Below are 55,428 nucleotides of genomic sequence, written 5' to 3'. Positions count from 1 at the left end.
CCGTCCTCCAGGTCGGCCGAGACGGGGACGGGGACCGCGCGCGCGATCCGCGCGACCGCCGCGAACATCTCGTCCGCCGGGACCTCGCCGTCCGCCACGCCCAGGGACATCGCGATGCCCGCGCTCGGCGTGGCCAGCGCCGGGAAGCCGGCGTCGGCGAGGACGCGGGCCGTCCCCGCGTCCCAGGGGCCGGGCAGGATCAGCGGGTCGTCCGGGAGCCGTCCGTGGTGCAGGGCGCGCAGCGTGGCCGTGAAGTCGGTCATGGGACCGCAGCCTAGGGGCCCAACGGACCGCGTGTATGGTCCACTTACATGACGGGATCATGGGCAACTCCGGAGCACCGGCGCGGCCCGGATCTCCACCTCGACCTCGACCCGGCCCCGTGCGGACCGCGCGACGGGCTGCGCGCCCGGCTGATCCGGGCGCTGCGCGACGCCGTGCGCTCGGGGCGGCTGGCCCCCGGCACCCGCCTGCCCTCGTCCCGCGCCCTCGCCGCCGACCTCGGCGTGGCCCGCAACACCGTCGCCGAGGCGTACGGCCAGCTCGTCGCCGAGGGCTGGCTCACCGCCCGCCGGGGCTCGGCGACCCGGGTCGCCCCCAGCCCCGTACCGCCGCGCCCGGCCGCCCGTCCGGCGCGTCCCGTGCCCGCCGAGCGGCCCCGGTACGACCTGCGCACCGGCACGGCGGACGTCGCCACCTTCCCGCGCGCCGCCTGGGCGGCCGCCGCCCGGCGGGCCCTCGCGGCCGCCCCGAACGACGCCTTCGGCTACGGCGACGGCCACGGCCGCCCCGAGCTGCGCGCGGCCCTCGCCGACTACCTGGCGCGGGTCCGCGGCGTGCGGGCGGACCCCGAACGGATCGTCGTCTGCTCGGGTTTCATGCAGGGCGTGGCGCTGCTGGGCCGCGTGCTGCGGCGGCGCGGGGTGCAAGCGGTCGGCGTCGAGGGGCGCGGCTTCTGGGGCCACCACGAGTCCGTGGACCGCGCGGGGCTGCGCGGCGTCCCGCTGCCGGTCGACGCGCTGGGCGCGGACGTCGCGGAGCTGGACCGGCACCCCGGCGTCGGCGCCGTACTCCTCACCCCCGCCCACCAGTTCCCCACCGGCGTCACCCTGCACCCGGACCGCCGCACCGCCGTCGTCGACTGGGCCGTGCGCACCGGCGGGCTGGTCCTGGAGGACGACTACGACGGCGAGTTCCGCTACGACGGACGCAAGGTCGGCGCGCTGCAGAGCCTGGCCCCCGACCACGTCGTCCACTGCGGGACGGTGAGCAAGTCCCTCGCGCCCGGACTGCGGCTGGCCTGGATGGTGCTGCCCGGGGAACTGGCCGGCGAGGTGGCCCGGCTGAAGGCCACGGGGGAGTGGGGCACCGGGGTCCTCGACCAGCTCGCCCTCGCCGAGTTCATCGCCTGCGGGGCGTACGACCGGCACGTGCGCTCCGTCCGGCTGCGCTACCGGCGGCGCCGCGACCGGCTCGTCGCCGCGCTCGCCGAGCGCGCCCCGCACATCGGCGTCGCGGGCATCGCCGCCGGGCTCCACATCGTCCTGCGGCTCCCGCCCGGCACCGAGGAGGCCACCGTCCGGGCCGCCCGCGGGCGCGGCGTGGCCCTGGAGGGCCTCGCCCGCTTCCGGCACCCGCGGGCGGACGCCTTCGCCGCGACCCGGGACGGGATCGGCGACGGGATCGTCGTCGCCTACGGCACCCCGCCCGACCACGCCTTCTCCGCCGCCCTGGAGGCCCTGCTGGAGGCGCTGCCGCCGGAGGGCTGACGGGGGCGGTGTCAGTGCCCCGGTCTATCGTGTCGGCACGTTCGTTGTACGACGGGGGACAGAGAAATGGCAGGCACAAGCAGAAGACTGCGGTCCAGCACGGTGCTGCTCGGCGGGATGGGCGTGCTCGCCACGGCCCTGACGTCCTGCGGGTCCGAGCCGGACAAGCGGTGCGTGGACCCGAAGAGCTATGACGTGACGCGGGGTTATCGCGAGCTGGACGCGAAGGCGTGCAAGGACGGCTCGGGCGGCTCCGGTTCCGGTTCCGGCTCGGGTTCCGGCTCGGGTTCGGCCCGTTGGTACTACGGCGCCGACCGCAAGTCCGGCGGCTACGCCGACAGCGGCACGTTCAGCAAGAGCCAGGCCGTGGACCGGGGCGGCTTCGGCTGCTCCTCCTCCGGCTCCGGCGGCGGGTGACCGGCCGTGCGGCGCCATCGCACCACGCCCCGCCCCGACTGGCAGCGCACCGTCGAGGAGCAGGGGGTCGTCTACCCGCTCACCCGCCACCCCGACGGCGTCCTGCGCCCCTACTGGGACGAGAGCGCCTACTACTCCTTCTCCCTGCCCGAGATCGAGGCCCTGGAGGAGACCGTCGCCGAGCTGCACGGGATGTGCCTGGAGGCGGCGGAGCACATCGTCACGGCCGGCCGCTTCGCGGAACTCGGCATCCGGGACGGGCGACTGGCCGCGCTCGTCGCCGAGTCCTGGCGGCGGCGTGACGAACTCCCGTCGCTGTACGGGCGGTTCGACCTGCGCTACGACGGGAACGGCCCGGCCAAGCTGCTGGAGTACAACGCGGACACGCCCACGTCGCTGGTGGAGGCGGCGAGCGCCCAGTGGTTCTGGATGGAGGACCGCTTCGCCGGCCGCCCCGGGGCCGACCAGTGGAACTCCCTGCACGAGCGGCTCGTCGAGGCGTGGCGGCGGCAGACGCCGCTGCTGCCGCCGGGCGCGCCCGTGCACTTCGCGCACACGGCCGGGGACGAGATCGGCGAGGACCTGATGACCGTCGCCTACCTGCGCGAGACGGCCGCCCAGGCCGGTCTCGACACACGGGCCGTCTCCATGGAGGACATCGGCTGGGACCGGATATCCGGGCGCTTCGTGGACGACCGGTACGGGTTCGTGCGAGCTTGTTTCAAGCTCTACCCGTGGGAGTGGATGACCGAGGACCGCTTCGGGCCGTACGTCCTCGACACGTTGGACAACGGAGGCGGTACGGGGTCCACGCTGTGGATCGAGCCGGCGTGGAAGATGCTGCTGTCCAACAAGGCGCTGCTGGCGGTGCTGTGGGAACTGTTCCCCGGCCATCCGAACCTGCTGCCGTCGTACGCGGACGGTCCGCGGGACCTGGTCTCGTACGTCTCGAAGCCCTTGCTGGGCCGTGAGGGTGCGGGTGTGGTGATCCACCCCGGGGGCGGTCCGCCGCCCGTTCCGCGCGAGGAGCCCTGCTGCTACCAGGAGTTGGCGCCGCTGCCGGAATTCGACGGGAACCGGGTGGTGTTGGGGGCGTGGGTGGTCGACGGGGAGCCGGCGGGGATGGGGATCCGGGAGTCGGTGGGGTTGGTGACGGACGGGTACGCGAGGTTTGTGCCGCACGTGATTTTGTAGTGCCCCGGACCCTGCCCCCAGAGGGGGCACCCCCGCTTTCACCGTTTCTTGCGCGCTCCGCGCGGGGGCAACGCGGCTGCGCCGCGTTCGTCCTTCAAGCGCCGGACGGGCTGATTGTGCGCGCCCGCACTGAACGTCCAGTGCCGGGCGCGAAATCCAGCCCGTCCGGGGGTTGCCCCCTCCGGGGAGTTTGAGGACAGCCGCGCGGAGCGCGGTTGTGGGGGGTCCGGGGCGGAGCCCCGAAGCGGGGTGCAGGGGGCGCAGCCCCCGCCCTACCGCGCGGAGCGCGGTGCCGGGCCCCGGGGCGCAGCCACGGAGGAAACGGTGAAAGGGCGGGGCGGGGAGAAAACCCGCTACCCGGCCAACACCGCCCGCAACTGGTCCAGCCCCCAGTCCAGATCCCCCTTCGAAATCACCAGCGGCGGCGCGATCCGAATCGTCGCCCCATGCGTGTCCTTCACCAGAACCCCCCGCTCCAGCAACCGCTCCGACACCTCCCGCCCACTCCCCACCGCGGGCGCGATGTCGATCCCCGCCCACAACCCCCGCCCCCGTACCGCCTCCACCGCGCCCCCGCCCACCAGCAGGCCCAGTTCCCGGTGCAGGTGCTCGCCCAGCTCCGCCGCGCGCTCCTGGTATTCACCCGTTCTGAGGATCGCGATCACCTCCAGGGCCACCGCGCACGCCAGCGGATTTCCCCCGAACGTGGACCCGTGCTCGCCGGGCCGGAACACCCCGAGCACCTCGCTCGACGCGACGACCGCCGAGACCGGCACCACCCCACCGCCCAGCGCCTTGCCGAGCACGTACACGTCCGGCTCGACGCCCTCGTGCTCGCAGGCGAAGGTGCGTCCCGTGCGGCCCAGTCCGGCCTGGATCTCGTCCGCGATGAAGAGGACGTTCCGCTCGGCGGTCAGCCGCCGGACGCCGGCCAGGTAGCCGGCCGGCGGGACGAGGACGCCCGCCTCGCCCTGGATCGGCTCCAGGAGCACGGCGACCGTGTGCTCGTCGACGGCCGCGGACAGGGCGGCGAGGTCGCCGTAGGGGACGATCTCGAAGCCGGGGGTGTAGGGACCGTAGTCCGCCCGCGCCTCGGGATCGGTGGAGAAGCTGATGATCGTGGTCGTCCGGCCGTGGAAGTTGTTGTCGGCGACGACGATCTTCGCCTTGCCGTCCGGGACGCCCTTGACCCGGTAGCCCCACTTCCGCGCGGTCTTGACGGCGGTCTCGATCGCCTCGGCGCCGGTGTTCATCGGCAGCACCATGTCCTTGCCGCACAACGCCGCGAGCTCGGCGCAGAACTCGGCGAACCGGTCGTGGTGGAAGGCGCGGGACGTGAGGGTCACCCGCTCCAGCTGGGCCTTGGCCGCGTCGATCAGACGCCGGTTGCCGTGGCCGAAATTGAGCGCCGAGTAGCCGGCGAGCAGGTCGAGGTAGCGGCGGCCCTCGACGTCGGTCATCCACGCGCCCTCGGCGCTCGCGATCACGACGGGCAGGGGGTGGTAGTTGTGCGCGCTGTGGGCCTCGGCGGCGGCGATGTCGCGTTCGGTGGCCGGCGTCATTGACGGCATGCGGGTCAACGTGCTCTCCGTTCGGGTCGGGCCGTTCGGGGCGGGGCATTCCGCTTCGCGGCGGGGCATGCTGCTGTCGTCTTTCTAACACCCGCGCCCGCACCGCAGGACCGAGTCGGGCGTCCGTACCTGAGAGAATGTGTGCATGGCCCTTGATCGCTCGCGCGTGCTCTCCGGAATCCAGCCCACTGCCGGGTCGTTCCACCTCGGCAACTACCTCGGCGCCGTCCGCCAGTGGGTGGCCCTGCAGGAGTCCCACGATGCCTTCTACATGGTCGTCGACCTGCACGCGATCACGGTTCCGCAGGACCCGGCCGAACTGCGCGCCAACACCCGGCTCGCCGCGGCCCAGCTGCTCGCGGCAGGCCTGGACCCCGACCGCTGCACGCTGTTCGTCCAGAGCCACGTTCCCGAGCACGCCCAGCTCGGCTGGGTGATGAACTGCCTGACCGGCTTCGGCGAGGCGTCGCGCATGACGCAGTTCAAGGACAAGTCGGCCAGGCAGGGCGCCGACCGGACCACGGTCGGCCTGTTCACGTACCCGGTCCTCCAGGTCGCCGACATCCTGCTGTACCAGGCGAACGCCGTCCCCGTCGGCGAGGACCAGCGCCAGCACATCGAGCTCACCCGGGACCTCGCCGAGCGCTTCAACGGCCGCTACGGCGACACCTTCACCGTCCCGGCGCCGTACATCCTCAAGGAGACGGCGAAGATCTACGACCTCCAGGACCCGGCGGTCAAGATGAGCAAGTCGGCCTCGACGCCGAAGGGTCTGATCAACCTGCTCGACGAGCCCAAGGTCTCCGCGAAGAAGATCAAGAGCGCCGTCACCGACACCGACACCGTGATCCGCTTCGACGCCGAGAAGAAGCCGGGCGTCAGCAACCTGCTCACGATCTACTCCACGCTCACCGGCACGGGAATCGCGGAACTGGAGCAGAAGTACGAGGGCAAGGGCTACGGTGCGCTCAAGACCGACCTCGCCGAGGTGATGGTGGAGTGGGTGACGCCGTTCCGTGCCCGTACGCAGGAGTACCTGGACGACCCGGAGACGCTGGACGCCGTGCTGGCCAAGGGCGCGGAGAAGGCGCGCGCCGTGGCCGCCGAGACCCTGGCCCGGGCGTACGAGAAGGTGGGCTTCCTGCCCGCCAAGCACTGACCGGCAAGCACACCACGAAGCACACCGACACGGGCGGGCACCGCTGAGAAGTCCGTCACACCTGGCAGTGGACGCGGCGCAGCCGCCACACTGACCACGGGGACCTACAGGCGCGCAGGAGGGAGAACTCGATGGGGACCGTAACGCTCGGCGTTTCGATCGCGATCCCGGAGCCGTACGGCAGCTTCCTCCAGAAGCGCCGCGAGGGCTTCGGCGATCCGCACGCCCACGGCATCCCCACGCACGTGACCCTGCTGCCGCCCACCGAGGTGGACGCCTCGTCACTGCCCGTGATCGAGGAGCACCTCGCCGAGGTCGCCGCGCTCGGGCGCCCGTTCCCGATGCGCCTGTCGGGCACGGGCACCTTCCGGCCGCTGTCGCCGGTGGTCTTCGTCAACGTGGTGGAGGGTTCCGCCGCCTGTTCGTGGCTCCAGAAGCGGATCCGGGACGCGGCGGGGCCGCTCGCCCGCGAGCTCCAGTTCCCGTACCACCCGCACGTCACCGTCGCCCACGGCATCCCCGAGGAGGCCATGGACCGGGCCTTCGAGGAGCTCGCGGACTACGAGGCGGCCTGGACCAGCGCCGGCTTCGCGCTCTACGAGCAGGGCGCCGACGGCGTCTGGCGGCTGGACCGCGAGTACCCCTTCGGGACGGAAGCGAGGGCGGACGTGGGGACGGAAGCGGGGACGGACGCGGAGGTGGACGCCCAGGACCCTCGCCAGGCCGCGTTGCCCCGGCAGACCGGGGTCTCGCGGCCGCCCGCGACCTCCCGCTGAACCCTCCCCGGTCCGGGTACCGGTCCGGTGACCGGCCCGTGGACCCGCCCCCTCCGGGGTACTGAGTTCCTCGGGGGGACAACCCCCGGACCCCCGGCCGGGACCACAGGTCCACGGACTGAGCCGGATCCGCGGAGCGAGGTCGATCCGGGGTAGACGTGGATCATGGACTGGTTGACCCGGCTGCCCGTGCTCGGCCCCGTGGCGGCGCGGTTGCGGCGCACCCACGCGTGGCACGCCTACGAGACCCTGGAACGGGTGAAGTGGGCCCGGCTGTCCGCCGCGATCACCTTCACCAGCTTCGTCGCCCTCTTCCCCCTGCTCACCGTCGGCGCCGCCGTCACCGCCGCCGTCCTCGGCCCCTCGAAGGTGCGCGATCTGGAGGGGAAGCTCGCCGAGCAGGTGCCCGGCATCTCCAAGTCCCTCGACCTCGGCGCCCTGGTGGACAACGCGGGCACGGTCGGCGTCGTCGCCGGGGCCCTGCTGCTGTTCACCGGCGTCGGCTGGGTCGGCTCCCTGCGCGAGTGCCTGCGCGCCGTGTGGGAGCTGGAGGAGAGCCCCGGCAACCCCTTCCTGCTGCGGCTGCGGGACGCGGGCGTGCTGCTGGGCCTGGGCGCGGTGGCGCTGCTCTCCTTCGGCTGCTCGGGCTTCGCGTCCGCCGCGGTGGGCTGGGCCGCGGGCCGGGCCGGGCTGCCGTCCGGCGGGGCGGGCGGCGCGCTGCTGCCGGCCGCGGGCTTCTGCGCCGCCGTCCTCGCCGACGTCCTGCTGCTGTGCTACCTCCTGACCCGGCTGCCCCGCGTCCAGCCCCACCCGCGCACCCTGCTGACCGCCGCGCTGATCGGCGCGGTCGGGCTGGAGGTGCTCAAGCTGGTGATCGGCGGCTATCTGAGCGGGGTGGCGGCCAAGAGCATGTACGGGGCGTTCGGCACGCCCGTCGCCCTGCTGCTGTGGATCAACTTCACCGCGAAACTGCTGCTGTTCTGTGCCGCGTGGACCGCCACCGCGCGGCACGACGCCTCCGCCGACCTGCTCAGGGCCCAGCCTGCTCAGAAGGGCTGAGCCTGCTTGGAGCTGTTGCCTGCTCAGGGCATGTCCGATGGCTCTTGACGCCGCTGCCTCGCCGGAACGGATGCTCCCTGTGAGGCAGTCGGCAGCTCACAAAGCCCGCCGCGTGACACGGGCGGCTCGCCCGGCGGCAGTCCAGGAGCCATCGGACACGCCCAGGAGGCTGTGCCTGCTCAGGGCCGGGGCGGACGCCTGAGCGGCCACCGGCGGTGCACCACGTACGCGGCCCCGGCCAGGACCACGAGCGAACCGCCGGTGATCCCGACGGCCGTCCACAGCCCGCCGCCGCCCGAGGCGCCGGAGTCGGCGACCGACGCCTGCGCCTTGTCGCCCGCCTTGCCGCCGGACTTCCCCGCGTCCTTGCCGCCCGCGGCGCTCCGCGGGGGCACCAGCACCCCGACCGGCTTGACGTGCCCGACCGCCTCGAAACCCCAGTCCAGCAGGGCAGCGGACTCCTTGTAGACCTCGTTGGGCTCCTTGGTCTCCGGGTTCATCACGGTCACCAGGAGCTTGCGGTCGCCGTGCTGGGCCACGCCCGTGAAGGTGTTCCCGGCGTTGGTCGTCGAGCCGTTCTTCACCCCCGCGATGCCCTTGTAGAAGGGCAGGCCCTGGCCGGTCAGCAGCCGGTTGGTGTTCTGGATGCCGAAGGTCTCGCGCTTCTTGCCCTTCTTCTCCTCGCCGGGGAACTGCGCGGTGGCGGTCGCGCAGTACTCCCGGAAGTCCGCCTTCTGCAGCCCGGAGCGGGCGAAGAGGGTCAGGTCGTAGGCGCTGGAGACCTGGCCGTCCGCGTCGTAGCCGTCCGGGGTGACCACGTGCGTGTCATCGGCCTGGAGTTCCTCGGCGTGCGCCTGCATGTCCCGGACGGTCTGCTCCACGCCGCCGTTCATCGCGGACAGCACGTGGACGGCGTCGTTGCCCGAGCGAAGGAAGACCCCCAGCCACAGGTCGTGCACGGAGTACGTCGACTCCTCCTTGAGCCCCACCTGGCTGCTGCCCTCGCCCATGCCCTCCAGGTCCGAGGGGACGACCTTGTGCTGCGTCGTCCTGGGGAACTTCGGCAGCACCGTGTCCGCGAAGAGCATCTTCAGCGTGGACGCCGGCGCGAGGCGCCAGTGCGCGTTCTTCGCCGCCAGCACCTCGCCGGACTCGGCGTCCGCGACCAGCCAGGCGTCGCCGCTGAGGCCCTTCGGCAGCGCCGGCGCCCCGGCCTCGGGCCGCACCTGCACGCCCGGCCTGCCCAGCAGTTCGCCGCCGACCTCGGACATCTTCGCCGGGGGCTGCTTGGGCGGCTTGGCCTTGTTGTCGGAGGGACTCTTGCCCGGTGAAGGTGACGTCTGTGAGGGCGAACTCTGCGAGGGCGAAGGGGAGTGCGTGGCCGGCGGGGAGGCCGGGGCGGCCAGTGCGGGCGAGACGGCCGCCAGGGGGAGCAGCAGCGAGGCCGAGGCGGCCACGAGGGCGGCGCCGCGCCGCCGGACTGTCTGTGATGTCGTCTTCGGCACGCCGGTGAACGTACCCCTCCGCCGTGGCTCCGGGGCCGTGCCGGCGGCGCGCTCCCCCGCCGAGGACCCGATAGGACCAGTGCCGGTGCCGGATCGCATACTGAAACCCATGGTGAATCCCTCCGGGTCGTCGGCCCCTCGCACCCCTGCTGTCCTCTCCCGCCCCGTGTCCTGGTTCCTGCTCGCCTTCGGCGTCTGGAGCTGGTTCATCTGGATCACTTTCGCAAAGAATCTCTGGAACGACGGGAGTGGGCTCGCCTTCGACGACGCGGGTGAGCCGACCGCGTACTTCTGGGTCCACTTGGCGCTCGCGATTACCTCTTTCCTTCTGGGGACGGCCGTCGGCCTCATCGGGTTGCGTGGAGTCAGGGCGTTGCGGCGCACTTCATAGCGCTTCCCCGCCCCGCTCCGGCGGCAGCCCGCCCGACCCGGATGGCCGCCGATCACTTGGCCGATTCCCCGGACGCACGCGCGTTCGTGTGTTTAGGTGAGGCGCGTCACTGGAAAAGGGGGCGCGGTCATGCGTGGGATCCGGAGACGACGGGGACGGGCCCGGGGCGGGGCGTTCAGCACGTTCCTCGTGGTGTCGGTGCTGGGGCTGGGCGGTTGTTCGCTCGTCGCCTCCGACGACGGGGACGACGAGGCGATCACGGTGGGGACGACCGACACGGTCACCACCCTCGATCCGGCGGGCGCGTACGACGCCGGATCATGGGCCCTGTTCGGCAACCTCTACCAGTCCCTGCTCACCTTCGCCCCCGGCGCCGACGCCCCGGTGCCGGACGCGGCCCGCGACTGCCGCTTCACGAGCGAGGAACTGCGCGTCTACACCTGCCGGCTGCGCGAGGGGCTGAAGTTCGCCAACGGCCACGACCTGACGGCCCGTGACGTCAAGTTCTCCTTCGACCGGATCCTGCGCATCCGGTCCGACCAGGGGCCGGGTCCCCTGCTCTCCACCCTGAAGTCGGTCGAGACCGGCGGCACCGGCACGGTGACCTTCAAGCTGCGCTCGCCGGACGCCACTTTCCCGTTCAAGATAGCCACCGGCGCGGGCGCGATCGTGGACAGCACCCTCTACCCGGCGGACCGGCTGCGCCCCCGGGACGCGGCGGACGGCTCCGGCCCGTACCGGCTCAAGTCCTACGCGGCGGGCGCGACGGCGGAGCTGACGCCCAACGGCCGTTACCGCGGCGCGGTCAAGAAGCCCGGACACCCCGTCACCGTGAACTACTTCGCCGACCCCGCGAAGATGGCGGTGGCCTGGAAGAAACGCTCCGTCGACGTCGTCTCGCGCCAGCTGCCGCCCGCGGACACCGCGAAGCTCTCGCTGGGACCCGGTGAGGAGAAGGACTTCCAGGTCACCGAGAACTCCTCCGCGAACACCCGCTTCCTGGTCTTCAACCTGCGCGACGGCTCCCCGGTGAAGCAGACCGCCGTCCGGCGCGCCGTCGCCGCCGCCCTCGACCGCGAGGTCCTCACCCGCGACGTCCACCGGCGCACGGTCGAGCCGCTCTACTCGCTGATCCCGCAGGGGGTTTCGGGCCACACCACGTCCTTCTACGACCGCTACCCCCGGCCGGACGCGGACGCGGCGCGCCGCCTGCTGACCTCCGCCGGGGTCGCGCCCCCGGTCCGCTTCCGCGTCGCCTACTCCAAGGGCGCGGCGACGCGCGAGGAAGCGGCCATGATGAAGCGGCAGTTGGAGGCGACGGGGCTGTTCCGCGTCGACACGACCTACGTGGAGTGGAAGAAGTTCCAGGAGGGCTACGCGCGCGGCGCCTACGACGCGTTCTGCCTGAGCTGGATCGCCGACTTCCCGGACGCCGACACCTTCACGAGCCCGCTGCTGGGCCCCGCCAGCGCCCTGCACTCCGGCTATGCCGACGACCGCGTCACGAAGCTCATCCGCCGGGCCCAGCTCAGCAGCCGCCGCGACCGCGCGACGGAGACGTACCGCGCCATTCAGAAGATCGTCGCGGAGGACGTGCCGCTGGTGCCGCTGTGGCAGAAGAAGGAGTACGTGGTCAGCAAGGACAGCATCTCCGGGGCGCAGTACCTGTCGGACGGGACGGGGCTGTGGCGGCTGTGGAGGCTGGGACGGATATGAGGCGGGCGTGAGGCGGACGTAAGGCGGGCCGGGGCGAGAGGGGCAGGGCTGCGGTCACGACACGCCGTGTTCGCGGCCGCAGCCCTATCCCTCTGGCGTGTCAGACGTGCAGTTCCGGGGGGAAGCCCGTCCAGCGGAGCTCCTTCGGCAGGTGCCGTACGTCGTTGTGGACGAGCAGGGACGCCGGGCGGTCCGGGGCGTAGCGGATCACCGTCAGGGCCGCGTTGCCCTGGTTGAGCATCAGCCAGCGCCAGTCGGGGGCGTCGAGGGCGGCGCGGGTGAGCCAGCCGACGAGGAAGTTGTGGGTGATGACGAGCTCGTGGCGGTCCTCGGGGCCGTCCACCGGGCCGGTGAAGCGCTTGAGCGCCCGCCGGGCTTGTAGCGGGCCCTTCTCGCGGGCCTCGGCGGGGAAGCGGGCGATGTAGGCGAGCAGAAAGTCGGCGTGCTCGGCGGGGAGTTCGGCGCGGCAGGGGACGTACGGAATGCCGTCGCCGGCCTCCTCCGCCGTCTCCGTCGGTACGCCGCCGAGCTGCTCGGCGACCAGCCGGGCGGTCTCGGCGGCCCTGCCGAGCGGGCTGTGGTGGACCACAGGGAAGGGGACCGGGCGCAGGCGCTCGCCGAGGAGGGCGGCCTGGCGCCGGCCGTTCTCCGTCAGGGCCGAGCCGTCCTGCGTGGCCTCGCCGTGGCGGGCGAGGTAGAGGTAGCGGGTGGAGCGCGGGGGCATGGGCGGAGCTCCTGGTTCGTCGGAGACTGTGGACCCGGGGACGCGGGGGAGGGCTCGTCCGGTTTCGGAGTACCACGCCCTACGCCGTTTTGACAGGGATTTGAGACTCCCCTTGATCTCCTTTGGCCGGGGGTGTGAGGTCGGGGTGTCGCCCCGTTGTTACGGGCGATTCCTCTGATCGAGCAAGAAAGCGGTACGTATCGTGTCCCTCACCCCTGAGACCGAAGAGGCCGTGCGCACAGTCGTCCGGGACCTCCAGGACGCCTTCAACGCCAAGGACGCGGACGCCCTGGGGGCGGTCTACTCCAAGGACGCCACGTGGACCAACGCCATGGGTGCCCGCGCCGACGGCCGGGAGGCCATCGCCGAGGCGGCGCGGAGGGTCTTCCCGGTGCTGGCCGACCAGTTCGCCCGGTACGAGGTCGTCCGGATGCTCCCCATCCGGGACGACGTCATCGCCGTCACCGTGCACCAGGAGCCGGTGACGCGGGACGGGGAGCCGGCGGGTGGCCCCAAGGGCGCGCCGCTGTACGTGATTTCGCGCGAGGAGGACGGCTGGAAGATCTCCGCCGGCTCGAACATGGCCGTCAATTCCTGATAACTGTTGATCGAGTCTGTCCGTTCGGGCACGATGCGGTGCATGCCCCGGAATGCGCCTCCTGTCGAAGCCCTGATCGTCGTCGATATGCAGTCCGCGTTCGTCGGCGGAGCGGAGGCGGTGCCGTCCGCCGCCGAACTGCTGGTCGCCGTCGGTTCGTTGCTCGACCGCGCGCGGACGGCCGGGGCGTTCGTCGTCCACCTGCAGAACGACGGCGAGCCGGGCACGTCGGACGAACCCGGCACGCCCGGCTGGCCGCTGCACCTGCCCGTCGTGCCGGGCCCCCGGGAGGTCGTGCGCCGCAAGACGGTGGACGACGGGTTCGAGGAGACGGACCTGGAGGAACTGCTGAGGGACGCGGGGGTCGGTTCGCTGGCCGTCTGCGGCGTGATGTCGGAGATGTGCGTCCTGGCCACCGCCCGCGCGGCCCTCGAACGCGAGTTCCGCACGGTGTTGCCGCACGACGCGCACGCGACGTACGACATACCGGCGGCGCCGGGCATCGCGGACGAGGTGCCGGCCGCGATGGCGTCGCGGGTGGCGGAGTGGGCGCTGGGGGATGAGATCGAGATCGTGGCGCGGGCGAGGGACGTTACGTTCGCCGAGCCGTCGGCGGGAGGGCGGTGAGGAATGCGTGCCAGGTGGGGGTGGTGAAGTGGAGGGGGGTGGCGCGTCTGTTCTTGCTGTCCCGTATGTGGACACCATTGGGGGCGTTGTCGGATATTTCGACGCAGTTGGTGGAGTTGCCACCGCTGTACGTTGACTTGCGCCATACGGCGCCGTTCAAGGCTTGCATTCGCTGAATTCCTTAATGGTCCGCTCCAGGAGGGCAATTGACTCGTCCGGAGGCAGAGCGACGGCGTGTACGTGATCGTATCGACGGGAATGCCGGAGCACGGATTCCTTGTCCCGTACGAGCGTCTCGATGAGGTCTCCTTCGAGATAGGTCATATCAGGACCATGTTCGAAGGACAGCAGCGTCAAAGCGCCGCCCATGGAGGCATGGCAGCCGACCGTGAAGGGCAGGACCTGCACCTCGATGTTCGGTGCCTGGGTCGACTCCACGATGCGCGTCAACTGTTCGCGCATGGTGCTCGGCCCACCGACCGGGCGGCGTAGTGCGACTTCGTCCAGCACGACCCAGAACAAAGGGGGGTCCGGTTTCGTGAGCAGGCTCTGGCGGGCGAGCCTCCGCTCCACCTGCGCCTCGATTCCCGCCGGTGTGCACCACGGTTGGCTGACTCGCAGGAGTTCACGCGCGTACGCGGCGGTCTGCAGCAGCCCTGGGAAGAATTGCCCCATGTAGCAGTGAATGGCCACGGCCTTGGTCTCACGGTCGATGTACTGTTGCATCCAGCCCTTGAGGGGCACGCGCTCCACGTGCTCCCACAGCTCGTGAAGTTCTCCACCCGCCTCCAGCACCGCGTCCAACCGCTTGGACACGTCCTCGGCCGGAACCTCGTTCCCGAGTTCGATCTGGGCGATCCGCCCATGGGACAGGTGAACCATCTCGCCGAGCTGCCGCTGCGTCCACCCCATCCGCCGGCGCCGCTTGCGCACCCTCGACCCGTACAAGGCGGCGAGTGACGCGGACGGGTCAAGTTCCTTCGCTGCGGGCACAGTTGCCCCCGTTTTCTCGATCCGGCCCCGAAAACAAAAACCCTGGTGAGCGTAGCGTCACGGCCCGATGCTGGGGGCCGGAAACGGAGGTACCCGCTCATGTCCAAGAGCCCCCAGCAACGCAGCCTCGCCCTGCTCCGGGAGACGTCCGCCCGCCTGGCGGTCGAGTTGCACGACGCGTTCCGAGCGCACGGCTTCGCGGTCACGATCGCGCCGGAGTCGCCAGTGCACGGCGAAGCGTACGTATCGGTCCTCGACCCGCTACGGGAGGAGGAGGCGCGCCTGGTCGCCGCCGCGCTGCGCGCGTACCGCGCGGTGCGCCGCGAGTCGCTGAGCCAGGGCGTGGCCGCCGCCAACGCGCGGAGCCGGCGGGGTGGTCTGGCGTGAACGAGCCGCCCACGCAGACACCTTGCGCCGAGTGCCGGCGCATCAAGGCGGAGTACTACCGGGCGTGGCGGGCGGGTGACCGCGACGCCGCCGAGGCGTTGTGCGTCGCCATGGGGCGCCACCAGCGCATGGCTCACTGAGGCGGCTGCGCCTCAAGGCATCGTTGTGGGGCGGGGAAGGCGGGCGGTTTACGTGGCGGGTGCTCCGCCGTCCGCCCGCTTCGTCGTTGCGGGCGCCCAAAAGCGGCGGGCTGGGTGGGAGGGGGCGGGGCCCGGCGATCGGCGGACGCCGCCGTGGTTGCAGTTGCGGGCGATTTGGATGTGCGGCGTTCGCGATGTCGACAGGTTCCAGAGCCAAATTGCCCGCAACTGCAGGTTGAACGACCACATGGGTATCTGTCTGCGCGGGTGTCACTGCCGTTACTGGTCGTGCCGGGGCCGCTGACCCTCCCAGCCAGCCCGCCGCCTTTCGGCGCCCGCAACGACGATACGGGCGGACGGCGGAGCACCCGCCACGTAAACCGCCCACCGCTGCCGCCCCACCCCCGATCGCCAGCGCTTGCTTGACTTCGAGTGCGCTCCAACTCCTAGCGTCTTGGGGGTACGGAAACCGCAGTGCTCTCTGGAGGCCCCGCATGACCACCCTTCCCACCCGTCACCTCGGCGACCTCGTCGTCGGCGCGCAGGGCCTCGGCTGCATGGGCATGAGCCACGGTTACGGCACGTCGGACGACGAGCAGTCGATCGCGACGATCCACCGCGCGCTGGACCTGGGCGTCACGCTCCTCGACAGCTCCGACTTCTACGGGCAGGGCCACAACGAGGAGCTCGTCGGACGGGCCCTCGCCGACCCGGCCCGCCGGGAACAGGCCGTCGTGGCCACCAAGTTCGGCTTCGCCAACAAGCTCGGCGAGCCGACGCGGATACGTGGTGACGCGGCGTACGTCCGGCAGGCGGCCGAGGCGTCCCTGCGCCGGCTCGGGCTCGACCACATCGATCTGTACTACGTGCACCGGATCGACCGGAACGTGCCCATCGAGGAGACCGTGGGCGCGATGGCCGAGCTGGTGAAGGAGGGCAAGGTGCGTCACCTGGGGCTCTCCGAGGCGGGTGCGGAGACGATACGGCGGGCGCATGCCGTCCACCCGATCGCCGCGCTGCAGAGCGAGTGGTCGCTGTGGACGCGGGACATCGAGGCGGAGGTTCTGCCGGTCTGCCGCGAACTGGGCATCGGCGTCGTCCCGTTCTCCCCGCTCGGGCGCGGCTTCCTCACCGGCCGCTACACGACGCTGGACGGCCTGCCGGAGACGGATCTGCGCCGTACGCAGCCGCGCTTCGCCGACGGCAACCTGGAGCGGAACCTGGCGATCGTGGAGCGGCTGGAGGCGCTGGCCGCCGGGCGCGGTGTCACGGCGGGGCAGCTGGCGCTGGCCTGGATCCAGCACCGGGGGACGGATGTCGTGCCGATCCCGGGGACGCGGCGCGAGAAGTATCTGGAGGAGAACGTGGGTGCGGCGACGCTGACGTTGTCCGGGGAGGAGCTGGCTGCGATGGATGCGGTGGCGGGGGAGGTTGTGGGGCAGCGGTATGACGGGGCGTCGTTGGCGTTCGTCAACGGGTGAGGGGGGTGGGGGATTTGCCCCCGGCCCGCCCTTTCACCGTTTCTTCCGGGGCTGCGCCCCTGCGCCCTCACCGGGGCTGCGCCCCGGGCCCGGTGCACGGCTCCGCCTCGCGGTGGTGCGGGGGCTGTGCCCCCTGCACCCCTGCTGGGGCTCCGCCCCTGGCCCCCGCTTCGGGGCTCCGCCCCGGGCCCCGCAACGCGGCTTCGCCGCGTTGGTCCTCAAGCGCCGGACAGGCTGAGTTCGCGGCTCCGCCGCTCGTCCTCAAGCGCCGGACGGGCTGAAGCGCGCGCCCGGGGCCGAAGCGCGCGCCCGGGACCGAAGTTGCGCGCCCGGGGCTGGACTGCGCGCCCGGGCCGGATATCCAGGACGGGCGCGCAATCCAGCCCGTCCGGCGATTGAGGACAGCGCCCGAAGGGCGCTTCGGGGGTTCAGGGGCGAAGCCCCGGTGGGGGTTCAGGGCACAGCCCCAAGCGGGAGCCCAGGGACGCAGCCCCGAGAGGGGGACCAGGGGGCGGAGCCCCTGGCGGGGTGCAGGGGCGGAGCCCCGCCCACCCGCGCGCGGCGCGGCCCCCGGCCTCTGCCCACCCGCGCGCGGCGCGGCCCCCGGCCCCGGCCCCCGCCCGGCGGGTTCCGAAGGGGCGCAGCCCCTGCGGAAACGGTGAAAGGGCGGGGTGGGGTCAAAACCCCCGGCGCAGCGCCACCGCCGTCACCGCCAGCGCCACGGCCACCACCCCCGCCCCCGCCCAGCCCAGCACCGTGACGTCCGCCCCGACGTCCAGCAGCTGCGAACCGCCCCACGAACCCGCCGCGTTGCCGAGGTTGAAGGCCGAGGTGTTGGCCGCGACGGCCAGGGCCGAGCCGCCGCCCGCGGCGCCGAGCACCCACGTCTGGAGCGGCGGCACCAGCGCGCCGGAGGCGAAGCCGATCAGCAGGATCGCGACGGGCACGGCGGGGCGGACGTGGGCGACCGCGCCGGTCAGGGCGAGCGCGCCCGCGAGGAGGAGCAGCATCGTGACCAGAGCGCCGCGCAGCGTACGGTCGGCCAGCCGTCCGCCGACCGCGTTCCCCGCGAAGCCGCCGAGGCCGAAGACGAACAGCATCACCGTCGTCGCGGTCGCGCCGAAGCCGGCGGCCTGGCGCAGCAGCGGCGCGACGAAGCTGTAGAGCAGGAACCAGCCCGCCTGGGAGACGGTGGTGACGGCCAGGGCGCAGAGCACTTGAGGGCGTTTGAGAGCACCGCGCGCCGACCCGCCCGCCTCCCGGGCGACCGAGCCGGGCACCAGGGCGAGGACGGCCAGGAAGCCCACCGCCGCCGCCCCCGTCACACACCAGAACGTCGCCCGCCAGCCCCACTGCTGACCGATCGCGGTGCCGATCGGCCCGCCCAGGACGGTGGCCAGGCCGAGTCCCCCCGAGACCCAGGCGATGGCCGAGGCCCGGCGCCCGGGCGGCGCCAGGCGGACGGCGATCACGACGCAGATCGCGGCGAACGTGCTGTGCGTCAGGGCGCCCAGCGTCCGCGCGGCCAGGAGCAGGGGGAACGACGGGGCGAGGGCGCCCAGGACGTTGGCGGCGGCGAAGACCGCGAGCAGGCCCAGGGCCAGCCGCTTCGGGGCCACCCGTGTGGTGAGGACGGTGACGACCGGGCCGCCGACGGCGACCGTGACCGCGTACGCGCTGAGCAGCTGCCCGGTACTCGCGACGGATACGCGCAGGTCCCGCGAGACGTCGAGCAGCAGCCCGATCAGGGCGAACTCGGCCGAGCAGAGCGCGAAGACGGACAGCGCGAGCGCGGCGAGGGCGGCCACCGGCACGGTGGCACCGAGGCTTCGCGGGATGGTGGATGAGGTGGATGGGGTAGATGAGGTGGGTGAGGTGGATGAGACGGGCAACGGTTTGCTTCCCTCCTCGAGTGATCGAGATAAGTCGAAGCGTTGTATGTCGTTTCGACACATCGGGGAGCTTAGGCTTAGGCTGTCTGTTCATGTCAAGCCTTTTGGATCTTGCCGTTCTCGGGTTCCTCCACGAAGAACCCCTGCACGGCTACGAGTTGCGCACCCGCATCGCCCGGCTGACCGGACACGTCAAGGCGATCAGCCACGGCACGCTCTACCCGGCGATCAAGCGCATGGAGGGCGCCGGGCTGCTCGTCCGGGAGGCGCAGCAGGGCGCGGCGGCCGCGCCGCGGCACGTGCTCAGCCTGACCGACGCGGGCCGGCGGGAGTTCCTGGAGCGGCTGCGCCGGCCGGCCGAGCCGTTCGTCACCGACGAGAACCGCTGGTTCGTACTGCTCGCCTTCCTCCGCCACCTGCCCGACCGGCACGCGCAGGCCGAAGTGCTGCGCAGGCGCCTGGCGTTCCTCGGCGAGCCGAGCAGCTTCTTCTACGACGGCGACCGTCCGCTGTCCGTCGACGACGTGGACGACCCGTTCCGCCGCGGCGTGCTCACCATCGCCCGGGCGACGTCGAAGGCCGAACTGGCGTGGCTGGAGGAGACGATCGCCGAGTTGGGGTGACAACGCACGAGGGCCCCGCTCCGTGAGTGGAGCGGGGCCCTCGGCGTGATGAACGGTGCGTCAGAAGCGTCGCGTGATCAGCGCGCGCTTGACCTCCTGGATCGCCTTCGTCACCTCGATGCCGCGCGGGCAGGCATCGGTGCAGTTGAAGGTGGTGCGGCAGCGCCAGACGCCGTCCTTGTCGTTGAGGATCTCCAGGCGCTGCTCACCCGCCTCGTCGCGCGAGTCGAAGATGAAGCGGTGCGCGTTGACGATCGCCGCCGGGCCGAAGTACTGGCCGTCGTTCCAGAAGACGGGGCAGGACGAGGTGCAGGCCGCGCAGAGGATGCACTTCGTCGTGTCGTCGAAGCGCTCGCGGTCCTCGGCGGACTGCAGGCGCTCGCGTGTCGGCTCGTTGCCCTTGGTGATCAGGAAGGGCATCACGTCGCGGTACGCCTGGAAGAAGGGCTCCATGTCGACCACGAGGTCCTTGAGGACCGTGAGGCCCTTGATGGGCTCGACGGTGATCGGCTTGGCCGGGTTGATGTCCTTGATCAGGGTCTTGCAGGCCAGGCGGTTGCGCCCGTTGATGCGCATGGCGTCCGAGCCGCAGATGCCATGGGCGCAGGAGCGGCGGAAGGTCAGCGTGCCGTCCAGGTCCCACTTGATCTTGTGGAGACCGTCGAGCACACGCTCCTTCGGGTCGATCTCGACCTCGAAGTCCTGCCAGGTCGCCTCGGCCGAGACCTCGGGGTTGAAGCGGCGGATGCGGAAGGTGACCGTGATGTAGGGGGAGGACGCAGCCTCCGCCTCCACCTTGTCGAGAGTCGCGGTGCTCATCAGTACTTACGCTCCATGGGCTGGTAGCGGGTCTGCACGACCGGCTTGTAGTCGAGGCGGATCGAGTCCTTGCCGTCCGCGTCGACCTCGCGGTACGCCATGGTGTGGCGCATGAAGTTGACGTCGTCGCGGGTCGGGTAGTCCTCGCGGTAGTGACCGCCGCGGGACTCCTTGCGCGCCAGCGCGGACACGGCCATGACCTCGGCCAGGTCGAGCAGGTTGCCCAGCTCGATGGCCTCCAGCAGGTCGGTGTTGAAGCGCTTGCCCTTGTCCTGGACGGAAACGTTCTTGTACCGCGCGCGGAGCTCGGCGATCTTCTCGACGGCCGTCTTGATGGTCTGCTCGGTGCGGAAGACCATGACGTTGGCGTCCATGGTCTCCTGGAGCTCGCGGCGCAGCTCGGCCACCCGCTCCTTGCCGGTGGACTCGCGCAGCTTCTCGACCTGGTCGACGACGAGCTGGGCCGGGTTCTCCGGCAGCTCGACGTAGTCGGCCTTGGCGGAGTACTCCGCGGCGGCGATGCCCGCGCGGCGGCCGAACACGTTGATGTCCAGCAGCGAGTTGGTGCCCAGGCGGTTGGCGCCGTGGACGGAGACGCAGGCGACCTCGCCGGCGGCGTACAGGCCCGGGACGACGGTGTCGTTGTCGGCCAGCACCTCGCCCTCGACGTTGGTCGGGATGCCGCCCATCGCGTAGTGCGCGGTCGGCTGGATCGGGATCGGGTCCGTGTAGGGCTCGATGCCGAGGTAGGTGCGCGCGAACTCGGTGATGTCCGGCAGCTTGGCGTCCAGCTGCTCCGGCGGCAGGTGGGTGAGGTCCAGGTAGACGTGGTCGCCCTCGGGACCGCAGCCGCGGCCCTCGCGGATCTCCGTGTAGATGGAGCGCGAGACGACGTCACGCGACGCGAGGTCCTTCATGACCGGCGCGTACTTCTCCATGAAGCGCTCGCCGTCCTTGTTGCGGAGGATGCCGCCCTCACCGCGGGCGCCCTCCGTCAGCAGGATGCCCATGCGCCAGATGCCGGTCGGGTGGAACTGGAAGAACTCCATGTCCTCCAGCGGCAGTCCGCGCCGGTAGCAGGCGGCCTGGCCGTCACCGGTCAGCGTGTGGGCGTTGGAGGTCACCTTGAAGAACTTGCCGGTGCCGCCGGAGGCGTAGATGACCGACTTCGCCTGGAAGACGTGGATCTCGCCGGTGGCCAGCTCGTAGGCGACCACACCGGCGGACTTCTTGACGCCGTCCACCTCGGTGATCAGCTGGTCGAGGACGTAGAACTCGTTGAAGAACTCCACGCCCTCCTTGACGCAGTTCTGGTACAGCGTCTGGAGGATCATGTGGCCGGTGCGGTCCGCGGCGTAGCAGGACCGGCGGACCGGGGCCTCGCCGTGGTTGCGCGAGTGACCGCCGAAGCGGCGCTGGTCGATGGTGCCGTCCGGGGTGCGGTTGAACGGCAGGCCCATCTTCTCCAGGTCGAGGACCGCGTCGATGGCCTCCTTCGCCAGGATCTCGGCGGCGTCCTGGTCGACCAGGTAGTCACCGCCCTTGACCGTGTCGAAGGTGTGCCACTCCCAGTTGTCCTCCTCGACGTTGGCGAGGGCGGCGGCCATGCCGCCCTGCGCGGCGCCGGTGTGGGAGCGGGTGGGGTACAGCTTGGTCAGCACGGCGGTGCGGCTGCGCTTCGTCGCCTCGATGGCCGCGCGCATGCCGGCGCCGCCGGCGCCGACGATGACGGTGTCGTACTTGTGGATCTTCATGGTCGCGTCAGCCCCGGGCTCTAGCGGATGTTCGGGTCGAAGGTGAAGATCACCAGCGTGCCCAGCAGGACGGTGAACACCGTGGCGGTGTACAGCAGCATCTTCAGCCAGAAGCGGGTGGTGTCCCGCTCCGCGTAGTCGTTGATGACCGTGCGCAGGCCGTTGGCGCCGTGCAGCATGGCGAGCCACAGCATGATCAGGTCCCATGCCTGCCAGAACGGCGAGGCCCAGCGGCCGGCGACGAAGGCGAAGCCGACCTTGGTGACGCCGCCGTCCAGGACCAGCTGGATCAGCAGGTGGCCCAGGACGAGGACCACGAGGACGATGCCGGACAGCCGCATGAAGAGCCAGCCGTACAGCTCGAAGTTGGTGCGCGTCGCCTTCGGCGTCTTCTTGGTGCGCTTGCGGGGCGCCTCGATGACCGGGGCCGGGTGGTCGACGTCGTAGAGCGAGACGTCGTCGAGCTCGGCGGCGGGGGTGGTTTCAGCGGACATGTCTGGCGTCAGCTCCCGAACAGGGTGTTCAGCGTGTGCTGGAGCACGGGGTAGAAGGCACCGGCCATGAGTACGACCCAGACGCCGACGACGGTCCACAGCATCTGCTTCTGGTACCGCGGACCCTTGGACCAGAAGTCCACCGCGATGACGCGCAGGCCGTTGAGCGCGTGGAAGAGGATGGCGGCCACGAGGCCGTACTCCATCACGTTGACGACGGGTGTCTTGTACGTCGCGACGACCTCGTCGTACGCCTCCGGGGAGACGCGGACGAGAGCGGTGTCGAGGACGTGCACGAACAGGAAGAAGAAAATGAGGACGCCGGTGACTCGGTGAGCCACCCAGGACCACATGCCTTCCCGGCCGCGGTACAGCGTTCCAGCCGGCACGGAAAACCCTCCGGGAGCGGGGATCGGGGGCTGCCGCCAGCTTCTACCCAAGGAAGACTGCACTGTCGGTCGGGCCCGGCCGGGTACGGTCCACCGGCCCTGGCCATCGTAGCGACGCCTTGTCGGTTCGGTCGCGCGGGGTGTGGCAGGTGTGATCAAACAGGCATGTACGGGTCGGTGCTGCGGGACATGTGCCGCATGGTGTAGCGGTGATGGCCGGATGGCCCCTGTTGAGATACCGGAAATTCACTCATAAGAGGCATGTTTCGGGCGTGCATTCGATGGGCGTGGTGGCAGAAAGGGCTACCTTCCTCGTTATTGGGAGGTTTTGCTCCATGGGTCTGTCTCTCCGTGTCACCCGCGCCGCCCTGCTCAGGGCCTCGGCCGTCGTCGTCGCCCTCGTCGTCGCCGGGGTCGCCCCCGGCTGCTCCCACGACGGGCCCGGATCCGCCCCCGCCCGCAGCGCCGGGGACGACGACCGCTCCGGCCAGGCGTCGGCGCCCGCGTCCTCCCCGTCCTCCGTGGCGCCGGTCACCGGCCCGCCACGGGTGATCCCCGCGGTGCGCTCCTTCACCGCCCGCGCCGGACCCGGCTGGCGTCCGGCGTCCGGCGCCCGGGTCGTCGCCGACCCCCGCGGACCGCTCGCCGACGAGGCGCGCCTCCTCGCCGGCGAGCTCGGGCTCACCGCCGCCGCCGGGCCCGCCCGCGCCGGCGACGTCGAGCTGGCGCTCCGCCCGGGCGAGGCGGGCGGCCCCGAGGGCTACCGGGTGGCCACCCGGTCCGGGAAGGTGCTGGTCACCGCGTCCGCCGAGGCCGGTGCCTTCTACGGCACCCGCACCGTCCGCCAGGCCGTCCGCTCCGCCGGCGGGCTCCCCGAGGGGGACATCGAGGACGCCCCCGACCGCGCCCAGCGCGGACTGCACCTGGACACCGCCCGCAAGCACTTCGACGCCGCCTGGATCGAGGCCCGGCTGCGCGAGCTGGCCGATCTCAAGCTCAACCAGCTCGCCCTGCACTTCTCCGACGACCAGGGCTTCCGCATCCAGAGCGACACCCACCCCGAGATCGTCTCCCCGCAGCACCTCACCAAGGCCGAGGTCCGCCGGATCGTCGCGCTCGCCGGCTCGCTGCACGTCACCGTCGTCCCCGAGCTCGACTCGCCCGGCCACCTGGGCGCCGTCCTCAAGGCCCACCCCGGCCTCCAGCTGCGCGACGCCGCCGGTACGAGCGCCCGGGGCGCCGTCGACATCGCGGCGCCGGACGCGGCGCGCGTCGTGGACGACCTGATGCGGGAGTTCGCCCCGCTCTTCCCCGGCCCGTACTGGCACCTCGGCGCCGACGAGTACCGCGCGCTGATGGCCCGCGACCCGCAGAGCTCGTACCCGCGGCTCGGCCGGCTCGCCCAGGAGCGCTACGGTCCCCAGGGCCGCGTCCAGGACCTGGCGACCGCCTGGCTCAACGACCGCGCCGCCGTCGCGCGCTCCCTCGGCAAGACGCCCAAGGCCTGGAACGACGGCTTCTTCCGCGGCGGCCTGGTCGCCCCCGACCCCGGCATCGAGGTCGAGTACTGGACCGGCCGCGAGCTGGGCGCCCGCGACCCGCAGGAATACCTGAACGAGGGACGCACGGTCGTCAACCTCAACGACCGCTACCTCTACTACGTGCTCGGCGAGCCGAACGAGTTCCGCTACCCCACGGGAGAACTCATCTACAAGGAGTGGTCGCCCGCCGTGCTGCGCGGCACCACCGCCGTCGCCGCCGGAACGGCGGGGCCCGGCAGGGTGCCCGGCGGCCGGTTCGCCGTGTGGTGCGACCACGCCGACGCCCAGACGCCGGAGCAGGTCGCAAACGGAATCCGGCTGCCGCTCGCCGCGACCTCCCAGCGGCTGTGGGACCCGCGCCCGCCGCAGCTGTCCTGGCCGGACTTCACCGCCCTGCACGCGCGGGTGCGCAGCAACTGAACACCCTTACGGCGCCCGGCCAATGACCCACATAACGGGACGGCCCGGGCGGTCGTCGCCACGCGTCACCAAAGCGGGCTAGCCTCCGGGGTTGAACCATGCGCGGCGCCCGGTCGTTGTCCAAACGGAAGGTACAGAGACCGGTACGCGGCGCAGCTGTCCACGGCGGAAGCGCGCGAGCGCGCCCATCGCACATCGCACCATCGCACCTGAACGAGGGCCCGATGAAGATCGAATTTCTGCTGCACAACGCGTACGGGATCGGCGGGACCATCCGCTCGACCCTCAACCTCGCCACCGCCCTCGCCGACCGGCACGAGGTACGCATCATCAGCGTCAACCGTCCCGTGGACGAACCCGAGCTCACGATCGACCCGCGCGTACGGCTCACCCCCCTCGTCGACCTGCGCGAGGGCACCGAGACCGACGAGTACGCCGCGCCGCTCAACCGGAAGCCCAGCGAGATCTTCCGCGACGAGCGCATCGACAACGGCCGGATGGCCGCCACCGCGCTGACCGACGAACGCGTCCGCGCCCACCTCGCGGCCACCGACGCCGACGTCGTCATCGCCACCCGCCCCAAGCTCATCGGCTACCTCGCGGAGTACGGCGACGACCGCTACCTGCGCATCGGGCAGGAGCACCTCACCCACGAGGCGCACGTCCCCGAGCTGCACGCCGTCATGGACCGGGCGATCAACGCGCTCGACGCCTTCGCCACCGTCTCCGAGGCCGACGCCGGCCACTACCGCGACCGGCTCCCCGGCGGCGGCCGCGCCAAGGTCCTCGCCGTCCCCAACGCCGTCCCCGCGCCCGCCGCCGAGCCCTCCGACGGCACGTCGAAGATCATCGTCTCGGCCGGGCGGCTCGTCTCCGTCAAGCGCTACGACCGGCTCATCGAGGCCTTCGCCCGCATCGCCGGCGAGCGCCCCGACTGGCAGCTGCGGATCTACGGGCGCGGCACCAGCAAGGCCAAGCTGCGCGCCCGGATCGAGAAGCTCGGCCTCTACGAGCGCGTCACCCTCATGGGCGCCCGCTCGCCGATCGAGACCGAGTGGTCCAAGGGCGCCGTCGCCGCCGTCGCCTCCGACGCCGAGTCCTTCGGCATGACCATCGTCGAGGCCATGCACGCCGGGCTGCCCGTCATCGCCACGGACTGCCCGTACGGGCCGCGCGAGATCCTCTCCGACGGGACGGACGGCGTGCTCGTCCCGCTCTCCTCCTCCGACGAGGCCGCGAACGTCGAGGCGTACGCCGAGGCGCTCCTCAAGCTCACCGGCGACGCGGGGCAGCGGGCGCGGCTGGGCGCGGCGGCGCGGGGGGCCGCGAAGCGGTACGAACCGGACGCGATCGCCCGCCGCTACGAGCGGCTCTTCGAGGAGCTGCGGCCCGGCTGCACGGCGGCTGCGAAGAAGGGGCTGCTGCGCGGGCTGTTCGGCGGCGGCCGCGCGAAGCAGCCGGCTCCGGAGCCGCAGGTGACCCCCGAGGTCGCCAACCCGGCCGCGCGCTGCGCCGTCGCCTCCGACGGGTCGCTCGTCCTCCGCGTCCGGGCGGACGAGCTCACCGCCGCCGACACGCATCTGCTGCTGCGGCACCGCGGCAGCAAGGGCAAGGAGTCCGTGCGGGTGCCGCTGACGGCGCGCGGCGGCTGGGCCGAGGCGCGCGTCGACCGCTCGGCGCACGCCGCCCTGCCCGAGGGGCGCTGGGACACGTACGCCGAGCGGCCCGGCGACAAGTCGCGGCGCCGGCTCCGGGCCGTCCTCGTCGAGCAGAAGGCGCTGCTGAGGCTGGAGTTGTCCTCGTCGGTGTGGATTCCCTACGAGACGAGCGACGGCTTCCTCGCCGTGCGTACGTGGCTGCGGCCCGAGCACGCGGAGGCCGTCGCCGTGCGGGTGGAGGAGGAGGCGGTGACGGTCACCGTGCGGGCGTCGGGCGTGAAGCTGGGCGAGGGCGCGGAGCTCGTCGCCCGGCTGCGGGGCGGGGAGGGGGCCGTCGGGGACGTGCGCGCGCCGCTGTCCGCGGAGGACGGCGTCGCCCGCCTTCCGTACGGGGTGATGTGGGAGCGGCGGGGGGAGGAGCAGGACCTGTGGGACCTGTCCGTACGGCCTGCGGCCGGGGCTCCGCTGGTGCGGGTGGGGCGGCTTGCGGGGGACTTCGCGGATCGGAAGGGTGTGGACACGTTTCCGGGGGTGGAGCGGGGGGGTGTGCGGGTGCGGCCGTTCTTCACGGTGACGAATGACTTGACGCTGTCGGTGAAGGATGTGGTGGTGGAGGAGGGGGAGTAGGGGGTTTGCCCGGGGGTTTTGCCCCAGCCCCGCCCTTTCACCGTTTCCGCAGGGGCTGCGCCCCTTCGTAACCCGCGGGGCGGGGGCGGGTGGCGCGGGGCGCGCCAGGCACACGCTCCGCGCGGGTGGGCGGGGCTCCGCCCCTGCACCCCGCCGGGGGCTTCGCCCCCTGGACCCCCGTTTGGGGCTCCGCCCCTGGCCCCCGAAGCGCCCTTCGGGCGCTGTCCTCAAGCGCCGGGAAGCGCCCTTCGGGCGCTGTCCTCAAGCGCCGGACGGGCTGGATTGCGCGCCCGGGCCTTGAAAAGCCGGCCGGGCACATGGCTTCAGCCCGGTGCACGACTCGGCCAGGGTGCACGACTCGGCTCGGGCGTACGACTCGGCCCGGGCGCGCCGTTCAGCCCGTCTGGGGGTCGCCCCCTTCGGGGAGCTTGAGGACGAACGCGGCGCAGCCGCGTTGCGGGGGCGCAGGGGGCGGAGCCCCCGCACCACCGCGCGGAGCGCGGTGCCGGCCCGGGCGGAGCCCGGAAGAAACGGTGAAAGGGCGGGTCGGGGGCACTCAGCCCGTCCGGCGTTTGAGGACAACCGCGCGGCCCCCGCCCCCGGCGCGGAGCCCCATCCGGGCCCGGGCCCCGGCACGACCGGGGGCGCGCACCCCCGGGAGACGACAAAGCTCCCGCCCCACAAGCCCCGGTGTGACACAACCCGCCCTCCCCGCGCAGTAACTCCCGAAGAAGCCACGCCACGTGACGAACACGAGGAGACCACCGTGCGCTTCTGGGGCTACCTCCTGGTCGGCCGCCGCGAGGGCCGCGCCCTCCCCGACAGCCCCGTCCTCCGGCCGAACCGCCACCACCTCCTCCCCACCGCCTCGTTCGGCGACGGCTGGCAGCTCTGGCACCACCCCCGTCGGCCCGAACTCGGCGACCTCGACGCTCTCGTCCGCGCCCTCGCCGACGAGACCGGCGCACCGGCCCTGGCCGCCTACGTGATGGAGAGCGACTGCGCCGTCGTCAGCGGCGCCGGACCCGGCGGCGCGCCGTGGTCCGCCTGTCTGGGGCGCCGGGCCCTCGCGGGGTACATGGCCGATACAGGTCTGGCCCTCGACGAACTCTTCCCCGACCCCCGCGCCGCCGCCGCGCACTGCTCGGACTGGGCCGCCGCCGCGGGCCACACCGCCGACCCGGCCGAACTCGCGGCCGTCCTCGCCGCCGAGGCCGCGCCGAGCGTGGAGGATCTCTTCGAGGACCTGCTGGCGCGCCTGGGGATAGAAGGCGGACGACGGCCGGGGCCGCCACCCCCCACAGGAGAGGCCCCGGCCGCCACCCGCTGCGAACCCCCGTGAGGTTCGCACTCACTTCAGCGCCCTACGGCGGTTTTTCGTCACACCGGGACCGCACCGGGGCCGTCCTGGACGGAGGCGGCCCGCGGCCCGTAACGTGCGGGGCCGCGCGTGTCCTGTGGGGGGAGCGAAGAGATGCATCCGTGCGGTCATTGCCGCGCAGCCGCCGTGGGCCCGGACGGCCGGTGCGCGGCCTGCGGGGCGTATCAGTACCAATATCAGCATCAGCATCAGCATCAGTACCAACTCCCGCCAGATCCGCAGGGTTTCGCCGCCCTCGGCCCGCCCCCCGGCCTCCCTCCCGGCCCGCCCGTGCCGCCCACCGGGGTGGACCTCCGGCGCGGCGTGCGCCTCTCGCTCAACGCGCTGCTCACCCTCTCCCTGCTCGCCCTGCTGCTGCTCGCCGCCGCGCGGTTCCAGCAGCGCGGCGCGCTCGCGGAGCTCGCCGAGGGGGCGGCGGACCGGGCCGACGCCGCGGACGCCTTCCACGCCTCGATGGTCCTCGTCGCCGGCGTGCCGGTGCTGGGCACGCTCGTCCTGTGGGCCGTGTGGTTCCGGCGCGTCCGGCTCAACGCCGAGACGCTGGCGCCGGGTTCGCACCGCTTCGGCAGCGGGTGGGCGGCCGGCGCGTGGTTCACGCCGGTGGTCAACCTCTGGTTCCCCAAACAGATCGCCAACGACATCTACCGGGCCAGTGCCCCCGCCGGCCCGCAGGGCCCGCCCAAGGGGCTGCTCAACTCCTGGTGGGTGTGCGGCCTCGTGGCCGGTGCGGTCAACGCCGCCGCGACGACGGCGTACGCGCTGGCCGAGGCCCGGGTGCGCCGCAGCTTCCGCCTCGGAGTGGACGGGAGTTGGGAGGAGGACGTACGCCGGCTGCGCATGCTGGCCGGCGTCAGCGCCTTCGGTTACCTGCTGTGCGCGGTCGTCGGGGTCCTCGCGCTGCTCGTCATACGGCAGTTGACGCGGATGCAGGAGGAACGGGCGCTGGTGGCAGTGGAGTACGAGCCCGCGGCGGCGCATCCGGACGACCCGTACGGGGCGTTGCCGTCCGTGCCGCCGGGACCGTACGGTCCTCCGTACGGCAACCCGTACGGCAACCCCTATGGCGATGCTTACGGCGGCGGACCCGCGGGTTACTGATCCATCAGTTCTGCAAGTGGTGCAGGATGTGGGTGTGCAGGGGGATGACGCTGAACTGACCGCCGCGGTACGCGCGGCGCAGGGCGGTGACGAGACGGCGTTCCGTACCGTCTACCGGTCCGTGCAGCCCCGTCTGCTGGGATACGTGCGCACGCTCGTCGGCGACGGCGACGCGGAGGACGTGGCGTCCGAGGCGTGGCTCCAAATAGCCCGTGACCTGGGTCGGTTCAGCGGAGACGCGGACCGCTTCCGCGGCTGGGCGGCCCGGATCGCCCGCAACCGGGCCCTCGACCACATACGGATGCGCGGCCGGCGCCCCGCCGTCGGCGGTGACGACAGCGAACTCGCCGCCCGCGCCGGGGACGCGGACACGGCGGGGGAGGCCCTGGAGGCCCTCGGCACCGGCCGCGCCCTCGCCCTCATCGCCCGGCTCCCGCAGGACCAGGCCGAGGCCGTCGTCCTGCGCGTGGTCGTCGGCCTGGACGCCCCGACGGCGGCGGAGGTGCTGGGCAAACGTCCCGGCGCCGTCCGCACCGCGGCCCACCGGGGGCTGCGCAGGCTGGCCGAACTGATGTCGCCGACGGCGGAGTTGACGGGAGGGCCCGGCGCGGACCCGCGCCGGTCACCCGACGGAGCGAGGCCCTCTCGCGGTGTGACGCGATTGCGTGCCCGGACGCAGAAGGACATGTGATGGCGGACGACCACGGGCGGGCCCACGGGCCCGCGCCCTGCGGGCACCGTGCGGCGGACGGACCGGCGCGCCCGCGCACCCGGGAGGATCCGCCGCCCGCCCTGGCCCCCGCCGCGGCGGCCCTGCGCGCGCTCGCCGCTCCCCTGCCCGAACCGGGCACGCCGCTCCCCGGCGAGGAGGCGGCGCTGTCCGCGTTCCGCGCGGCGCGGGCGGCAACGCCCTTGGACGGAAAGGGGGATGAGGCCGGGACCGTACCGCCCCGGCGGGCCGGGCTGCGGCGGCCCGCGCGCGCCGCGCTCGTCCTCGTCTTCGCCGGCTGCGCGGCGAGCGGCGTCGCCGTCGCCTCCGGCGTCGTCGGGCTGCCCGCCCCGTTCCGGACCGAGGCCCGGGCCCCGGCGGCCGGCGAGGAACCGGTGGCCGTGAGCGGCCGCCCCGGCGTGACACCCGGTGACCCGTCCCCGTACCGCGCCCCGCGGCGGGACGACGCGCCGCTCCCGCCGCCGTCCGCGCACCCCGGTGGCCGGCGCGGCGCCGGCCCCGGGCGCGGCACGGCCACGCCCGCCGCCCCGGCCGGCGGGAGCCCCTCCGCCTCCGCCGCGCCGGACGTGCCGCCGGGGACGCGGGAGGACGAGGACCGGCCCTCCCACGACGAGGTCCGCGGCCACCGCCGCTGGGCGGCCCGCCTCTGCCGGGACTACCTCCTGAAGGGGAAATGGCGGGAAAAAGCCGATGAAGGTGCCGTGCGCACCCTCGAACGCGAGGCCGGCGGCCCGGCCGCCGTCCACGACTACTGCGAGCACCTGCTGCGGGACGAGGAGGACCGCGACGACGATGACGACCGCGCCACCGAGGACGAGGACGGCGAGGACGGCGAGGACGGTGAAAGGGCGTCCGCCCCCGGCCCCGCCCCGTCCGTGACGTTTTCCGGCCCCCCGGCGCTGTAGGGAGTGGGCCGACTGGTCATCGGCCGCGCGGGAGCCGTGGTTCCCCCCATGCCGCAGGCTCCGCGCACGGCGCGGGCGGGGCACATCCCCCGGCCCTGCCCGCGCTCCTCCGCGCGGCCCGCGCGTCCCCTGACACCCTCCTCGGCCCCCGGCTACAGTCCGGTGCCCGGGGCGGCGTTCGCACGACCGGCGGGAGGCGTCACCCATGGCACAGGAGCCAGCGCAGGAGCCACAGGGGCGGGCCAAGCCCAGAAGCACCGAGTCCGGGCTCCCCGTCCGGCCCGTCTACGGGCCCGCCGACCTCGACCGCTGGGACCCCGCCGAGCGGCTCGGCGCGCCCGGCTCGTACCCGTACACCCGCGGCATCCACCCGACCATGTACACCGGCCGCCCCTGGACGATGCGCCAGTACGCCGGGTTCGGCACCGCCGCCGAGTCCAACGCCCGCTACCGGCAGCTGATCGCCCACGGCGGGCACGGCCTCTCCGTCGCCTTCGACCTGCCCACGCAGATGGGCCACGACTCCGACGAGCCCCTCGCGCACGGCGAGGTCGGCAAGGTCGGCGTCGCCGTCGACTCCGTCGAGGACGTGCGGCTGCTCTTCGACGGCATCCCGCTGGACCGGGTCTCCACCTCGATGACCATCAACGCCCCGGCCGCGCTGCTCCTGCTGATGTACCAGATCGCCGGCGAGGAACAGGGCGTGGCGGCGGGGCAGTTGACGGGCACGATCCAGAACGACGTGCTCAAGGAGTACATCGCCCGCGGCACGTACATCTTCCCGCCCGCCCCGACGCTGCGCCTGACCTCCGACATCTTCCGCTACTGCCGCACCGCGATCCCCCGCTGGAACACCATCTCCATCTCCGGCTACCACATGGCCGAGGCGGGCGCCTCGCCCGTGCAGGAGGTCGCGTTCACGCTCACCAACGGGATCGAGTACGTGCGCGCGGCCGTCGCGGCGGGGATGGCGGTGGACGACTTCGCCCCCCGCCTCTCGTTCTTCTTCGTCGCCCGCACGACCCTGCTGGAGGAAGTGGCCAAGTTCCGCGCCGCGCGCCGGATCTGGGCGCGCGTGATGCGGGACGAATTCGGCGCCCGGAACCCCAAGTCGCAGATGCTGCGCTTCCACACGCAGACCGCGGGCGTCCAGCTCACCGCCCAGCAGCCGGAGGTGAACCTCGCGCGGGTCACGGTGCAGGGCCTGGCCGCCGTCCTCGGCGGCACCCAGTCCCTGCACACCAACTCCTACGACGAGGCCATCGCCCTCCCCGGCGAGAAGGCCGCCCGCCTCGCCCTGCGCACCCAGCAGGTCCTCGCCCACGAGACGGACGTCACCGCGACCGTCGACCCGTTCGCCGGCTCGTACGTCGTCGAGTCCCTCACCGACGACCTGGAGGCGGCGGCCGTGGAACTGATGGCCCGGGTCGAGGGGCACGGCGGGGCGGTGGCCGCGATCGAGCACGGCTTCCAGAAGGGCGAGATCGAACGCAACGCCTACCGCATCGCGCAGGAGACCGAGAGCGGCGAGCGGGTCGTCGTCGGCGTCAACCGCTACCGCCTGGACGAGGAGGAGCCGTACACGCCGCTGCGCGTGGACCCCGCCATCGAGACCCTCCAGCGCGAACGCCTCGCGGCCCTGCGCTCCCGCCGGGACGCGCACGCCGTCGACGCGGCCCTCGACCGGATGCGCCGGGCGGCCGCCACCCCCGACGAGAACGTCCTCCCGCCGATGAAGGAGGCCCTGCGCGCCCGGGCGACCGTGGGCGAGGTCTGCGGGGCCCTCCGCGAGGTGTGGGGCTCCCACGTCCCCACGGAGACGTTCTGAAGCCGAGACGTTCTGAAGCATTGCCGACCTTTGCGACACTAGGTCGATGTCCGCACCCCGCCGCAGCTGTCCCGTCTGCTCCCGAGAGATCGCCGTCGTCGGTGGCCGCTACGCCCGCCACGACCCGCCGGGCCGGCGCGCCTCCTACGACCTCGTCTCCTGCCCCGGCTCCCGCCGCTCGGCCCCCCTCCTGGCGACCGAGCCCCGGCTCTTCGACCCGGAGGAGCCGCCGATGGACGGGCAGGGGCAGTTGTTCTAGCCGGCGCAGTACGCGTCCGCGGCCGGCCGCTTCCCGGTCACGAGGTAGCCGGTGACGGCGGCGTCGCCGCAGGCGTTGCCGTTGCCCAGGTAGACGCCGTGGCCGCCGCGGTCGACCGTGACGAGGCGGGCGCGTTGGCCCAGGGCCTCGCGCATCTTCAGGGCGCCGAAGTACGGGGTCGACGGGTCGCGCAGGTTCTGGATCATCAGGATGTTCGACGGGCCGTCGGCGGTGACGCGGGCCGGCTCGTCGGCGGGCGCGTTCTTCCAGAAGGCGCAGGGGAAGGGGCCGACCGGCATGCCGGCGGTCAGCGGGTAGCGGGCGCGGTCGGCGGCCACGTCGCGGGCGTACGCGCGGACGGAGCCCGGCCAGCGGACGTCGTTGCAGATGGTGCCGATGGTGACCGCGACCTCCTCGTCGGGGAGGGGCTGTGCGAGGTGCGGCGGCAGGGCGGGCTTCTTCGCCTTGATCAGGGTGGCCAGTGGGGTGAAGTCGTTGCCGGAGAGGGTCTGTTGGAGGGCCTGGCGCAGGCGGTTGCCGGTCAGCGGCTTGCCCGGTGTCGTCGTCGGCCTGGGGTGGCGGTCGAGGCGGTCCGCGAGCGCCAGGAACATCGGGCGTACGTCCTCGGCGCGGCGCGCGAGCCGTAGCTCGCCGCGGGCCGGGTCGGCCGCCCAGCGGGCGAAGTCGGGGAAGCGGTCCTCCATGGCGCGCGACATGTTCGCCGCCCAGCCGCGCGCCACGCGGGACGGATCCGGGTCGCCGTTGCTGTCGAGGACGAACCGGTCGGTGCGCTCCGGGAACTTCTGCGCGAACTGCGCCGCCACGTACGTCCCGTACGACGTGGCGAACGCGGACAGCTTCTCCTCGCCCAGCGCCTGCCGGAACCGCTCGATGTCCCGCACCTCGTTGGCCGTGGACATGCTGCGCACCAGCGGGCCGCCGTCGCGGGCGCAGGCGTCGGCGATGCGGCGGCCGCGGGCGACGTTCTCCGAGATGTCCCCGTTCCGCCCGGGCCAGGGACGGAGGTTGACCATCTCGCGGTCCTCGTCGGCCAGCCCGCAGCCGGCCTTGTCGCTCCCGCCCAGGCCGCGCGGATCGAGCGCGACCAGGTCGTACGCGCCCTTCAACTCCCCTTGCAGCTTCTTCCCCTTCGCGGTGAGCCGCGGCACGGCCGGGCTCCCGGGCCCGCCGGGAATGACGATCAGCGTGCCGCGCCGGGCCTCCGGGCGGTCGCTGCGGACGCGCGAAACGGCGAGCTTCACCTGCTTCCCGTCCGGCTCGCGGTAGTCGAGGGGGACGGACAGCTCGGCGCACTCCTGTCCGGCGGGGCCGTCGGGCTGCGCGCAGGGCTTCCAGTCGAGCGCGGTGCCCGCCGCATGGACGGACTGGGCCGGAACCCCGGCCAGCGCGGCGGAGATGGCGGCGGTGGAGAGGGTGAGGAGCAGGGCGTTGCGGTAGAGGGTTCTCATGGGGCAAGTCTGTTGGCGGCGCCCTCCTTTGCCCATGAGGCCAGCAGGAGACCGGGGGGTGGGGCAAGCCCCCGTCGCCCGTGCACAGGGCCGGCCGTGAAGCGTGCGGCGATCCTGCCCGGGGCGAATCCGCAGGGGTGGCAGGCAAGGCGCGGTGCGGGGTCACCCTTCTGTGAGCCCGGTAGTGCGCGTCAAGGACAGGATTCGATACGGTAGGGGCAGCAAGAGACCCCCGCCCGGACCGGGTAATCCAAGCGGGGGTCCCACCGTAGGACGGTTAACCGACCGCCGGTCCCCAGCTGGTGTGGGGATCGTCGGTCACCGTCCGATCAACCACCTCCAGAACTCGCGGATGACGAACCAGATCCGCTCGAGCCGAGTTGGCCTACGGTGACGAGCCACAGCCCGCCCCCCTCCATCAGCGGCGGCCGAGAATCCCGGTCGGCCGCGACCTTCAGGGTCGGGCCGGGCCCCGAAGGCGTGGGGCCCGGAACCCTCCTTGGAGGGGGGCGTGCGATTGGCACGCGTGGCGATCGTATCTTCTGCGGCAGTCGCCAAGTGGCCGATTGTGCGGTGTGGTTGGGTATTGATCGTTTTTGTGGACGATGCGTCGGATCGGTGTCGTTGTGGTGCACGGCACCGACGGTGGTCGGCGGCTCCCGATGCGGAGCCGGCCTCACTTCCGCCAGAACGCCGCGAGTACGCCCTCCCGGTACGGATCCGGGTCCACACTGAGGTCCCCGCTGAACGGCAGGTCGAGCACGATCACCAGGAGCAGGCTGAAGCCGATCAGGACCGCGACCGAACCCACGAAGAGGATCTGGACGCTCTTCCTGCGGTTGCCGAACAGGCAGATGATGGCGAGGACGACCAGCGCGCCGCCGAAGACCAGGACCTGGAAGAGCAGGGGGAGTTGCTGGGAGCTCTGCCTCAGCCGGGCCCGGCGCTGGGCCGCGATGTCGTCGAGGCCGTCCAGGGCCTTCTCGTAGAACGCCTGCTGCGCGGCGGTGCGCGGTTCGTACGCCTGGAGGTCGGCGTAGACCCGGTCCAGCCTCGGGGTCGCCGCCGTGTGGTCGGCCCGGCCCTCCCGCATGCGCGGCCACTGGTACTCGACCACGGTGTGCACATAGGCGTCGAGGTCCGCGACGATCCTGTCCCGCCGGTCGGGCGGGAAGGCGCGGACGTCGCGGACGATCTGCGCCACGTCCGTGGCCTCGGTGGCGACGACCGTCTCGGTGGTCTCCAACTGCGTCCAGAGCGTGACGATCACGAAGGCGAGGACGATTCCGTAGATGGCGCCGAACACGCCGAGGAGCATGCCGACCGCGTCGTTGTACTTGCCCGTCTCCAGGGAAGGGAACCGGCGGTGCAGCAGGAGGGCGCCGGCCAGGGCGAGGGCCGTCAGGCCCCCGACCACGATCGCGACGAGCACGGGCGTGGAGAAGGAGTTGAGTAGCCACAGCTGCAACGATTCCTCCGGGTCCTGCGGTGGCCGCGCTTGACGACTCGGAAGCCTTACCCGGGCCCGTAGCGCCCGATCCGTCCGCGTATGGCCCCGGGTGGGGCAGTGAGGTACACGAGGGGCGCACGGTGGCGCCCTCGCATTGACTGTCGAGTGCACCTACCGTGTGTTCGACCGTACGGCGAGGGGAGCGGACCGGTGACAGGGCTCGTCGATCAGGCGCGGCAGGTGGCCGAAGGAGAGGTGTCCGCACGGGAGTTGACCGAGGCGGCGCTGGACGCGGCCGAGCGGACGCGGGACACGCTCAACGCCTTCCGGTGGGTGCGGGCGGAGGAGGCGCTGCGGGAGGCCGACGAGGCGGACCGGCTGCGCGCGGCGGGCGAGCGGCGGCCGCTGCTCGGGGTGCCCGTGGCGGTCAAGGACGACATGGACGTGGCGGGGCTGCCGACCGCGTTCGGGTGCGCGGGGGAGTTCCCGCCGAGGACGGCGGACGGCGCGGCCGTCCAACGGCTGCGCGCGGCCGGGGCGGTGATCGTCGGGAAGACGAACACGCCCGAGCTGGGGCAGTGGCCGATGACGGAGGGTCCCGCGTTCGGGGTGACGCGCAATCCGTGGAACCCCGGCCACACGCCCGGCGGTTCGTCGGGCGGCTCGGCGGCGGCCGTGGCGGCGGGGATCGTGGCGGGGGCGCTGGGCTCGGACGGGGCGGGATCGGTCAGGATCCCGGCGGCCTGGACGCACCTGGTGGGGGTCAAGCCCCAGCGCGGGCGGGTGCCCACCTGGCCGGAGCGCGAGCTGTTCAACGGGCTGACCTGCCATGGGGTGTTGACCCGGTCGGTGGCGGACGCGGCGCTGCTGCTGGGGGTCGTGGGAGGGCCGCCCGTTGACGTGCACAAGCCCCGGCGGCTGCGGATCGCGCTCTCGCTGCGGCCGGCCTACGCGGCGGTCCGGCACCGCCTGGAGCCCGCCGTCCGGGCTGCCACCGAGCGGACGGCGGAGCAACTGGAGGCGCTGGGCCACGAGATCGTGCCCGAGGACCCGCGCTACGGGCCGGTGGGCCCGGCGTTCGTCCCGCGCGCGATGGCGGGCGTGCGCGAGCTGGCCCTGCGGGTGCCGGACCCGCGCCTGCTGGACCCGCGCACCCACCGCAGCGTACGCGGCGGACGGCTGCTCGGCGGCGGGATCCTGCGCCTGGCGCGCGCGGCGGAACGGCCCCTGCGGGCGCGGCTGGGCGAGCTGTTCGGGCGCTACGACGTGCTGCTGACGCCGACGACGGCCGCGCCGCCGCTGCCCGTCGGGGCGCTGGACGGGCTGTCGGCCCACGGGACCGACACCGCGATGATCACGGCGTGCCCGTACACCTGGCCGTGGAACGTGCTCGGCTGGCCGGCGGTGAACGTCCCCGCCGGACTCACCGCGGGCGGCCTGCCGCTGGGCGCGCAGCTGCTCGGGCCGGCCGGGAGCGAGCCGCTGCTGCTGTCGCTGGCGGGCCAACTGGAGGCGGAGGCGCGGTGGTTCGAGCGGTGGCCGGCGCAGGGCCTCACGGAGCCAGGACGTCCAGCTCCGCCATCGCTCCCGTGACGATCTCGCGGGTCAGCTCCTCGGCGCGCGCCGCGTCACGGGCGCGGACGGCCTCGGCGACCCGTACGTGCAGGGTGACCGCGGCCGGGTCGGGGTCGGCGAACATCACCTGGTGACGGGTGCGCCCGCTGAGCACCTCGGCGACGACGTCGCCGAGGCGGGCGAACATCTCGTTGCCGGAGGCGCGCAGCACGACCCGGTGGAACGCGACGTCGTGGCGCAGATAGGCGTCCAGCCGCTGGCCGCGCGAGGTGGCGACCATGCCCAGCGCGTGCTCGGTGAGTTCGGCGCACTGCCCTGGGGTGGCCAGGCGGGCGGCGAGGCCCGCCGCGACGGGCTCGACCGCGCTGCGCAGCACGGTCAGCGAGCGCAGCTGGCGGGGGCGGTCGGGGCCGGCCAGCCGCCAGCGGATCACGTTCGGGTCGTAGACGTTCCACTCCTCGGGGGGCAGGACCGTCACGCCGACGCGGCGCCGGGAGGCGACCAGGTGCATGGACTCCAGGACGCGGACCACCTCGCGGACGACGGTGCGCGAGACCTCGAAGCGCTCCTCCAGCTCGTCGGTGCGCAGGACGCTGCCCGGCGGGTACGCGCCGGCCGTGATCGCGGGTCCGAGGGACTCCAGCACGCGCGCGTGCAGCCCCTGCCCCTGGCCCTGGTTGGTCATGGGATCAGCCTACGTGTCCATGCCGAGCGAGATTAAGTATGACGTTTAGGTCACATGGGCTTGAATACGTCGTACGTCTTGCGTTTCAGTGGGGCGGCAGGCCGTGTCGAGGAAGACCCGCGCCGCCGCCGGAGACAGCGAGGTACTCATGACCACCCCCCACGTCGTCGTGGTGATGGGCGTCGCGGGCACGGGCAAGACCACGGTCGGGCCCCTGGTCGCGGACGCCCTCGGCGTCCCCTACGCCGAGGGCGACGACTTCCACCCGCCCGCCAGCATCGCGAAGATGTCCTCCGGCGTTCCGCTGGACGACGCCGACCGGGCCCCCTGGCTCGACGCGATCGGCGCGTGGGCGGGCGGGCGGGCCGGCCGGGGCGGGGTGGTCAGCTGCTCCGCGCTCAAGCGCGCGTACCGCGACCGGCTCCGGGCCGCCGCGCCCGGCCTCGTCTTCCTGCACCTGACCGGTTCGCGCGAGCTGATCGCGGGCCGGATGGCGGCCCGCGAGGGCCACTTCATGACCACCCGGCTCCTGGACTCGCAGTTCGCGACCCTGGAGCCCCTCGATGCCGACGAGGCCGGTGTCGTCGTGGACGTCGCCCCCGAGGCGGCTGTCATCGCCCAGCGCGCGGTCGCCGCACTGCGCGCCCTGTAGCGCTCTTGCAGCTCTTGTAGCCCCCACCTCTTCTAAGGAAGCCCCGTGAGCACTCTCAGCGTCGAGATGCTGGCCGCGGGCCCCGCCGGACCGATCACGTCCGCGGGCCACGCACAGCTGGGCATCGCCGTACTCGCCGGCATCGCCGTCATCGTCCTTCTGATCACCCGGTTCCGGCTGCACGCCTTCCTGGCCCTGACCGTCGGGTCACTGGTGCTCGGCGCCGCCGCCGGGGCGCCGCTGGACAAGGCGATCGCCTCCTTCACCACCGGACTGGGCTCGACCGTCGCCGGCGTCGGCGTCCTCATCGCCCTCGGCGCGATACTCGGCAAGCTGCTGGCCGACTCCGGCGGCGCGGACCAGATCGTCGACACGATCCTGGCCAAGGCCGGCGGCCGGGCCATGCCCTGGGCGATGGTGCTGATCGCGGGCGTCATCGGCCTGCCCCTGTTCTTCGAGGTGGGGATCGTGCTGCTGATCCCCGTGGTGCTGCTGGTGGCCAAGCGGGGCGGGCACTCGCTGATGCGGATCGGGATCCCCGCGCTGGCCGGTCTGTCCGTGATGCACGGCCTGGTGCCGCCGCACCCGGGCCCGCTCGCCGCGATCGACGCGATCGGCGCCAACCTCGGTGTGACGCTGGCGCTGGGCGTGCTGATCGCCGTCCCGACTGCCGTGATCGCCGGCCCGCTCTTCGCACGGGTCGCCGCCCGCTGGGTCGACATCACCCCGCCGGAGAAGCTGGTCCCCCAGCGCCCGTCGGCGGAGCTGGAACGGCGTCCCGGCTTCGGCGTCACGGTGGCGACGGTGCTGCTGCCGGTGGTGCTGATGCTGGTGAAGGCGCTGGTGGACGTGGTGGTGGACGATCCGGCGCAGCATGTGCAGCGCGTCGCCGACGTCATCGGCTCCCCGCTGATCGCGCTGCTCGCGGCGGTGCTGGTGGGCATGTTCACGCTCGGCCGCGCGGCGGGCTTCGGCCGCGACCGGCTGGCCTCGACCGTGGAGAAGTCGCTCGTCCCGATCGCGGGCATCCTGCTGATCGTCGGCGCGGGCGGCGGCTTCAAGCAGACGCTGATCGACGTCGGCGTCGGCCAGATGATCCTCGACTTCTCCAAGTCCTGGTCGGTTTCCGCCCTGTTGCTGGCGTGGCTGATCGCGGTCGGCATCCGCCTCGCGACGGGCTCGGCGACGGTCGCGACGATCTCGGCGGCGGGCCTGGTGGCACCCCTGGCGGCGGACATGAGCACGACGCACGCGGCGCTGCTGGTCCTGTCGGTGGGCGCCGGGTCGCTCTTCTTCAGCCATGTGAACGACGCGGGGTTCTGGATGGTGAAGGAGTACTTCGGGATGGACGTCGGCCAGACGCTGAAGAGCTGGTCGGTGATGGAGACGATCATCTCGGTGGTGGGGCTGGGGTTTGTGATGCTGCTGTCGTTGGTGGTGTAGAGGTCTGCGGTTCGAGGGCCCCGTTGAACGCGTGTGCGCGTTCGGCGGGGCCCTCGTGTGTTCCACTCTCGTGGAGTGGGCATCAAACGTGAGGCTCAGGTTCCACCCGCGTGGTCCCCGCGAGCGGGGGTACTTTGCCAACCCAACGCGGTGAGGAATGTGGGGGGTTGAGGGCTTGAACGACGCATTGGTGTCACCGGCGAAGGAGTTCGGCCGGGAGATCAGGATCGCCCGCGAGGCACGCGGATGGTCGCAGGCGCGCCTGGCCGAGGAGATGCATTTCCAGCAACCGTATGTCAGCAAGGTGGAGACCGGGCAGCAGTTGGCGTCCGCGCAGTTCGCCGAGCAGTGCGACCTGGCGTTCGGCACGCCGGGTGTGTACGCGCGGATGCGTCAGCGAGCGGCCGATGCGGGCAGTCCCGTGTGGTTCATCCCTTACCTCCAGCTTGAGCGCGAGGCGGCGTCCATCTGCGACTACTCCAACGCGTTCGTCATGGGAATACTGCAAACACCGGAGTACGCCGAGGCCGTCTACCGGTCCGCCCGCCCGAAGGACTCGGCGGCCGAGATCAAGCGGCTCGTGGACGAGCGCATGCGACGTCGCGAATTGTTCGAGGCTCCGGACCCACCGTCGCTGTGGGTGATCCTGCACGAAGCCGTCCTGCGCTCCCAGGTCGGCAGCGCCCGGGTCATGCAGGGGCAGCTCCGGCACCTGCTGGCAGCGTCGGAGGTCCCCGGCATCTCCCTCCAGGTCTTCCCGTTCCAGGCAGGCACGCCTGCACGAGGCGTGGCGTTTAATGTGCTGACGCGACAGAACGGGTCCGAAGTCCTGTACGAAGAGACCTATCAACGGGGGCGGGTCGACGACACAGCGGAAGTGGTCGCCGAAGCGCGCGCGGCCTACGAGCGACTTCGTGCCGAGGCTCTCTCGCCCACCGAATCCCTGAAACTCATCACGCACGTTATGGAGGCGCACGCCCATGAGGACCACCCCCGATACCTTCCGCACGGTATGGGTGAAATCCAGCTACAGCCAAGGGAACGGCGGCCAATGCGTCGAATGGGCCCCCGAGTTCGCGGCCTCCGGCGTCGTCCCCGTCCGGGACAGCAAGCGCCCTGATGGTTCCGCGCTCACGGTTTCGCCGCCCGCTTGGTCCTCGTTCATAGCGACCGTCAGAGACGGAGACGGACGCCTGTGAGTGTCTCCCAACCCCTCGCACACACAACATGGGCGAAGTCCAGCTACAGCCAGGGCAACGGCGGGACCTGCGTCGAATGGGCCCCCGCGTTCATATCCACCGGCGCCATACCCGTCCGGGACAGCAAGCGCCCTGATGGTCCCGCGCTCACGGTTTCCCCGCCCGCATGGCTTCGTTCGTAGCGGCCGTCAGAGAGTGAGTGAGGGCTGAGTGCGGTGCGGTGTCCATGTGGTCGTTGACCTGTGAATTGCGGGCATTCTGGTCGTGAAAGCCTGGGAGTCACGTCGCCGCGCACAACCAAATTGCCCGTAATCCGCAGGCGGGGATCGGGCCGGGGGCTGCCCTCCCTAGGCGGGCTTCACCGTGCGCAGGTACTTTTCCACGTCCACCGACTCGTCCGTCGCCAGCCCGACATAGCCGTCCGGTCGGATCACGAACAAGCCCTGCCCGTACGCCTCCGCCTCGCCTATGTGGTGCGTGGCGACGAGCCGCCCGTCCAGGTCCGGGAGTCCGGCCTCCCGGCCCACCGCCAGCAGCGTGAACCGTGTTCCGCGGAACGCCTCGAACAGCCGGCGCCCGTCGTCCAGCACCCCGTCCGGCGCCCGGTCCCCGGCCCGGAGCGCGTCGTCCGCGAGACCGGAACGCGCCTCCCACGACAGCGGACTCTCCCGGTAGTTGAGGTCCAGCTGGTGCGCCTCCCGGCCCCGGCGGGCGGTCAGGGCGCGGCCCTCGCCGCCCTCGCCCCGGTGGATGCGGGTGCTCAGGCCCAGCACGTCCGCCGCGACGGGCAGCCGCTCCGCCTCGTAGGAGTCGAGGAGCCCGACGTCCGCGCCCCGGAGCACGTGGCCCAGCTTCCAGCCGAGGTTGTACGCGTCCTGGACGCTCGTGTTGAGGCCCTGCGCCCCGGCGGGGGAGTGGACGTGCGCGGCGTCACCGGCCAGGAACACCCGCCCCTCGCGGAAGCGTTCCGCCATCGCGGCCCGGGCGCGGAAGACGGACGACCAGTGGACGGCCCCCGCCGTCAGGCCCGTCCGCGCCGTGACCAGTGCCCGCACCCCCTCCGGCGACGGGTCCGGCACCCCCGCCCCGTACCCCGCCATCAGCTGGAAGACCGACGTCCGCGCCAGCGGGCACAGGGCCAGCGCCCCCTCGGCCGTCTCCCACGTGTGCCAGTGCGTCCGCGCCAGCCCGGGCACCTCCAGATCGGCCACGATCATCGGGGCGGGATCCACGGTCGTCCCCGTGAACGGCGTGCCCAGCACGCCCCGCACGGTGCTGCGCCCGCCGTCCGCCCCGACGAGGTACGCAGCCCGCGCGCCGGAGCCGTCCTCGAAGTGCGCCGTCACCCCGTCACCGTCCTGCTCGAAGCCGGCCAGCCGCGTGCCGAACTCGACGCGCCCGCCGAGCGCTTCGAGCCGCTCGCGCAGGATCTCCTGCGTGCGCCACTGCGGCAGCATCCATGGCTCGCCGAACGGCGCATCCGGCGTCGGCTCCAGGCGCGTGATCATGTCCCACTCCGTGGCGAGCCGCCCGTCCTTCCAGCCGCTCATCCGCGGCAGCCGGTCGCCCGAGGCCAGCACGGCGTCCAGGATCCCGAGGTCCTCGAAGATCTCCAGGGTGCGCGGCTGGAGTCCCTTGCCGCGCGAGCCGGGGAAGGGCCCGTCGCCCGCGTCGATCAGGCGGAACGGGACGCCCTGCCGGGCCAGGTCGCAGGCCAGGGCCAGGCCGGTCGGGCCCGCGCCGACGATCAGCACATCAGTGGTGGCATGCATGCGCAGCACTCCTTAACGGCGTTCAATTTAACAGCGTTAAGGATGGGCTGAACGGCGTTAAACTGTCAAGCATGGCAACGCGACTGGACCGTGAGCAGGTGGTGGACACCGCCCTGGGGCTGCTGAACGAGGTGGGCCTGGAGGGCCTGACCCTCCGCCGCATCGGCCAGGAGCTGGACGTCCGCGCCCCCGCCCTCTACTGGCACTTCAAGGACAAGCAGGACCTGCTCGACGCGATGGCCACGGAGATGCTGCGGCGGATGTCCCGCGCCGAGCGGCTCAGGGAGGTCACGGAGCAGCCGGCCTGGCAGGACGTCCTCGCCGAGTCCCACCGCGCGCTGCGCCGCACGCTGCTCTCCTACCGCGACGGCGCGAAGGTCTACAGCGGCACCCGCTTCACCGACAACTCCTACGCGGACACGATGGAGGGCTATCTCGCCTCCCTCGTCGAAGCGGGCTTCGCCCCCCGCACCGCCGCCCGCGCCTTCTACACCGCGTACTGCTACACCATCGGCTACGTCATAGAGGAGCAGTCCGCCGTCGGCTACCCGGACCAGGGCGTCAAGGGCATCGACCTGATGGAGCGCGAACAGCGCCTGCACGACTACCCGATCGCGGCCGCCGCCGGCCCCGAGCTCTTCGGCGAGTCCGAGGCCGGCTTCGAGGCGGGCCTGCGCGCGGTGATCGCGGGCCTGGAGGCGACGCTTCCGAAGGGCTAGCGGTCGAGTGCCCTGCGCAGCAGAGGGGTCAACCGCCGTTCCACGAGGACGTGCAGCAGCCACGCCAGCCCCAGCATCAGCGCGATCGTCAGCCCGAAGGTGGCGTACGACGGCAGGCCCAGCCCGCGGTGCAGCGCGCCGACGACCACCCAGCCCAGGTGCTCGTGCACCAGGTAGAAGGGGTATGTGAGTGCCCCCGCGACGGGCAGCCAGCGCCAACTCGCCCATCGCGCGCGCCCCGCCGCGATCAGCGCGACGGCCGCGTATCCGAGCGCGAGCACGGCGATGATGACGGACGGCGAACGGTACGAGAAGTAGTGCGGGTTGGGCGGATGCCACAGCCCCACCACCGCGTAGCGCTGCCCGATCAGGAAGCTCCCCACGACGATGCCCCAGTTCAGCGCGGAGTGTCCGTACCGGTGGACGAGGTACAGGCCGATGCCGCCGATGAAGAACGGCGCGTGCTCGGGCATGACGACCACCCGCAGCGACTCCAGGTGCCCGGCCGTCGTGATCACCGCGGCCAGTGTCCACACCGCGCAGAAGAGGACGACGCGCTGCCGCGTCGCGCCCGGCAGGACGACGAAGAGCGCGAAGAGGGCGTAAAAGCGCACCTCGGCCCAGAGCGTCCAGCACACCCCGAGCACCCGCTCGGCGCCGACGGGCTGCTGGAGCATGGTGAGGTTGACGAGGGTGTCGCTGAGCGAGACCGTCCGGTAGGTGACCCAGGGGAGGGCGAAGACCAGCGTCACCAGCGCGATCGCGGCCCAGTACGCGGGGTAGAGCCGGGCCGCGCGCGAGGCGAAGAAGGAGCGCAGGGGCCGCCCCCAGCCGCTCATGCAGATCACGAAGCCGCTGATGACGAAGAAGATCTGCACGCCGAGGCAGCCGTAGGCGAACGCCGTGGACAGGTGCGGGAATTCGCGCCGGGGCGAGGCGCCCCACGCGGTGGCGATCTCGCCGTCCCGTCCTCCGTAGTGGTACAGCGCCACCATCAGCGCGGCGACCAGCCGCAGCCCGTCCAGCGCGTACAGCCGCCCGCCGCGGCGCTCCGGCCGGTGTTCCCGCGGTCGTGCCACGGGCGGGGCGGGGGCGGTGGCCGTCATGCGGGCTTCCTTCTGTTCAGCCGGCGGCGCACCGCGCGGACCCGGCGTGCCATCCGGCGCACGGTGGGATTCCTCGGCAGGAAGGCAAGTTGGGGCGGCACGGCCCCGGGGAGCCCGAGGGCGGTCAGGCGGCGGCGCTTGAAGTAGCGCCAGGTGGCGGTGTTCAGATGGACCGTCAGGTAGCGCTCGGCCGCCGCGCGCAGGTCCGGATTGATCTGCGGCTGCATCGCGTAGCCGACCGCCGCGAGCAACTCCCCGGTGTCACCGGCGTGGACGGGCGTCTGCTCGTCCTCCAGCGGCGGCAGGAGCGCGTCGACGAGGGTGACCGGGACCCGGTTGCTGTTCTGGTACGGGGTGAGCCGCTCCAGCAGCAGGTCCGTCCCGGTGCGGACGGCCGGCAGGCCGTGGAAGGCGCCGGCGGTCATCAGGGCGGTGGAGAAGCAGCCGACGACGAGGGCCGGTCGCAGCCGCTGGCAGAGGACCTCCGCGAGGGCGGGGGAGTCCACGACCGTGAGGTTTGCCCCGAGCCGGCCGGCCTCCTCCTCCAGCAGCCGCGACCAGCGGGCGGGCGCGGTCGGGTGCGGCTTGAAGACCACGGTGCGGTGGCCGCGCGCCAACGCGCCGCGCAGCATGCGCACGTGCAGCCGCTCCTCCTCCTCGGGGGTGAGGATGTCCAGCGCCGAGAGGTACTGGCCGAGCAGGAGCGCGGACCCCTCGGGGACGGCGGGGAGTTCGGGGGTCGCGTCGGCGATCTCCGCCAGCACCTTGGCGAAGACCTCGCCGGGGACCGTCCGGGCCTCGACGCCGAACTCCCGCAGCAGCAGCGGCCGCAGACCGGGCACGAGGTCGAGGTGGAGGAGCCGGCGGACGCGGGTGCCGATCAGCGGGTCGAGCTTGTTGCGGGTGGGGCCGTAGCTCATCAGCCCGTCCGCGTAGACGTCCAGGGGGGCGGCGGGGAAGACCTGGGCCAGCGCGAGGGCCGGGTTGACCTGGAGGGACTCCAGGACGATCTCGACGTCGTCGTCCCCCAGGTGCCACAGCAGCCTCAAGTGCCGCTCCCACAGCGGGACGTCGTCGGGGCGCGGCGACCAGCCGGCGGGGTGGAAGGGGCTGATCGTCGCGTTCCAGGAGAGCACGCCGTCGAAGCGGGCGCGCAGCGCGTCGAAACCGGGGGCCTCGTCGGGGCCGGGCGTGGTCTCGGGGACGGCCGCGTTGTTGGCGACGAGCAGCAGACGGCGGTCGGCCGGGGGGAGGAGCCCGGCGTCCAGGGCGGCGGCGAGGGTCGCCGTGCCGTAGAGGGTGGAGGCGAGGAGGATCTGGGTGCGGGGCCGGTCCGGGGTGTGGGTTCGGCTCTGGGTGCGGGGCTGGTTCTGGGTGCGGGGCCGGTTCGTCATCGGACGGTCACCCGCCTGCGGACGCGGCGCAGTCGCCGCGCGCGGTCCGCGTCCATGGAATTCAGGGCGTCGTTCAGCAATCGCGGTGGCATCCGTTTCATGGCGGCGGCGCTCAGCGAACGCAGCGCCCGGGCGACGTCGGGTTCGAATCGTTCGATGGAGCCGAGGTGATGGGAAATGATCGCGCAATAGGTGCGGACGGCTTTCGGCAGCAGGGCCTCGGCATCCCGGTCTCGGGCCGTTTCTTCGAGTACCTGGTCGAATGCGCGGAGGAAATCGAGCTGGCGCACGTCGCCGATCTGTGTGAGGGACGAGGCGACGCCACGACGGTAGAAGACGCCGAGCAGTCCGGCCACCGCGAAGGTGTCCGCCTCGCGGTGCAGCCGCCAGATCCAGGGCCGGTCCTCGGCCGTGCGCAGGCCGTGCCGGAAATGCAGCAGCCCCGCGTCCAGCAGCCGCCGGTGGTAGATCCCGGCCCAGGCGTACGGGTAGTCGACGGAGGTGCTGCGGTCGGCGGGCAGTATGGCGTCGCGCGGGTCGAGGACGACGCCGCGGCGGCCGTGCGGGACGCGGTGGACAGTGCGGGCGCGGCCGGTGCACTGGACGTGGTCGGTGCGCACGAAGTCCACGGCCAGTTCCTCGGCGACGGCGAGGAGCCGGCGCAGGTGGCCGGGGGCGAGCCAGTCGTCCCCGTCGAGGAAGGTCAGGTACTCGCCGCGCGCCGCGTCCAGCCCGGTGTTGCGGGCGGTGGCGAGGCCGCCGTTGGCCGCGTGGCGCACCAGCACGGCCCCGGGCAGGTCGTGTTCCGCGCGCCGGAGGAGATCACCCGTCCCGTCGGTCGAACAATCGTCGACGAGAATGAATTCGAAATCCCGGTGGGCGTTCGCCTTGAGGCTCCGCAGGGTGTCCTGCGCATAGGTCTGCACATTGAAGAACGGCACGATGACGGAGAGCTTGACCACTCGCGTCACGTTAGGTGACGGCCCGGCATTCGTCCTGACCGCCGGAACAAGCGGAAGTGAACGGCCCACGGCGAAATGGTGAACTGGGCGCGCTGCTCAACCGATTCGCCGGGCGTCGGTGTGCTGTTAACCGATTGTTGAGCCGGTGTTGGGCAGCCAAACCGAATCAATTCCTATCGTCGGTGCCGTGCCCTCAGCGCCTTCCTCCTCAGCGCCCTCGCGTACCGAATCCCCGCCCCGGGTCGCCGTCCTCGCGGATTCCGACACCCGCTGGAAATGGGGAGCGCTCACCGCGCGCCGGCTCGCGCCCGGTGCGAGCCCGGACGGATATCTGCTCCGGGGGCGCGCCACCCCGACACCGCGCCAGCTCGCCGAAGTCGGCGTGGACTGGACGCGGTTGGCGGAGGTGACCGGCCCGGAGTTCGCGGCCGCGGCCGGGGCCGCCCGGTACGACGTCGTGCTGCTCGCGTGCGTCGGCGGCGCGGTGCAGGCCCTGCTGCACGGGCTGGCCCACGCGTGGCGCGGCGCGCCGCGGCGGCCGGTGGTCGTGACCGGGTACGTGGGCGTCGTCTACGAAAAGCTCGCCGACGGGCTGCTGTTGCGGCACGGGGCCGACGTCGTCCTCGCCAACTCCCGCCATGACGCGGAGCGGTTCCGCGCGGTGTACGAGGGGGTGGGCGCGGCCGCGGGGAGTGTTACCGAGTGCGCGCTGCCCTTCCTGGAGGGGGCTCCGTACGGGCCCGCCGATCCCGAAGTCCGGCCGTACACGGTCGTGTTCGCCGCCCAGCCCTCCGTCCCCGACCGCCGGGAGGACCGGCTGTACCTGCTGGAACGTGCCGCGCGGCACGCCCGGCTGCACCCCCGGCGCGAGGTCCTGATCAAGCTGCGCAGCCGTCCCGGTGAGCACACCACGCACGTCGAGGAGCTGCCGTACCAGCGGCTCGCCGGGCGGCTGCCGGCCGGACTGCCCGCCAACTGCCGCCTGGTGTACGGGAACATGGGCGAGGTCCTGGACCGCGCCGACCTGCTGGTGACCGTCAGCTCGACCGCCGCCCTGGAGGCGCTGCACCGGGGCGTGCCCACCGCCGTCCTCACCGACCTCGGGGTCCGCGAGCAGCTCGGCAACCACCACTTCCTCGGCTCCGGCTGCCTCGCCTCCTGGGACCGGCTCGACGCCGGTCACCTGCCCAAGCCCGAGCCGGAGTGGCTCGCCCGCCAAGGGGTGGCCACGGAGGGGGCGTTCGACGCCGCCCGGCGGCGCGTGGCCGACCTCCTCGCGCCCCCCGGCCCGCCGCCCCTGGCGCCGTACTACACGAGGGAGACGGCCCCCGGCTACCTGCCCGGAATCCTGGCCCGCCACGGCTTCGCCCCCGACGGCCGCCCCCTCCCCGGCCGCGCCGCCCCGCCCGCCGAGGAGAGCAGGCTCCGCCGCGCGGCCCGCGGCGCCCTGCGGGAGGCGGCCCGCGGCGCGTACCGCCACGGCGTCCAGCGGGTGGCGCCGGTGATCCGGCGGATGGGGGAGCTGTGAGGGGGGTGGGGCAGCCTGCGCGGGCTGCGCGGCCCGGAGGGCCGGGCGCGCCCGCCGCAGGGGCGCGGCCCGCGTCCGGGGCGTGTGCGCCTGTGCCGCAGGCGCCTGCTGTGCCCGCGCCTGCGGTTCCCGTGCTGCCTGGGCCTGTTGGGCCCGGTGATCCCGTGCCGCCTGCGCCGGTGGCGTCCCTCGTGGCCGCTGCCGTCGCCCTCGTACAGCCCGCGTGCGGTCCGTCCGCCGCGCCCGCGTCCGCCGCGCCCGCGTCCGCCGCGCCCGCGTCCGCCGCGCCCGCGTCCGGGGCGTACGCGCCCGGGCCATCAGCGCTCGGCGGGGTGGCCGGGCTCGCGCCACCCGGGCCCGCGCAACCCGCCGTCCCCGCCCCCGTACCGCCCGCGCGCAGGCCGTCCGCCGCCCCCGCACCACGCGCCGCAGCCTCCACCGCCCCGCCCGGCCCCGAACACCACACCCCTGCCCACCGCATCCCCGAGGAGCCCGCCATGCCCGCCGCCGTCCTCGCCGTCGTCCCCGCCCGTGGCGGGTCCAAGGGGGTGCCCGGCAAGAATCTCGCCCGGGTCGGGGGCGTGCCGTTGGTCGCCCGGGCCGTCCACGCCTGCCGGGCGGCGACGCGGGTCACGGACGTCGTCGTCTCCACCGACGACCCCGCCGTCGCGGCCGCCGCGCGGGACGCCGGCGCCACGGTGGTCCAGCGGCCCCCGGAGCTCGCCGGGGACACCGCGACCAGCGAGGCCGCCGTGCTGCACGCCCTCGACGCCCACGAGGCGGCCGGCGGCCGCGCCGTCGAGGCCGTCCTGCTCGTGCAGTGCACCAGCCCCTTCCTGACCGCCGGGGACATCGACGCGGTGACCGCCGCTGTCACCGAGGGCGGTGCCGACAGCGCGCTGACCGTGGCGCCCTTCCACGGCTTCGTCTGGCGGAGCCCGGAAGTGGCCGGAAATCGCGCATCCGACAACGGGGCCCACGGCGTCAACCATGACAAGAAGCACCGGCCCCGGCGCCAGGACCGGCCACAGGACCTCCTGGAGACCGGGGCCGCCTACGCGATGCGCGCCGCCGGCTTCCGCGCGGCCGGCCACCGCTTCTTCGGCCGCACCGAGCCCGTGCCCACCGACCCCGCCCGCGTCCTGGAGATCGACGACCCGCACGACCTGGCGCGCGCCCGCGCCCTGGCACCCCTCCTCGACGCCCAGGATCCCGGCGTCCCGGACTTCCCCGCCCGGGACGACATCGACGCCGTCGTCCTCGACTTCGACGGCACCCAGACCGACGACCGCGTCCTGGTCGACGCCGAGGGCCGCGAACTCGTCGCCGTCCACCGGGGCGACGGCCTCGGCATGGCCGCCCTGCGCCGCGCCGGGCTGGCCCTGCTGATCCTCTCCACGGAGGTGAACCCGGTCGTCGCCGCCCGCGCCCGCAAGCTGAAGGTGCCGGTGGTGCACGGCACGGACACCAAGGACGCCGTGCTCAAGCAGTGGTGCGACGAGCGCGGCATCGACCCCGCGCGGGTGCTCTACGCCGGCAACGACGTCAACGACCTGCCCTGCCTCCGCCTCGTCGGCTGGCCCGTGGCCGTCGCCGACGCCCACCCCGCCGTACGGGAAGCCGCCCGCGCCGTCACCCGCGCGCCGGGCGGCCGCGGCGCCGTCCGCGAGATCGCCGGCCGGCTCCTCGGCCCCGAGCTCTGACCCCGTCCCCCTCCCGCCCCCAACGCCCCAGGTAAGGAACCGCTCCATGGCCCCCACCGTCCTCGCAACCCGCTCCCGCACCCGTCACCTCGGCGACCGTCCCGTGGGCCCCGGCCATCCCGTCTACGTCACCGGCGAGATCGGCATCAACCACAACGGCGACCTGGACAAGGCCCTCGCGCTCGTCGACGCCGCCGTCGACGCGGGCTGCGACGCCGTGAAGTTCCAGAAGCGCACCCCCGAGATCTGCACCCCGCGCGACCAGTGGGACGTCGAACGCGACACCCCCTGGGGGCGGATGAGGTACATCGACTACCGCCATCGCGTCGAGTTCGGCGAGGACGAGTACCGCCGCATCGACGAGCACTGCCGGGAACGCGGGATCGCCTGGTTCGCCTCGCCCTGGGACACGGAGGCCGTCGCCTTCCTGGAGAAGTTCGACCCGCCCGCCCACAAGGTCGCCTCCGCCTCGCTCACCGACGACGAGCTGCTGCGCACCCTGCGGGCCACCGGGCGCACGGTCGTGCTCTCCACCGGGATGTCCACGCCCGCGCAGATCCGGCACGCCGTCGAGGTGCTCGGCAGCGGGAACGTCCTGCTGTGCCACGCCACTTCCACCTACCCGGCCCGCGCCGCCGAGCTCAACCTGCGGGTCATCCACACGCTCCAGGACGAGTACCCCAACGTCCCCATCGGCTACTCCGGCCACGAGACGGGCCTGCAGACCACGCTGGCCGCCGTCGCGCTGGGCGCCTGCTTCGTCGAGCGGCACATCACCCTGGACCGCGCCATGTGGGGCTCGGACCAGGCCGCCTCCGTCGAACCCGGCGGCCTGGCACGGCTGGTGCGCGACGTCCGGGTCGTGGAGGAGGCGCTCGGGGACGGGGTCAAGCGGGTCTACGACAGCGAGCTCGCCCCGATGCGCAAGCTGCGCCGGGTCCCGGGCGTCATCGCCCAGGCCGCCGGCCGCCGGCCGGCAGCGGTCTGACGGGCCGGCCGCATGAGCGCCCCGGACGACCTCCCCGCCGCCACGCTGGCCTTCGTCGAGAGCCCGGTCCAGCTCCTCAACGTCCTTGAGTGGGCGCACGACCGCGCCCACGACCGGCCGTACGACGACGGCGTCCCCGCCCAGCGCACCAGCGGCTCGGACCGGCGCCGCGTCCCCCTCGGCACGGCCGACCTGGAAATCGTCGTGCTCGCCCCGCACGACCCGATGACCCGCGGCCAGCTGCGCCGCATGGCCGAACTCGCCCGCGACCAAGGCGTCAGGCTGGGCTGGGAGGAGGCGCGCGGCGGCGTCGGCGCGCCCCTGCAGACCGTCCGCTCCCTCGCGGGGCCGCTGCGCGCCGCGCACCGCATCGTCATCGGGGACCCGTTCTCGCGCTACGTCCAGCTGCTGCTGACCCTCGCCCGGCCGCGGGAGCTGGTGGTGGTGGACGACGGGACGGCGACGATGGAGTTCGTGGCCCAACTCGCCCGTGGCGAACGGTTCGTGCGCTGGCACCGGCCGTCCGGCGGCCGGGGGGCGCGTGATCTCGCCTTCGCGCCGTTCTCCGCTTCGGCGCGCCGGATGCTCACACCGAACGACCACCGGAGTGTGCAGCTGTTCACCTCCATGCCGGTCGAACCGCCCCCGGGGGTGACGGTCACCGCCAACGCCTTCGCCTGGACGCGCGCCACGTTCGGCCCCCCGCGGCTGACCCGCTCCACGGACCTGGTGGGCACCTCCCTGGTCGAGACCGGGGTCGTCGAGGCCGAGCGCTATCTGGAGGCCGTCGGCGCCCTGGCCGCCGCCCACGGCGCCACCCGCTACTTCGCGCACCGCCGCGAGAGCGCCGGCAAACTGCGCCTGATAGCCGGGCGGCTCGGCCTGGAAGTCGTCCGGCCCGAGCTGCCCCTGGAGCTCGTCGCCCGCCGCGGGCCCATGGGGCGTACGGTGCTGAGCTTCCCGTCCACGGTCGTGCACACCCTCCCGCTCGCCCTCGCCGGCACCGAGGTCACCGTCGCCGTCTGCGACATCGACCCCTCGTGGCTCACCGCGCACGCCTCGCCCCGGGCACAGGGCTTCCTCTCCCGGGTCACCGGGAGCGCACGCCACGCACGCCGCCTACCGCAGATGTCCGCCCCGGCGCGCAGCACCTGACAGTGTCTCGCAAAGGTACGCCGTAAATACGGGTCATACCCCCCTGGTAACCCATCCATGCGGCTGAACTTTTCACGATGGGAGGGCAGTTGCCGCATGAGGGGGCCTACTCTTCAGAGGGTGAAGCAACTGATGCCCTGTGAAGCCGCTCCTGCCACTCCTGTTGGCGATCTTGAAGGCGCTCCGGCCGGCGCGCTGCCCGGTCTGCTCCCGGCCGGGCTCGGCGCAGAACTCGTCGCTTTCCGCCGGGACTTGCACATGCACCCCGAGCTCGGCAACCGCGAGTTCCGCACCACCGCGGCGATCAGGGCGAGACTGGAGAAGGCCGGGCTGCGTCCACGGACGCTGCCCGCGGGCACCGGGCTGGTCTGCGACATCGGGCGTCCCCGGCCGGGCGCGGAGCGCCGCCCGGTGCTCGCCTTCCGCGCGGACCTCGACGCGCTGCCCATCCCCGACACCAAGACGGTCCCGTACCGCTCGACGGTGCCGGGCGCCGCCCACGCCTGCGGGCACGACGTGCACACCACCGTCGTCCTCGGCACCGGCCTGGTGCTCGCCGCGCTGGACGCGGAGGGGCTGCTGCCGCACCCGGTGCGGCTGGTCTTCCAGCCCGCCGAGGAGATCCTGCCCGGCGGCGCGCTGAAGGCGATCGACGGCGGGGCGCTGGAGGGCGTCGGCCGGATCCTCGCCGTGCACTGCGACCCCAAGACCGAGGTCGGCCGGCTCGGGCTGCGCACCGGAGCGATCACCTCCGCCTGCGACAAGCTGGAGGTCGTCCTGGACGGCCCCGGCGGCCACACCGCCCGTCCGCACCTGAGCACGGACATGGTGACCGCCGCCGCCCGGGTGGCCACCGACGTGCCGGCGCTGCTCTCGCGGCGGGTGGACACCCGGGCGGGCCTGGCGGTGACCTGGGGCCGGCTGGAGACCGGGCACGCGGCCAACGTGATCCCGCAGCGCGCCGAGCTCTCCGGCACCATCCGCTGCCTGGACATCGACGCCTGGCGGGACGCGCCCGACCTGGTGCACGCGGCGGTCGACGAGGTGGCCACGCTGCACCGCGCCAAGTCGCAGATCACCTACGTCCGGGGCGTCCCGCCCGTGGTCAACGACCACGAGATGACCGCGCTGCTGGGCCGGGCCATGACCGCGCGGCGCGGGGCGGACGCGCTGGAGGACACCCAGCAGAGCCTCGGCGGGGAGGACTTCTCCTGGTATCTGGAGCACGTCCCGGGCGCGATGGCCCGCCTCGGAGTGCGGCCCGTGGGGGACACCTCGCGCCGTGATCTGCACTGCGGGGACTTCGACGTGGACGAGGGCGCGATCAGGGTCGGTGTGGAGCTTTTTACAGCCGCGGCGCTGCTGGATGGCCGTCTTTCGTAGGATTCGCCAACAACTGTTCGGTTAGCGACGATCCGATAACGGCTTCCGGCTCACCCTTTTCAGGCCATCTACGCGCGTTACGATCCCGTCGAAACCAGCGCCAACGACGGCGCTTCGAGTGAAGGGGCCCTCGTGCGCCGGGTATCCACGATCACTGTTGCGGGCATCGCCACCGCGGCTCTCGCTTTCACCCTCACTGCCTGTGGTGAGTCGTCCACCGAGTCCAGCGGCGGCGGCAAGGGCAAGGGCCTCGGCCTCGCCTTCGACGTCGGCGGCCGTGACGACCACTCCTTCAACGAGTCCGCCGCCCGCGGCGCCGACAAGGCGAAGAAGGAGCTGGACTTCAACAACAAGATGATGACCGCCAAGAACAGCGAGACGGAGGCCGAGCGCGAGCAGCGGCTGAACTCCCTGGCGGAGGCGGGCTACAACCCCGTCGTCGGCGTCGGCTTCAACTACCAGAAGTCCGTGGAGAAGGTCGCCAAGGACCACCCGGACACCACCTTCGCCGTGGTGGACTCGGTCGCCGCGGGCAAGAACGTGGAGAGCATCACCTTCGGTGAGCACGAGGGCTCCTACCTCGCCGGTGTCGCCGCGGCCCTGAAGTCCAAGAACCACAAGGTCGGCTTCATCGGCGGCGTCAACAACGCGCTGATCCAGAAGTTCCAGGCGGGCTTCGAGCAGGGCGTCAAGGACACCGACCCCAACGCGAAGGTCACTTCGCAGTACCTGTACCCGAACAACGACAAGGGCTTCAACGACCCGGCCGCGGCCAAGGACAAGGCCAAGGGCATGCTCGACTCGGGCATCGACGTGATCTACACGGCGGCGGGCCTGTCGGGCAACGGCTCCATCGAGGCCATCGCCGGGCAGAAGGACGCCTGGGCCATCGGCGTGGACTCCGACCAGTACCAGCAGCCGGGCCTGGAGAAGTACAAGGACCACATCCTCACCTCGGTGGTGAAGAACGTGGACGTGGCGGTCTTTGACCTCATCAAGAGCGTCAAGGACGGCAAGCCGCTCACCGGCCCGAAGACCTACCTGCTCAAGGACGGCGGCGTCTCGCTGGCCACCTCGGGCGGCCACATCGACGACATCAAGGACAAGATCGAGGCCGCGAAGAAGAAGGTCGCCGACGGTCAGGTCAAGGTCAAGACCCAGCCGTGACCCCGGCCGGCGCCGGCCGGCCGACATGAACGGTTGTGGGGGGCCCGCGGGGGGGGCCCCGCCCGGGCCCCCCCAGCGCGGGGGGACCCCAACCCCCGGGGGGGCGGGTGGGCCGGGTGGGGGGGCCCCCCCCCCCCCCCCCCCCCCCGGGTT

The 55,428-nt window shown here is 72.7% G+C and carries 52 protein-coding genes and 1 pseudogene (1 of these 53 cut by a window edge); 35 read left to right on the top strand and 18 right to left on the bottom strand.

What is annotated here, in order from left to right; translation table 11 throughout:
* A protein-coding gene (locus tag I5Q34_RS16940) for an isocitrate lyase/phosphoenolpyruvate mutase family protein (RefSeq protein WP_199893128.1) crosses the window boundary here: on the bottom strand, positions 1 to 263 show its 5' end (the start). 463 nt of this gene lie to the left of the window's left edge; only the first 263 of its 726 coding nucleotides appear in the window; it begins with the start codon at positions 261 to 263; its stop codon lies beyond the left edge, outside the window.
* Between the two features lie 48 nt (positions 264 to 311).
* Between I5Q34_RS16940 and I5Q34_RS16935 the strand changes: the two genes are divergently transcribed.
* The 3 genes from I5Q34_RS16935 to I5Q34_RS16925 all read left to right on the top strand — a co-directional run bounded on the left by I5Q34_RS16935 (position 312) and on the right by I5Q34_RS16925 (position 3,380).
* Entirely contained in the window at positions 312 to 1,769 is a 1,458-nt protein-coding gene (locus I5Q34_RS16935; RefSeq protein ID WP_199893127.1) for a PLP-dependent aminotransferase family protein, read from the top strand.
* A 66-nt stretch (positions 1,770 to 1,835) separates the two neighbouring features.
* On the top strand, positions 1,836 to 2,186 hold the full coding sequence (locus tag I5Q34_RS16930) for a hypothetical protein (RefSeq protein WP_199893126.1): 351 nt from the start codon (positions 1,836 to 1,838) through the stop codon (positions 2,184 to 2,186).
* Between the two features lie 6 nt (positions 2,187 to 2,192).
* The gene (locus tag I5Q34_RS16925; RefSeq protein ID WP_199893125.1) at positions 2,193 to 3,380 is read left to right on the top strand and encodes a glutathionylspermidine synthase family protein; all 1,188 of its coding nucleotides are present in this window, start codon (positions 2,193 to 2,195) and stop codon (positions 3,378 to 3,380) included.
* Between the two features lie 353 nt (positions 3,381 to 3,733).
* Here I5Q34_RS16925 and rocD read toward each other — a convergent pair whose 3' ends face one another.
* Positions 3,734 to 4,951 (bottom strand): ornithine--oxo-acid transaminase, encoded by a 1,218-nt coding sequence (rocD, locus tag I5Q34_RS16920; protein ID WP_374193026.1) that lies wholly within the window; start codon positions 4,949 to 4,951, stop codon positions 3,734 to 3,736.
* 145 nt (positions 4,952 to 5,096) lie between these two features.
* On the opposite strand from rocD, the gene trpS reads away from it, so the two are divergent.
* The 3 genes from trpS to I5Q34_RS16905 all read left to right on the top strand — a co-directional run bounded on the left by trpS (position 5,097) and on the right by I5Q34_RS16905 (position 7,945).
* On the top strand, positions 5,097 to 6,110 hold the full coding sequence (gene trpS / locus I5Q34_RS16915; RefSeq protein WP_199893124.1) for a tryptophan--tRNA ligase: 1,014 nt from the start codon (positions 5,097 to 5,099) through the stop codon (positions 6,108 to 6,110).
* A 131-nt stretch (positions 6,111 to 6,241) separates the two neighbouring features.
* Complete coding sequence (locus I5Q34_RS16910; protein ID WP_199893123.1) at positions 6,242 to 6,886, top strand: 2'-5' RNA ligase family protein; 645 nt, start codon at positions 6,242 to 6,244, stop codon at positions 6,884 to 6,886.
* 165 nt (positions 6,887 to 7,051) lie between these two features.
* A complete protein-coding gene (locus I5Q34_RS16905) occupies positions 7,052 to 7,945 on the top strand; it encodes a YihY/virulence factor BrkB family protein (RefSeq protein ID WP_199893122.1) in 894 nt (297 codons plus the stop codon).
* 179 nt (positions 7,946 to 8,124) lie between these two features.
* Here I5Q34_RS16905 and I5Q34_RS16900 read toward each other — a convergent pair whose 3' ends face one another.
* Positions 8,125 to 9,549, bottom strand: coding sequence for a D-alanyl-D-alanine carboxypeptidase (locus I5Q34_RS16900; RefSeq protein WP_347343471.1), 1,425 nt, complete (start codon positions 9,547 to 9,549; stop codon positions 8,125 to 8,127).
* 10 nt (positions 9,550 to 9,559) lie between these two features.
* On the opposite strand from I5Q34_RS16900, the gene I5Q34_RS34740 reads away from it, so the two are divergent.
* A complete protein-coding gene (locus tag I5Q34_RS34740; RefSeq protein ID WP_234429046.1) occupies positions 9,560 to 9,841 on the top strand; it encodes an SCO4848 family membrane protein in 282 nt (93 codons plus the stop codon).
* A 129-nt stretch (positions 9,842 to 9,970) separates the two neighbouring features.
* Positions 9,971 to 11,557, top strand: a complete 1,587-nt coding sequence (locus I5Q34_RS16895) for an ABC transporter substrate-binding protein (protein WP_199893121.1) — start codon at positions 9,971 to 9,973, stop codon at positions 11,555 to 11,557.
* A gap of 100 nt (positions 11,558 to 11,657) precedes the next feature.
* Here the strand turns inward: I5Q34_RS16895 and I5Q34_RS16890 are convergent, their stop codons facing one another.
* A complete protein-coding gene (locus tag I5Q34_RS16890) occupies positions 11,658 to 12,281 on the bottom strand; it encodes a histidine phosphatase family protein (protein ID WP_199893120.1) in 624 nt (207 codons plus the stop codon).
* Between the two features lie 202 nt (positions 12,282 to 12,483).
* Here I5Q34_RS16890 and I5Q34_RS16885 point away from each other — a divergent pair, with 202 nt between their 5' ends.
* Together I5Q34_RS16885 and I5Q34_RS16880 are read left to right on the top strand one after the other, a co-directional pair.
* A complete protein-coding gene (locus tag I5Q34_RS16885; RefSeq protein WP_277965534.1) occupies positions 12,484 to 12,879 on the top strand; it encodes an SgcJ/EcaC family oxidoreductase in 396 nt (131 codons plus the stop codon).
* A 42-nt stretch (positions 12,880 to 12,921) separates the two neighbouring features.
* Complete coding sequence (locus I5Q34_RS16880) at positions 12,922 to 13,506, top strand: isochorismatase family protein (RefSeq protein WP_199893119.1); 585 nt, start codon at positions 12,922 to 12,924, stop codon at positions 13,504 to 13,506.
* Here the strand turns inward: I5Q34_RS16880 and I5Q34_RS16875 are convergent.
* Entirely contained in the window at positions 13,472 to 13,675 is a 204-nt protein-coding gene (locus I5Q34_RS16875) for a DUF397 domain-containing protein (RefSeq protein WP_199893118.1), read from the bottom strand. The two genes, I5Q34_RS16880 and I5Q34_RS16875, sit on opposite strands and share 35 nt — an antisense overlap.
* Positions 13,663 to 14,439, bottom strand: a complete 777-nt coding sequence (locus I5Q34_RS16870) for a helix-turn-helix transcriptional regulator (RefSeq protein WP_277965535.1) — start codon at positions 14,437 to 14,439, stop codon at positions 13,663 to 13,665. Before I5Q34_RS16870 ends, I5Q34_RS16875 begins: the two co-directional genes overlap by 13 nt.
* A gap of 159 nt (positions 14,440 to 14,598) precedes the next feature.
* On the opposite strand from I5Q34_RS16870, the gene I5Q34_RS16865 reads away from it, so the two are divergent.
* From I5Q34_RS16865 to I5Q34_RS16855, 3 genes are all read left to right on the top strand, one after another.
* Complete coding sequence (locus I5Q34_RS16865; protein WP_199893116.1) at positions 14,599 to 14,886, top strand: hypothetical protein; 288 nt, start codon at positions 14,599 to 14,601, stop codon at positions 14,884 to 14,886.
* Positions 14,883 to 15,026 carry a hypothetical protein gene (locus I5Q34_RS16860; protein ID WP_199893115.1) on the top strand — a complete coding sequence of 48 codons (144 nt, stop codon included), beginning with the start codon at positions 14,883 to 14,885 and terminating at the stop codon, positions 15,024 to 15,026. The genes I5Q34_RS16865 and I5Q34_RS16860 overlap by 4 nt, the downstream gene beginning before the upstream one ends.
* A 494-nt stretch (positions 15,027 to 15,520) precedes the next feature.
* Entirely contained in the window at positions 15,521 to 16,507 is a 987-nt protein-coding gene (locus I5Q34_RS16855) for an aldo/keto reductase (protein ID WP_199893114.1), read from the top strand.
* Between the two features lie 677 nt (positions 16,508 to 17,184).
* Here the strand turns inward: I5Q34_RS16855 and I5Q34_RS16850 are convergent.
* The gene (locus tag I5Q34_RS16850; RefSeq protein WP_199893113.1) at positions 17,185 to 18,321 is read right to left on the bottom strand and encodes an MFS transporter; all 1,137 of its coding nucleotides are present in this window, start codon (positions 18,319 to 18,321) and stop codon (positions 17,185 to 17,187) included.
* A 170-nt stretch (positions 18,322 to 18,491) separates the two neighbouring features.
* On the opposite strand from I5Q34_RS16850, the gene I5Q34_RS16845 reads away from it, so the two are divergent.
* Positions 18,492 to 19,022, top strand: a complete 531-nt coding sequence (locus tag I5Q34_RS16845; RefSeq protein ID WP_199893112.1) for a PadR family transcriptional regulator — start codon at positions 18,492 to 18,494, stop codon at positions 19,020 to 19,022.
* A 60-nt stretch (positions 19,023 to 19,082) separates the two neighbouring features.
* Here the strand turns inward: I5Q34_RS16845 and I5Q34_RS16840 are convergent, their stop codons facing one another.
* Genes I5Q34_RS16840 through sdhC form a run of 4 tightly spaced genes read right to left on the bottom strand, consistent with a single transcriptional unit; the run spans position 19,083 to position 22,478 of the window.
* A complete protein-coding gene (locus I5Q34_RS16840) occupies positions 19,083 to 19,841 on the bottom strand; it encodes a succinate dehydrogenase iron-sulfur subunit (RefSeq protein ID WP_199893111.1) in 759 nt (252 codons plus the stop codon).
* A complete protein-coding gene (gene sdhA / locus I5Q34_RS16835; protein ID WP_199893110.1) occupies positions 19,841 to 21,595 on the bottom strand; it encodes a succinate dehydrogenase flavoprotein subunit in 1,755 nt (584 codons plus the stop codon). Before sdhA ends, I5Q34_RS16840 begins: the two co-directional genes overlap by 1 nt.
* A gap of 20 nt (positions 21,596 to 21,615) precedes the next feature.
* Positions 21,616 to 22,089 (bottom strand): succinate dehydrogenase hydrophobic membrane anchor subunit, encoded by a 474-nt coding sequence (locus I5Q34_RS16830; protein WP_199893109.1) that lies wholly within the window; start codon positions 22,087 to 22,089, stop codon positions 21,616 to 21,618.
* An 8-nt stretch (positions 22,090 to 22,097) separates the two neighbouring features.
* Positions 22,098 to 22,478 (bottom strand): succinate dehydrogenase, cytochrome b556 subunit, encoded by a 381-nt coding sequence (gene sdhC / locus I5Q34_RS16825; protein ID WP_199893108.1) that lies wholly within the window; start codon positions 22,476 to 22,478, stop codon positions 22,098 to 22,100.
* Between the two features lie 335 nt (positions 22,479 to 22,813).
* On the opposite strand from sdhC, the gene I5Q34_RS16820 reads away from it, so the two are divergent.
* The 8 genes from I5Q34_RS16820 (at position 22,814) to I5Q34_RS16785 (ending at position 32,925) form a co-directional block, all read left to right on the top strand.
* Positions 22,814 to 24,439 (top strand): glycoside hydrolase family 20 protein, encoded by a 1,626-nt coding sequence (locus I5Q34_RS16820; RefSeq protein WP_199893107.1) that lies wholly within the window; start codon positions 22,814 to 22,816, stop codon positions 24,437 to 24,439.
* 224 nt (positions 24,440 to 24,663) lie between these two features.
* Positions 24,664 to 26,724, top strand: coding sequence for a glycosyltransferase (locus I5Q34_RS16815; protein ID WP_199893106.1), 2,061 nt, complete (start codon positions 24,664 to 24,666; stop codon positions 26,722 to 26,724).
* Positions 26,725 to 27,490: 766 nt separating this feature from the next.
* A complete protein-coding gene (locus I5Q34_RS16810) occupies positions 27,491 to 28,066 on the top strand; it encodes a hypothetical protein (protein WP_199893105.1) in 576 nt (191 codons plus the stop codon).
* Between the two features lie 309 nt (positions 28,067 to 28,375).
* Positions 28,376 to 29,203, top strand: coding sequence for a DUF4328 domain-containing protein (locus I5Q34_RS35540; RefSeq protein WP_199893104.1), 828 nt, complete (start codon positions 28,376 to 28,378; stop codon positions 29,201 to 29,203).
* A 34-nt stretch (positions 29,204 to 29,237) separates the two neighbouring features.
* Complete coding sequence (locus I5Q34_RS16800) at positions 29,238 to 29,894, top strand: RNA polymerase sigma factor (RefSeq protein ID WP_199893103.1); 657 nt, start codon at positions 29,238 to 29,240, stop codon at positions 29,892 to 29,894.
* Positions 29,894 to 30,838, top strand: coding sequence for a hypothetical protein (locus I5Q34_RS16795; RefSeq protein WP_199893102.1), 945 nt, complete (start codon positions 29,894 to 29,896; stop codon positions 30,836 to 30,838). The genes I5Q34_RS16800 and I5Q34_RS16795 overlap by 1 nt, the downstream gene beginning before the upstream one ends.
* Before the next feature lie 205 nt (positions 30,839 to 31,043).
* Positions 31,044 to 32,666 (top strand): methylmalonyl-CoA mutase, encoded by a 1,623-nt coding sequence (locus tag I5Q34_RS16790; protein WP_199893101.1) that lies wholly within the window; start codon positions 31,044 to 31,046, stop codon positions 32,664 to 32,666.
* 46 nt (positions 32,667 to 32,712) lie between these two features.
* Positions 32,713 to 32,925: a hypothetical protein gene (locus I5Q34_RS16785; protein ID WP_199893100.1), complete on the top strand. Its 213-nt coding sequence runs from the start codon at positions 32,713 to 32,715 to the stop codon at positions 32,923 to 32,925.
* Here the strand turns inward: I5Q34_RS16785 and I5Q34_RS16780 are convergent.
* Positions 32,922 to 34,394, bottom strand: coding sequence for an alpha/beta hydrolase (locus tag I5Q34_RS16780; RefSeq protein WP_199893099.1), 1,473 nt, complete (start codon positions 34,392 to 34,394; stop codon positions 32,922 to 32,924). The genes I5Q34_RS16785 and I5Q34_RS16780 overlap by 4 nt on opposite strands.
* Before the next feature lie 676 nt (positions 34,395 to 35,070).
* Entirely contained in the window at positions 35,071 to 35,862 is a 792-nt protein-coding gene (locus I5Q34_RS16775; RefSeq protein WP_199893098.1) for a DUF4239 domain-containing protein, read from the bottom strand.
* 192 nt (positions 35,863 to 36,054) lie between these two features.
* On the opposite strand from I5Q34_RS16775, the gene I5Q34_RS16770 reads away from it, so the two are divergent.
* On the top strand, positions 36,055 to 37,437 hold the full coding sequence (locus I5Q34_RS16770) for an amidase (RefSeq protein ID WP_277965536.1): 1,383 nt from the start codon (positions 36,055 to 36,057) through the stop codon (positions 37,435 to 37,437).
* Here the strand turns inward: I5Q34_RS16770 and I5Q34_RS16765 are convergent.
* Positions 37,397 to 38,104 carry a FadR/GntR family transcriptional regulator gene (locus I5Q34_RS16765; RefSeq protein ID WP_199893096.1) on the bottom strand — a complete coding sequence of 236 codons (708 nt, stop codon included), beginning with the start codon at positions 38,102 to 38,104 and terminating at the stop codon, positions 37,397 to 37,399. The two genes, I5Q34_RS16770 and I5Q34_RS16765, sit on opposite strands and share 41 nt — an antisense overlap.
* Before the next feature lie 148 nt (positions 38,105 to 38,252).
* Here I5Q34_RS16765 and I5Q34_RS16760 point away from each other — a divergent pair, with 148 nt between their 5' ends.
* The 5 genes and pseudogenes from I5Q34_RS16760 (at position 38,253) to I5Q34_RS16745 (ending at position 41,580) form a co-directional block, all read left to right on the top strand.
* Entirely contained in the window at positions 38,253 to 38,756 is a 504-nt protein-coding gene (locus I5Q34_RS16760) for a gluconokinase (protein ID WP_199893095.1), read from the top strand.
* A 45-nt stretch (positions 38,757 to 38,801) separates the two neighbouring features.
* Entirely contained in the window at positions 38,802 to 40,199 is a 1,398-nt protein-coding gene (locus I5Q34_RS16755) for a GntP family permease (RefSeq protein ID WP_199893094.1), read from the top strand.
* Positions 40,200 to 40,374: 175 nt separating this feature from the next.
* Positions 40,375 to 41,319 (top strand): helix-turn-helix transcriptional regulator, encoded by a 945-nt coding sequence (locus I5Q34_RS16750; protein ID WP_307811687.1) that lies wholly within the window; start codon positions 40,375 to 40,377, stop codon positions 41,317 to 41,319.
* Positions 41,270 to 41,398 (top strand): annotated as a pseudogene (locus tag I5Q34_RS35785) (DUF397 domain-containing protein); the annotation flags it as partial. The gene I5Q34_RS16750 and the pseudogene I5Q34_RS35785, both read left to right, overlap by 50 nt.
* Complete coding sequence (locus I5Q34_RS16745; RefSeq protein ID WP_199893092.1) at positions 41,395 to 41,580, top strand: DUF397 domain-containing protein; 186 nt, start codon at positions 41,395 to 41,397, stop codon at positions 41,578 to 41,580. The pseudogene I5Q34_RS35785 and the gene I5Q34_RS16745, both read left to right, overlap by 4 nt.
* A gap of 165 nt (positions 41,581 to 41,745) precedes the next feature.
* On the opposite strand, the gene I5Q34_RS16740 is transcribed toward I5Q34_RS16745, so the two are convergent.
* Complete coding sequence (locus I5Q34_RS16740; protein WP_199893091.1) at positions 41,746 to 43,170, bottom strand: FAD-dependent monooxygenase; 1,425 nt, start codon at positions 43,168 to 43,170, stop codon at positions 41,746 to 41,748.
* Between the two features lie 71 nt (positions 43,171 to 43,241).
* Between I5Q34_RS16740 and I5Q34_RS16735 the strand changes: the two genes are divergently transcribed.
* Positions 43,242 to 43,889 (top strand): TetR/AcrR family transcriptional regulator C-terminal domain-containing protein, encoded by a 648-nt coding sequence (locus tag I5Q34_RS16735; protein ID WP_199893090.1) that lies wholly within the window; start codon positions 43,242 to 43,244, stop codon positions 43,887 to 43,889.
* Here I5Q34_RS16735 and I5Q34_RS16730 read toward each other — a convergent pair.
* From I5Q34_RS16730 to I5Q34_RS16720, 3 genes are read right to left on the bottom strand one after another with little or no spacing between them, the layout of a single operon-like run.
* Entirely contained in the window at positions 43,886 to 44,995 is a 1,110-nt protein-coding gene (locus I5Q34_RS16730) for an acyltransferase (protein ID WP_199893089.1), read from the bottom strand. The two genes, I5Q34_RS16735 and I5Q34_RS16730, sit on opposite strands and share 4 nt — an antisense overlap.
* Positions 44,992 to 46,389, bottom strand: a complete 1,398-nt coding sequence (locus I5Q34_RS16725) for an alpha-2,8-polysialyltransferase family protein (protein WP_234429041.1) — start codon at positions 46,387 to 46,389, stop codon at positions 44,992 to 44,994. The genes I5Q34_RS16730 and I5Q34_RS16725 overlap by 4 nt, the downstream gene beginning before the upstream one ends.
* Positions 46,386 to 47,351, bottom strand: coding sequence for a glycosyltransferase family 2 protein (locus I5Q34_RS16720; protein ID WP_199893088.1), 966 nt, complete (start codon positions 47,349 to 47,351; stop codon positions 46,386 to 46,388). Before I5Q34_RS16720 ends, I5Q34_RS16725 begins: the two co-directional genes overlap by 4 nt.
* A 187-nt stretch (positions 47,352 to 47,538) precedes the next feature.
* Here I5Q34_RS16720 and I5Q34_RS16715 point away from each other — a divergent pair, with 187 nt between their 5' ends.
* The 6 genes from I5Q34_RS16715 to I5Q34_RS16690 all read left to right on the top strand — a co-directional run bounded on the left by I5Q34_RS16715 (position 47,539) and on the right by I5Q34_RS16690 (position 55,275).
* Positions 47,539 to 48,879 carry a DUF6716 putative glycosyltransferase gene (locus tag I5Q34_RS16715; protein ID WP_199893087.1) on the top strand — a complete coding sequence of 447 codons (1,341 nt, stop codon included), beginning with the start codon at positions 47,539 to 47,541 and terminating at the stop codon, positions 48,877 to 48,879.
* 497 nt (positions 48,880 to 49,376) lie between these two features.
* Positions 49,377 to 50,582 carry an acylneuraminate cytidylyltransferase gene (locus I5Q34_RS16710; RefSeq protein ID WP_199893377.1) on the top strand — a complete coding sequence of 402 codons (1,206 nt, stop codon included), beginning with the start codon at positions 49,377 to 49,379 and terminating at the stop codon, positions 50,580 to 50,582.
* A 46-nt stretch (positions 50,583 to 50,628) separates the two neighbouring features.
* Positions 50,629 to 51,570 carry an N-acetylneuraminate synthase family protein gene (locus tag I5Q34_RS16705; RefSeq protein WP_199893086.1) on the top strand — a complete coding sequence of 314 codons (942 nt, stop codon included), beginning with the start codon at positions 50,629 to 50,631 and terminating at the stop codon, positions 51,568 to 51,570.
* 12 nt (positions 51,571 to 51,582) lie between these two features.
* Positions 51,583 to 52,725: a hypothetical protein gene (locus tag I5Q34_RS16700; RefSeq protein ID WP_199893085.1), complete on the top strand. Its 1,143-nt coding sequence runs from the start codon at positions 51,583 to 51,585 to the stop codon at positions 52,723 to 52,725.
* A 132-nt stretch (positions 52,726 to 52,857) separates the two neighbouring features.
* Positions 52,858 to 54,108 (top strand): amidohydrolase, encoded by a 1,251-nt coding sequence (locus I5Q34_RS16695; RefSeq protein ID WP_199893376.1) that lies wholly within the window; start codon positions 52,858 to 52,860, stop codon positions 54,106 to 54,108.
* Between the two features lie 132 nt (positions 54,109 to 54,240).
* Positions 54,241 to 55,275 carry a BMP family protein gene (locus I5Q34_RS16690; protein WP_199893084.1) on the top strand — a complete coding sequence of 345 codons (1,035 nt, stop codon included), beginning with the start codon at positions 54,241 to 54,243 and terminating at the stop codon, positions 55,273 to 55,275.
* Positions 55,276 to 55,428 lie beyond the last annotated feature (153 nt).

This window comes from Streptomyces sp. AV19 (genome assembly GCF_015999245.1).
Classification (GTDB): Bacteria; Actinomycetota; Actinomycetes; order Streptomycetales; family Streptomycetaceae; genus Streptomyces.
Note: the sequence above shows the minus strand (reverse complement) of the source record. Positions and strands in the feature narration are given on the sequence as shown.

Bases quoted from the DNA above. Each gene is read 5' to 3' on its own strand.
- I5Q34_RS16795 (WP_199893102.1), top strand. From the start codon at position 29,894: ATGGCGGACGACCACGGGCGGGCCCACGGGCCCGCGCCCTGCGGGCAC.
- I5Q34_RS16830 (WP_199893109.1), bottom strand. From the start codon at position 22,089: ATGTCCGCTGAAACCACCCCCGCCGCCGAGCTCGACGACGTCTCGCTC.
- I5Q34_RS16865 (WP_199893116.1), top strand. From the start codon at position 14,599: ATGTCCAAGAGCCCCCAGCAACGCAGCCTCGCCCTGCTCCGGGAGACG.
- I5Q34_RS16700 (WP_199893085.1), top strand. From the start codon at position 51,583: ATGAGCGCCCCGGACGACCTCCCCGCCGCCACGCTGGCCTTCGTCGAG.
- trpS (WP_199893124.1), top strand. From the start codon at position 5,097: ATGGCCCTTGATCGCTCGCGCGTGCTCTCCGGAATCCAGCCCACTGCC.
- I5Q34_RS16840 (WP_199893111.1), bottom strand. From the start codon at position 19,841: ATGAGCACCGCGACTCTCGACAAGGTGGAGGCGGAGGCTGCGTCCTCC.
- I5Q34_RS16710 (WP_199893377.1), top strand. From the start codon at position 49,377: ATGCCCGCCGCCGTCCTCGCCGTCGTCCCCGCCCGTGGCGGGTCCAAG.
- I5Q34_RS16895 (WP_199893121.1), top strand. From the start codon at position 9,971: ATGCGTGGGATCCGGAGACGACGGGGACGGGCCCGGGGCGGGGCGTTC.
- I5Q34_RS16760 (WP_199893095.1), top strand. From the start codon at position 38,253: ATGACCACCCCCCACGTCGTCGTGGTGATGGGCGTCGCGGGCACGGGC.
- I5Q34_RS16790 (WP_199893101.1), top strand. From the start codon at position 31,044: ATGGCACAGGAGCCAGCGCAGGAGCCACAGGGGCGGGCCAAGCCCAGA.
- I5Q34_RS16875 (WP_199893118.1), bottom strand. From the start codon at position 13,675: ATGCAAGCCTTGAACGGCGCCGTATGGCGCAAGTCAACGTACAGCGGT.
- I5Q34_RS16765 (WP_199893096.1), bottom strand. From the start codon at position 38,104: ATGACCAACCAGGGCCAGGGGCAGGGGCTGCACGCGCGCGTGCTGGAG.
- I5Q34_RS16905 (WP_199893122.1), top strand. From the start codon at position 7,052: ATGGACTGGTTGACCCGGCTGCCCGTGCTCGGCCCCGTGGCGGCGCGG.
- I5Q34_RS16910 (WP_199893123.1), top strand. From the start codon at position 6,242: ATGGGGACCGTAACGCTCGGCGTTTCGATCGCGATCCCGGAGCCGTAC.
- I5Q34_RS16880 (WP_199893119.1), top strand. From the start codon at position 12,922: ATGCCCCGGAATGCGCCTCCTGTCGAAGCCCTGATCGTCGTCGATATG.
- I5Q34_RS16730 (WP_199893089.1), bottom strand. From the start codon at position 44,995: ATGACGGCCACCGCCCCCGCCCCGCCCGTGGCACGACCGCGGGAACAC.
- I5Q34_RS16900 (WP_347343471.1), bottom strand. From the start codon at position 9,549: ATGCGATCCGGCACCGGCACTGGTCCTATCGGGTCCTCGGCGGGGGAG.
- I5Q34_RS16695 (WP_199893376.1), top strand. From the start codon at position 52,858: ATGCCCTGTGAAGCCGCTCCTGCCACTCCTGTTGGCGATCTTGAAGGC.
- I5Q34_RS16855 (WP_199893114.1), top strand. From the start codon at position 15,521: ATGACCACCCTTCCCACCCGTCACCTCGGCGACCTCGTCGTCGGCGCG.
- rocD (WP_374193026.1), bottom strand. From the start codon at position 4,951: ATGCCGTCAATGACGCCGGCCACCGAACGCGACATCGCCGCCGCCGAG.
- I5Q34_RS16890 (WP_199893120.1), bottom strand. From the start codon at position 12,281: ATGCCCCCGCGCTCCACCCGCTACCTCTACCTCGCCCGCCACGGCGAG.
- I5Q34_RS16935 (WP_199893127.1), top strand. From the start codon at position 312: ATGACGGGATCATGGGCAACTCCGGAGCACCGGCGCGGCCCGGATCTC.
- I5Q34_RS16785 (WP_199893100.1), top strand. From the start codon at position 32,713: ATGTCCGCACCCCGCCGCAGCTGTCCCGTCTGCTCCCGAGAGATCGCC.
- I5Q34_RS16845 (WP_199893112.1), top strand. From the start codon at position 18,492: ATGTCAAGCCTTTTGGATCTTGCCGTTCTCGGGTTCCTCCACGAAGAA.
- I5Q34_RS16740 (WP_199893091.1), bottom strand. From the start codon at position 43,170: ATGCATGCCACCACTGATGTGCTGATCGTCGGCGCGGGCCCGACCGGC.
- I5Q34_RS16705 (WP_199893086.1), top strand. From the start codon at position 50,629: ATGGCCCCCACCGTCCTCGCAACCCGCTCCCGCACCCGTCACCTCGGC.
- I5Q34_RS16735 (WP_199893090.1), top strand. From the start codon at position 43,242: ATGGCAACGCGACTGGACCGTGAGCAGGTGGTGGACACCGCCCTGGGG.
- I5Q34_RS16930 (WP_199893126.1), top strand. From the start codon at position 1,836: ATGGCAGGCACAAGCAGAAGACTGCGGTCCAGCACGGTGCTGCTCGGC.
- I5Q34_RS16780 (WP_199893099.1), bottom strand. From the start codon at position 34,394: ATGAGAACCCTCTACCGCAACGCCCTGCTCCTCACCCTCTCCACCGCC.
- sdhA (WP_199893110.1), bottom strand. From the start codon at position 21,595: ATGAAGATCCACAAGTACGACACCGTCATCGTCGGCGCCGGCGGCGCC.
- I5Q34_RS16820 (WP_199893107.1), top strand. From the start codon at position 22,814: ATGGGTCTGTCTCTCCGTGTCACCCGCGCCGCCCTGCTCAGGGCCTCG.
- I5Q34_RS16725 (WP_234429041.1), bottom strand. From the start codon at position 46,389: ATGACGAACCGGCCCCGCACCCAGAACCAGCCCCGCACCCAGAGCCGA.
- I5Q34_RS34740 (WP_234429046.1), top strand. From the start codon at position 9,560: ATGGTGAATCCCTCCGGGTCGTCGGCCCCTCGCACCCCTGCTGTCCTC.
- I5Q34_RS16815 (WP_199893106.1), top strand. From the start codon at position 24,664: ATGAAGATCGAATTTCTGCTGCACAACGCGTACGGGATCGGCGGGACC.